The 55,003-nt window shown below is 68.9% G+C and carries 53 protein-coding genes and 4 tRNA genes (2 of these 57 running past the window's edge); 36 read left to right on the top strand and 21 right to left on the bottom strand.

Features of this window, described 5'->3' with window-relative positions:
• On the bottom strand, positions 1 to 449 hold the beginning of the coding sequence (locus ACFVTM_RS02445; protein ID WP_390201764.1) for an MFS transporter. Its footprint begins 982 nt before the window's first position; 449 of the gene's 1,431 nt are visible here — the first part of the coding sequence; its start codon is at positions 447 to 449; the stop codon falls past the left edge of the window.
• Between the two features lie 127 nt (positions 450 to 576).
• Here ACFVTM_RS02445 and ACFVTM_RS02450 point away from each other — a divergent pair, with 127 nt between their 5' ends.
• On the top strand, positions 577 to 1,476 hold the full coding sequence (locus ACFVTM_RS02450; protein ID WP_390201766.1) for a hypothetical protein: 900 nt from the start codon (positions 577 to 579) through the stop codon (positions 1,474 to 1,476).
• Positions 1,467 to 2,216, top strand: a complete 750-nt coding sequence (locus tag ACFVTM_RS02455) for a LamB/YcsF family protein (RefSeq protein WP_390201768.1) — start codon at positions 1,467 to 1,469, stop codon at positions 2,214 to 2,216. Before ACFVTM_RS02450 ends, ACFVTM_RS02455 begins: the two co-directional genes overlap by 10 nt.
• Positions 2,217 to 2,266: 50 nt before the next feature.
• Here the strand turns inward: ACFVTM_RS02455 and ACFVTM_RS02460 are convergent, their stop codons facing one another.
• The gene (locus tag ACFVTM_RS02460) at positions 2,267 to 3,604 is read right to left on the bottom strand and encodes a DUF445 domain-containing protein (protein WP_390201770.1); all 1,338 of its coding nucleotides are present in this window, start codon (positions 3,602 to 3,604) and stop codon (positions 2,267 to 2,269) included.
• Positions 3,605 to 3,654: 50 nt separating this feature from the next.
• On the opposite strand from ACFVTM_RS02460, the gene ACFVTM_RS02465 reads away from it, so the two are divergent.
• The 5 genes from ACFVTM_RS02465 (at position 3,655) to ACFVTM_RS02485 (ending at position 6,557) form a co-directional block, all read left to right on the top strand.
• The gene (locus tag ACFVTM_RS02465; protein ID WP_390201772.1) at positions 3,655 to 4,551 is read left to right on the top strand and encodes a glycerophosphodiester phosphodiesterase; all 897 of its coding nucleotides are present in this window, start codon (positions 3,655 to 3,657) and stop codon (positions 4,549 to 4,551) included.
• A gap of 96 nt (positions 4,552 to 4,647) precedes the next feature.
• Positions 4,648 to 5,094, top strand: coding sequence for a hypothetical protein (locus ACFVTM_RS02470; RefSeq protein ID WP_390201774.1), 447 nt, complete (start codon positions 4,648 to 4,650; stop codon positions 5,092 to 5,094).
• Positions 5,091 to 5,882, top strand: a complete 792-nt coding sequence (locus ACFVTM_RS02475) for an AzlC family ABC transporter permease (protein ID WP_390201775.1) — start codon at positions 5,091 to 5,093, stop codon at positions 5,880 to 5,882. The genes ACFVTM_RS02470 and ACFVTM_RS02475 overlap by 4 nt, the downstream gene beginning before the upstream one ends.
• Entirely contained in the window at positions 5,879 to 6,190 is a 312-nt protein-coding gene (locus tag ACFVTM_RS02480; RefSeq protein WP_390201777.1) for an AzlD domain-containing protein, read from the top strand. Before ACFVTM_RS02475 ends, ACFVTM_RS02480 begins: the two co-directional genes overlap by 4 nt.
• Positions 6,191 to 6,293: 103 nt before the next feature.
• Entirely contained in the window at positions 6,294 to 6,557 is a 264-nt protein-coding gene (locus ACFVTM_RS02485; RefSeq protein ID WP_390201779.1) for a hypothetical protein, read from the top strand.
• Between the two features lie 19 nt (positions 6,558 to 6,576).
• Here ACFVTM_RS02485 and ACFVTM_RS02490 read toward each other — a convergent pair whose 3' ends face one another.
• A complete protein-coding gene (locus ACFVTM_RS02490; RefSeq protein ID WP_390201781.1) occupies positions 6,577 to 7,209 on the bottom strand; it encodes a TetR/AcrR family transcriptional regulator in 633 nt (210 codons plus the stop codon).
• Positions 7,210 to 7,384: 175 nt separating this feature from the next.
• Here ACFVTM_RS02490 and ACFVTM_RS02495 point away from each other — a divergent pair, with 175 nt between their 5' ends.
• The 3 genes from ACFVTM_RS02495 (at position 7,385) to ACFVTM_RS02505 (ending at position 8,956) form a co-directional block, all read left to right on the top strand.
• Complete coding sequence (locus ACFVTM_RS02495; protein WP_390201782.1) at positions 7,385 to 7,750, top strand: MTH1187 family thiamine-binding protein; 366 nt, start codon at positions 7,385 to 7,387, stop codon at positions 7,748 to 7,750.
• An 80-nt stretch (positions 7,751 to 7,830) separates the two neighbouring features.
• Complete coding sequence (locus tag ACFVTM_RS02500) at positions 7,831 to 8,508, top strand: O-methyltransferase (RefSeq protein WP_390201783.1); 678 nt, start codon at positions 7,831 to 7,833, stop codon at positions 8,506 to 8,508.
• 229 nt (positions 8,509 to 8,737) lie between these two features.
• Positions 8,738 to 8,956, top strand: a complete 219-nt coding sequence (locus tag ACFVTM_RS02505) for a three-helix bundle dimerization domain-containing protein (RefSeq protein ID WP_390201784.1) — start codon at positions 8,738 to 8,740, stop codon at positions 8,954 to 8,956.
• 119 nt (positions 8,957 to 9,075) lie between these two features.
• Here ACFVTM_RS02505 and ACFVTM_RS02510 read toward each other — a convergent pair whose 3' ends face one another.
• Positions 9,076 to 10,083 carry a zinc-dependent alcohol dehydrogenase family protein gene (locus ACFVTM_RS02510; protein WP_390201786.1) on the bottom strand — a complete coding sequence of 336 codons (1,008 nt, stop codon included), beginning with the start codon at positions 10,081 to 10,083 and terminating at the stop codon, positions 9,076 to 9,078.
• A gap of 54 nt (positions 10,084 to 10,137) precedes the next feature.
• Positions 10,138 to 11,223 carry a universal stress protein gene (locus ACFVTM_RS02515; protein WP_390201788.1) on the bottom strand — a complete coding sequence of 362 codons (1,086 nt, stop codon included), beginning with the start codon at positions 11,221 to 11,223 and terminating at the stop codon, positions 10,138 to 10,140.
• Between the two features lie 230 nt (positions 11,224 to 11,453).
• Between ACFVTM_RS02515 and ACFVTM_RS02520 the strand changes: the two genes are divergently transcribed.
• Positions 11,454 to 12,380: a spermidine synthase gene (locus ACFVTM_RS02520; RefSeq protein WP_390201789.1), complete on the top strand. Its 927-nt coding sequence runs from the start codon at positions 11,454 to 11,456 to the stop codon at positions 12,378 to 12,380.
• 28 nt (positions 12,381 to 12,408) lie between these two features.
• Here the strand turns inward: ACFVTM_RS02520 and ACFVTM_RS02525 are convergent, their stop codons facing one another.
• Complete coding sequence (locus ACFVTM_RS02525; protein ID WP_390201790.1) at positions 12,409 to 13,326, bottom strand: LysR family transcriptional regulator; 918 nt, start codon at positions 13,324 to 13,326, stop codon at positions 12,409 to 12,411.
• Positions 13,327 to 13,457: 131 nt separating this feature from the next.
• On the opposite strand from ACFVTM_RS02525, the gene ACFVTM_RS02530 reads away from it, so the two are divergent.
• Complete coding sequence (locus ACFVTM_RS02530; protein ID WP_390201791.1) at positions 13,458 to 14,840, top strand: MFS transporter; 1,383 nt, start codon at positions 13,458 to 13,460, stop codon at positions 14,838 to 14,840.
• Between the two features lie 128 nt (positions 14,841 to 14,968).
• The gene (locus ACFVTM_RS02535) at positions 14,969 to 15,718 is read left to right on the top strand and encodes a 3-hydroxybutyrate dehydrogenase (RefSeq protein WP_390201792.1); all 750 of its coding nucleotides are present in this window, start codon (positions 14,969 to 14,971) and stop codon (positions 15,716 to 15,718) included.
• 13 nt (positions 15,719 to 15,731) lie between these two features.
• Here the strand turns inward: ACFVTM_RS02535 and ACFVTM_RS02540 are convergent, their stop codons facing one another.
• Both ACFVTM_RS02540 and ACFVTM_RS02545 read right to left on the bottom strand, forming a co-directional pair.
• Positions 15,732 to 16,385 (bottom strand): LysE family translocator, encoded by a 654-nt coding sequence (locus ACFVTM_RS02540; protein ID WP_390201793.1) that lies wholly within the window; start codon positions 16,383 to 16,385, stop codon positions 15,732 to 15,734.
• An 89-nt stretch (positions 16,386 to 16,474) separates the two neighbouring features.
• Positions 16,475 to 17,977, bottom strand: a complete 1,503-nt coding sequence (locus ACFVTM_RS02545; RefSeq protein WP_390201794.1) for an amino acid permease — start codon at positions 17,975 to 17,977, stop codon at positions 16,475 to 16,477.
• A 261-nt stretch (positions 17,978 to 18,238) separates the two neighbouring features.
• On the opposite strand from ACFVTM_RS02545, the gene ACFVTM_RS02550 reads away from it, so the two are divergent.
• Positions 18,239 to 19,210, top strand: a complete 972-nt coding sequence (locus ACFVTM_RS02550; RefSeq protein WP_390201795.1) for an NAD(P)-dependent alcohol dehydrogenase — start codon at positions 18,239 to 18,241, stop codon at positions 19,208 to 19,210.
• 23 nt (positions 19,211 to 19,233) lie between these two features.
• On the opposite strand, the gene ACFVTM_RS02555 is transcribed toward ACFVTM_RS02550, so the two are convergent.
• Both ACFVTM_RS02555 and ACFVTM_RS02560 read right to left on the bottom strand, forming a co-directional pair.
• Positions 19,234 to 19,674: a protein-tyrosine phosphatase family protein gene (locus ACFVTM_RS02555; RefSeq protein ID WP_390201797.1), complete on the bottom strand. Its 441-nt coding sequence runs from the start codon at positions 19,672 to 19,674 to the stop codon at positions 19,234 to 19,236.
• A gap of 71 nt (positions 19,675 to 19,745) precedes the next feature.
• On the bottom strand, positions 19,746 to 20,663 hold the full coding sequence (locus ACFVTM_RS02560) for an SDR family oxidoreductase (protein WP_390201798.1): 918 nt from the start codon (positions 20,661 to 20,663) through the stop codon (positions 19,746 to 19,748).
• Positions 20,664 to 21,079: 416 nt separating this feature from the next.
• Here ACFVTM_RS02560 and ACFVTM_RS02565 point away from each other — a divergent pair, with 416 nt between their 5' ends.
• The 4 genes from ACFVTM_RS02565 to ACFVTM_RS02580 all read left to right on the top strand — a co-directional run bounded on the left by ACFVTM_RS02565 (position 21,080) and on the right by ACFVTM_RS02580 (position 25,991).
• A complete protein-coding gene (locus ACFVTM_RS02565; protein WP_390201800.1) occupies positions 21,080 to 21,931 on the top strand; it encodes an IclR family transcriptional regulator in 852 nt (283 codons plus the stop codon).
• Positions 21,932 to 22,197: 266 nt separating this feature from the next.
• Positions 22,198 to 23,895 (top strand): urocanate hydratase, encoded by a 1,698-nt coding sequence (locus tag ACFVTM_RS02570; protein WP_390201801.1) that lies wholly within the window; start codon positions 22,198 to 22,200, stop codon positions 23,893 to 23,895.
• Positions 23,896 to 24,008: 113 nt separating this feature from the next.
• Positions 24,009 to 25,601 (top strand): histidine ammonia-lyase, encoded by a 1,593-nt coding sequence (gene hutH / locus ACFVTM_RS02575; RefSeq protein ID WP_390201802.1) that lies wholly within the window; start codon positions 24,009 to 24,011, stop codon positions 25,599 to 25,601.
• 153 nt (positions 25,602 to 25,754) lie between these two features.
• Positions 25,755 to 25,991, top strand: a complete 237-nt coding sequence (locus ACFVTM_RS02580) for a hypothetical protein (RefSeq protein WP_390201804.1) — start codon at positions 25,755 to 25,757, stop codon at positions 25,989 to 25,991.
• Between the two features lie 130 nt (positions 25,992 to 26,121).
• On the opposite strand, the gene ACFVTM_RS02585 is transcribed toward ACFVTM_RS02580, so the two are convergent.
• The 4 genes from ACFVTM_RS02585 to ACFVTM_RS02600 all read right to left on the bottom strand — a co-directional run bounded on the left by ACFVTM_RS02585 (position 26,122) and on the right by ACFVTM_RS02600 (position 33,932).
• On the bottom strand, positions 26,122 to 31,044 hold the full coding sequence (locus ACFVTM_RS02585) for an NAD-glutamate dehydrogenase (protein WP_390201806.1): 4,923 nt from the start codon (positions 31,042 to 31,044) through the stop codon (positions 26,122 to 26,124).
• 134 nt (positions 31,045 to 31,178) lie between these two features.
• Positions 31,179 to 31,249 (bottom strand) — tRNA-Cys (locus ACFVTM_RS02590).
• 158 nt (positions 31,250 to 31,407) lie between these two features.
• Complete coding sequence (gene hutG, locus ACFVTM_RS02595) at positions 31,408 to 32,370, bottom strand: formimidoylglutamase (RefSeq protein ID WP_390201807.1); 963 nt, start codon at positions 32,368 to 32,370, stop codon at positions 31,408 to 31,410.
• 119 nt (positions 32,371 to 32,489) lie between these two features.
• Positions 32,490 to 33,932, bottom strand: coding sequence for an NCS2 family permease (locus ACFVTM_RS02600; RefSeq protein ID WP_390202095.1), 1,443 nt, complete (start codon positions 33,930 to 33,932; stop codon positions 32,490 to 32,492).
• Positions 33,933 to 34,053: 121 nt separating this feature from the next.
• Here ACFVTM_RS02600 and ACFVTM_RS02605 point away from each other — a divergent pair, with 121 nt between their 5' ends.
• Positions 34,054 to 34,656, top strand: a complete 603-nt coding sequence (locus ACFVTM_RS02605; protein ID WP_390201808.1) for a copper resistance protein CopC — start codon at positions 34,054 to 34,056, stop codon at positions 34,654 to 34,656.
• 28 nt (positions 34,657 to 34,684) lie between these two features.
• On the opposite strand, the gene ACFVTM_RS02610 is transcribed toward ACFVTM_RS02605, so the two are convergent.
• The gene (locus tag ACFVTM_RS02610; RefSeq protein ID WP_390202096.1) at positions 34,685 to 35,314 is read right to left on the bottom strand and encodes an FAD-binding protein; all 630 of its coding nucleotides are present in this window, start codon (positions 35,312 to 35,314) and stop codon (positions 34,685 to 34,687) included.
• Between the two features lie 473 nt (positions 35,315 to 35,787).
• On the opposite strand from ACFVTM_RS02610, the gene ACFVTM_RS02615 reads away from it, so the two are divergent.
• The 6 genes from ACFVTM_RS02615 (at position 35,788) to ACFVTM_RS02640 (ending at position 43,783) form a co-directional block, all read left to right on the top strand.
• Positions 35,788 to 36,825, top strand: coding sequence for a universal stress protein (locus ACFVTM_RS02615; RefSeq protein WP_390201809.1), 1,038 nt, complete (start codon positions 35,788 to 35,790; stop codon positions 36,823 to 36,825).
• Between the two features lie 41 nt (positions 36,826 to 36,866).
• Positions 36,867 to 39,599, top strand: coding sequence for a PEP/pyruvate-binding domain-containing protein (locus ACFVTM_RS02620; RefSeq protein ID WP_390201810.1), 2,733 nt, complete (start codon positions 36,867 to 36,869; stop codon positions 39,597 to 39,599).
• A 62-nt stretch (positions 39,600 to 39,661) separates the two neighbouring features.
• Positions 39,662 to 40,504, top strand: a complete 843-nt coding sequence (locus ACFVTM_RS02625) for a hypothetical protein (protein ID WP_390201811.1) — start codon at positions 39,662 to 39,664, stop codon at positions 40,502 to 40,504.
• Positions 40,505 to 40,658: 154 nt separating this feature from the next.
• Positions 40,659 to 41,744 (top strand): outer membrane lipoprotein carrier protein LolA, encoded by a 1,086-nt coding sequence (locus tag ACFVTM_RS02630; protein WP_390201812.1) that lies wholly within the window; start codon positions 40,659 to 40,661, stop codon positions 41,742 to 41,744.
• A gap of 40 nt (positions 41,745 to 41,784) precedes the next feature.
• Entirely contained in the window at positions 41,785 to 42,873 is a 1,089-nt protein-coding gene (locus ACFVTM_RS02635; protein ID WP_390201813.1) for an ABC transporter ATP-binding protein, read from the top strand.
• A gap of 49 nt (positions 42,874 to 42,922) precedes the next feature.
• Positions 42,923 to 43,783, top strand: a complete 861-nt coding sequence (locus ACFVTM_RS02640) for an ABC transporter permease (protein ID WP_390202097.1) — start codon at positions 42,923 to 42,925, stop codon at positions 43,781 to 43,783.
• Between the two features lie 72 nt (positions 43,784 to 43,855).
• Here ACFVTM_RS02640 and ACFVTM_RS02645 read toward each other — a convergent pair whose 3' ends face one another.
• The 5 genes from ACFVTM_RS02645 to ACFVTM_RS02665 form a co-directional block, all read right to left on the bottom strand.
• The gene (locus ACFVTM_RS02645) at positions 43,856 to 45,298 is read right to left on the bottom strand and encodes a C40 family peptidase (protein ID WP_390201814.1); all 1,443 of its coding nucleotides are present in this window, start codon (positions 45,296 to 45,298) and stop codon (positions 43,856 to 43,858) included.
• 264 nt (positions 45,299 to 45,562) lie between these two features.
• Positions 45,563 to 46,483 carry a cation diffusion facilitator family transporter gene (locus ACFVTM_RS02650; protein ID WP_390201815.1) on the bottom strand — a complete coding sequence of 307 codons (921 nt, stop codon included), beginning with the start codon at positions 46,481 to 46,483 and terminating at the stop codon, positions 45,563 to 45,565.
• Between the two features lie 10 nt (positions 46,484 to 46,493).
• Positions 46,494 to 46,964, bottom strand: coding sequence for a metallopeptidase family protein (locus ACFVTM_RS02655; RefSeq protein ID WP_390201816.1), 471 nt, complete (start codon positions 46,962 to 46,964; stop codon positions 46,494 to 46,496).
• Between the two features lie 9 nt (positions 46,965 to 46,973).
• Positions 46,974 to 47,954 (bottom strand): DMT family transporter, encoded by a 981-nt coding sequence (locus ACFVTM_RS02660; protein ID WP_390201817.1) that lies wholly within the window; start codon positions 47,952 to 47,954, stop codon positions 46,974 to 46,976.
• An 86-nt stretch (positions 47,955 to 48,040) separates the two neighbouring features.
• Positions 48,041 to 48,922 (bottom strand): ArgP/LysG family DNA-binding transcriptional regulator, encoded by an 882-nt coding sequence (locus tag ACFVTM_RS02665; RefSeq protein ID WP_390201818.1) that lies wholly within the window; start codon positions 48,920 to 48,922, stop codon positions 48,041 to 48,043.
• Between the two features lie 68 nt (positions 48,923 to 48,990).
• Here ACFVTM_RS02665 and ACFVTM_RS02670 point away from each other — a divergent pair, with 68 nt between their 5' ends.
• Complete coding sequence (locus ACFVTM_RS02670) at positions 48,991 to 49,593, top strand: LysE/ArgO family amino acid transporter (RefSeq protein ID WP_390201819.1); 603 nt, start codon at positions 48,991 to 48,993, stop codon at positions 49,591 to 49,593.
• A 126-nt stretch (positions 49,594 to 49,719) separates the two neighbouring features.
• Complete coding sequence (locus ACFVTM_RS02675; RefSeq protein WP_390201820.1) at positions 49,720 to 50,262, top strand: methyltransferase family protein; 543 nt, start codon at positions 49,720 to 49,722, stop codon at positions 50,260 to 50,262.
• Positions 50,263 to 50,266: 4 nt separating this feature from the next.
• Here the strand turns inward: ACFVTM_RS02675 and ACFVTM_RS02680 are convergent, their stop codons facing one another.
• A complete protein-coding gene (locus ACFVTM_RS02680; protein WP_390201821.1) occupies positions 50,267 to 51,286 on the bottom strand; it encodes a PHP domain-containing protein in 1,020 nt (339 codons plus the stop codon).
• Positions 51,287 to 51,464: 178 nt separating this feature from the next.
• Between ACFVTM_RS02680 and ACFVTM_RS02685 the strand changes: the two genes are divergently transcribed.
• The 9 genes from ACFVTM_RS02685 to ACFVTM_RS02725 form a co-directional block, all read left to right on the top strand.
• Positions 51,465 to 51,537, top strand: a tRNA-Glu gene (locus ACFVTM_RS02685).
• A gap of 112 nt (positions 51,538 to 51,649) precedes the next feature.
• Positions 51,650 to 51,723: transfer RNA gene (locus tag ACFVTM_RS02690), tRNA-Asp, on the top strand.
• A gap of 48 nt (positions 51,724 to 51,771) precedes the next feature.
• Positions 51,772 to 51,847 (top strand) — tRNA-Phe (locus ACFVTM_RS02695).
• Between the two features lie 223 nt (positions 51,848 to 52,070).
• Positions 52,071 to 52,529, top strand: coding sequence for a hypothetical protein (locus ACFVTM_RS02700; protein ID WP_390201822.1), 459 nt, complete (start codon positions 52,071 to 52,073; stop codon positions 52,527 to 52,529).
• Between the two features lie 190 nt (positions 52,530 to 52,719).
• Positions 52,720 to 53,187, top strand: coding sequence for an Asp23/Gls24 family envelope stress response protein (locus ACFVTM_RS02705; RefSeq protein WP_390201823.1), 468 nt, complete (start codon positions 52,720 to 52,722; stop codon positions 53,185 to 53,187).
• Positions 53,184 to 53,375 (top strand): hypothetical protein, encoded by a 192-nt coding sequence (locus tag ACFVTM_RS02710; protein ID WP_390201824.1) that lies wholly within the window; start codon positions 53,184 to 53,186, stop codon positions 53,373 to 53,375. Before ACFVTM_RS02705 ends, ACFVTM_RS02710 begins: the two co-directional genes overlap by 4 nt.
• Complete coding sequence (locus ACFVTM_RS02715; RefSeq protein ID WP_390201825.1) at positions 53,372 to 53,755, top strand: hypothetical protein; 384 nt, start codon at positions 53,372 to 53,374, stop codon at positions 53,753 to 53,755. Before ACFVTM_RS02710 ends, ACFVTM_RS02715 begins: the two co-directional genes overlap by 4 nt.
• Positions 53,752 to 54,411: a DUF6286 domain-containing protein gene (locus ACFVTM_RS02720; protein ID WP_390201826.1), complete on the top strand. Its 660-nt coding sequence runs from the start codon at positions 53,752 to 53,754 to the stop codon at positions 54,409 to 54,411. The genes ACFVTM_RS02715 and ACFVTM_RS02720 overlap by 4 nt, the downstream gene beginning before the upstream one ends.
• Positions 54,408 to 55,003, top strand: partial view of a hypothetical protein gene (locus ACFVTM_RS02725; RefSeq protein WP_390201827.1) — the 5' portion only. Its footprint extends 16 nt past the window's final position; the window shows 596 of its 612 coding nt (coding positions 1–596); its start codon is at positions 54,408 to 54,410; its stop codon lies beyond the right edge, outside the window. The genes ACFVTM_RS02720 and ACFVTM_RS02725 overlap by 4 nt, the downstream gene beginning before the upstream one ends.

Consider the following 55,003-nt stretch of genomic DNA (forward strand, 5'->3'; position numbering starts at 1 on the left):
ATGGTCCCCTCCAGGCCGTTGGCCGCCAGGAGGTCCTCGGGCGGCAGGATCCGCGGCAAAATGGCGGAATAAGCGGGGAAGAAGAACGCGGCCCCGACGCCGAGCACAAAGGCCCCGAGCGCCAGATGCCAGAGCTCAAGCCAGCCGGCCATGGCCAGTGCGCTGATGGTGGCAATGACGGCGAGGTTGGCGCCTTCGACCGCGATGATCAGGAGCCGCTGGGGTACGCGGTCCGCGGCGATCCCGCCGGCCAGCAGGAACGCCACGAGCCCGACGCTGCCCGCAGCGGCGACGAGCGAGAGCTCCAGCGGACCGCCGCCCAGGTGGATCACTTCGTAGACCATCGCAACGGCCCACATCCCGGAACCGAAGATGGAGATGGCCAGCGCCATGATCAGCACACGGTACTCCCGGTGCGCGAAGGGGCGGAGGGCTCGCAGGGCGGGCATGCGCCCAGTCTAGTAGGCCGGCACGCGGAGGGTCCGGGGCCCTCCGCAGTCCGCGGGGACCCCGCAAACCCGGGCCGTGCCCTAGTGTTAAGTGAACTTACTTTTCCGGTTCCGACGAGAGGCGATCATGGCCAAGCGCAGCAACCCGGCAATCAAGGTTGCCCAGCAAACAGCCCACAGCGCGATGTTCGACGCCGCGGGCCGGCCCCGTCCCGGACTCCACAAGGTCCTCCTGCGGGCCGTTGAAGTCCAGCGGCCGCTGGTGCTGGCCAATATCCGCAGGCTCCAGCGCAAGCACCCGCAGGCCACGGCGGCGCAGCTCGCGGCCATCCTGGAGCGGGACTACCTGCTGGCCGTCACCGGCGGCGGGGCGCTGGTGGGCGGAGCGGCCGTCATCCCGGGCGTGGGAACGGCGGCCGCACTCGGACTTTCGGCCGCCGCGGCCGTCGGGTTCCTCGAGGCCACCGCCCTGTTCTCCACGGCGCTGGCCGAACTGCATGGCGTGAGGATGGTTGATCCGGACCGGGCCAGCACGCTGGTCATGGCGATCATGCTGGGCGAGGAAGGCACCGAGCTGCTGAGCTCGTTGAGCGGACAAGCAGCCGGCCGTGGCAGGGGGCCGTCCCAGGCCTGGACCGCGGCTTTCACCCGCAGCGTCCCCCTCGCCGGCTTCGGCGCGGTGCGCGCCAAGATCCAGACGATGTTCCTGCGCTCCCTGCTCAAGACCCAGGGCACAGCCTGGCTGGGCCGCGCCCTGCCCTTCGGCATCGGTGCCGTCGTTGGCGGAGTCGGCAACCGGGTCATGGGCCACGCCGTCGTCGCAAATGCCAGGGAAGCGTTCGGACCCATGCCGGACACGATTCCGGGAGAGCTGCGGGCCCTCGCGAAAACCACGGGGCCGGAGGCCCTCTACAACCCTGAGCCGGGCCCGGCCCCGGGCCCGCCGCCGCTGACGCCGATGGTGACGCCGCCGGACAGCGGCGCCCCGAAGACTTCCGCGAAGGACGGCGGCTCGTTTTGGATCTGAACGCTGACCTGGGGGAGTCCTTCGGAACCTGGACCAGGGGTGAGGATGCCGCGATGCTTCCGCTCGTCACGAGCGCCAGCGTGGCCTGCGGGATGCACGCCGGCGATCCGGTGACCATGCTGGACACCTGCCGGGCCGCCTACGAGCTCGACGTCAAGGTCGGCGCCCACCTCGGCTACCCGGATCTGGCCGGCTTCGGCCTGCGCTCGCTGGAGATGACCTTTGATGATCTGTTCGGCGCAGTGCTGTACCAGCTCGGTGCGCTCGACGGCGTCGCCCATGCCGTTGGCGCCTCGGTGGACTACGTTAAGCTGCACGGGGCGCTCTATGACCGCACCGTGCGCGACGCCGAGCAGGCCTCCGCCGTGATCGCCGCCATCCAGGCCTACGACCCCGGACTGCCCGTCCTGGGCTTCCCCGGCTCCGCTTTGCTGGGCATCGCCAAAGAGGCCGGGCACCCCGTCTTCGCCGAGGCCTTCGCCGACCGCGCCTACTTCCCGGACGGCACCCTGGTGCCGCGCACCGAGGAGGGGGCCGTGCTGCTCGACGCGAGCGAGGTCACGGAGCGGGCGGTCCGGCTCGCCACAAAGGGTGAGGTGGTGGCCGTGGACGGCTCCGTGATCCCGGTGCGGGCAGATTCACTGTGCCTTCACGGGGACACACCCGGCTCCGTCAGCGTGGCGGCCGCCGTGCGGGCCGGGCTGTCGGCTGCCGGCGTGGAGCTGGAGAGCTTCGCCTGATACCGCTGCCCTGATACTGCGGCCCTGATGGACTGCGGACAGGACGGTTGTTAGCCGAACACCAGGGTCGCCACCGTGAAGATGGCCAGCCCGGCGAGGGCACCCACCACCGTGCCGTTGATCCGGATGAACTGCAGGTCCTTGCCGACCTGCAGCTCGATCTTCTGGGATGTTTCCTCGGCATCCCAGCGGGCCACGGTGTCCGTGATGACCCCGGCGATGTCCGAGCGGTAGGTCTTCACCAGGTAGCCCGCCGCGTCGGCGATCCAGGCGTTCACCTTGCCGGCGAGCTCGGGATCGACCACCAGCCGGGTGCCAAAGTCATGCACGGCCGCCTTGAATTTGACGGTCAGTTCGCTGTGGGGGTCATCGACGGCGGTCAGCAGGGCCGTCTTGATGGTGTCCCAGGTGCGGGAGGCGAGTTCGCGGACCTCGGGGTCACCAAGGACCTGTGCCTTGATGCCCTCGGCACGGGCGATCATGACAGGGTCATGCTGCAGGTCCTGCGCGAGATCCTTGAGGTACTTGTCGATCGACTGGCGGACCTGGTGATGCGGATCGGACTGCACCGCGCGCGTGAACTTGAGGATCTCCACGTACACCTTGTCACCCACGAGCCCGTCCACGAACGACGGCACCCACGTGGGGGAACGGTCCGAGACCAGTCTGTTGACCGTCTCCTGGTTGTCCCGGACCCAGTCCACGGTGCGGTCCACCAGCAGGTCCACCAGTGCGTGGTGATGGCCGTCGGCGAAGATCCGCTCGGCGAGCCGGCCAACGGGCGGCCCCCACGGCGGCGTGAGCAGGTGCTTGCGGACCATGGACTCGATCACGGCCTGGACGTCGTCGTCGTTCAGGACCTTGAACGCGCCGCGGATGACCGCGGCACCCTCCTTGGCGACCCGGTCCGGGCCACCTGGGCTGGACAGCCAGGTGCCGGCCTTGCGCGCGATGTCCGCGGACGCCAGCTTCTCCTTGACCACCTGTTCGGAGAGGAAATTAGTCTCCACGAATTCGCCCAGCGAGGCGCCGATCTGGTCCTTGCGGCGGGGGATGATTGCCGTGTGCGGAATTTTGATTCCCATGGGGTACTTGAACAGGGCCGTGACGGCGAACCAGTCGGCGAGGGCACCCACCATGCCACCCTCGGCGGCGGCGCGGACGTATTCGAGCTCCGGGTACTGCTTCTGCAGGGCGAACGCGACGACGAAGATCACGGCCATGACGATCAGGAGCGCGAGGGCCAGAAGCTTCATCCGGCGCAGCGCCGCGGCCTTCTCGGCGTCGCTGGATGCAACGGAACGCCGCCCGGCGGGACCGTCCGGCTGAACGCCGCCCAGACGTCCCGCGGCACCGGTCAGGGAAGTTGGCTCAGTATTCACCTGCATGAGCCCAGCCTAGCCCCGCCAGGGTGTGGCCTGTCCGCTAACGTTGCACCATGACGACTGACGAGTCCGCCGCCCGTCCTCTGGTCTATGCCCACCGTGGCTCCAGCGGAGCCTTCGCGGAGCACACCCGGGCCGCCTACCTGCAGGCAATCGCGGACGGCGCGGACGGCGTGGAATGCGATGTCCACCTGACCCGTGACCAGCACGTGGTGCTCCTGCACGACGCCACCCTGGACCGCACGTCGGACGGCACCGGGCAGGTCGCGGACCGGACCCTGGACGAGCTCCGGCCGCTGGATTTCTCCTCCTGGAAGGGAGCCCGGATCCCGGACGCCTACGGTGCCAGGTCCGAGCAGTTCCTGACCCTCCCGGAACTGCTCGACATCCTGCGCGCGGCGGGCCGCGGCATCGGCCTGGCGATTGAGCTCAAACACCCGAGCCCGTACCAGCTCGGACTCGAGGACCGGGTCCTCGAAGTCCTCCGGGCCGAGGGCTGGGATCCGACGACGTCCATGCTGGAGAACATCAGCGTTTCCTTCATGAGCTTTAGCCCGGACTCCGTAAGGCACCTCCTGAAGTCCGTGCCGGCCGGGGCCGTCTGCCAGCTCGTGGACGACGTGATCGTGGCGGACATCCGGGAGGAACTGGGGCTCGGCGCCCTGACCGGAGGGGCGCTGGCCAACGTGATGAAGGCCGCCCAGGCCGAGGGTGAACGGATCCTGGACGCGGCTGCGGCAGGCATCGCCGGCCCGGGCATCGGATACGTCCGTGCGCACGCCGGGACCATCCAGCGCTGGCTCGGCTCCGGGCTCCGGTTCCGGGTATGGACCGTCGACGACGAGGACGACGTCGAAAAATGCCGGGAACTCGGGATCCACGAGATCACCACCAACTGGCCGGCCCAGGTCCTGTCCCAGCTCATGGCGAACAGCCGGCCCCTCCGGTAGCAACCCGGTGCGGCCCTCATGCGGCCGGAGTGGGGATCCCGCGCGCAGGTCCCTTGCGGATTACGGACGGCGTGGCCGCTGTGGTTGAGTGGTTGCATGCCATTTCGCTGGTCCGGCCGGGACCTCCAGACACTGTCCGCGGCAGCGATGAGTGCGCTGCTGCTCACCAGCGCCGCCAAGCACTTCCGCGAGCCCGAATTCTTCCACCAGGTGGTCCCCGACGTCCTGTGCCGGGACGACTCCGGCGAGCAGCCCAACGGCCCGCTGGCCGTCCTGTCCCGCGAGGAATGGGTGGCGGTGAGCGGGCTGCTGGAAGCTGCCGCCGCCGTCGGGCTCCTGGTCCCGGCCACACGCAGGGCCGCCGCCGGATGCGTCACGGCAATGTTTGCCGCGTTCCTCTCCGGCCATGTTGATGCCCTGCTCAGCGCCTACGGGCCGGAGGGCACACCGCGCCGGCGACGCGTGCATACCGTGCGGCTCCCGCTCCAGGCACCCCTCATCGCGTGGGCCTGGACCCTGACGAGGCGGACCCGGCGGTCGTGAAAATCCTGCAGTCACCGGCGGTGCGGATCGGATTGTCGATCAGCATTGCCACCGGTCTCTATGGCGTCTCCTTCGGCGCACTGTCCGTCACCTCGGGCCTTGATTTCTGGCAGACCATGGCCCTGAGCCTGCTGCTCTTCAGCGGCGGCTCGCAGTTCGCCTTCATCGGCGTGGTGGCCGGAGGCGGATCCGGCGTCGCCGCGATGGGCGCCGCGACGCTGCTGGGCATGCGCAACGGAATCTACGGCATGCAGATCAACGCTCTGCTGCAGCCGCGCGGGTGGCGCAGGTTTGCCGCGGCCCAGCTGACCATCGACGAGTCGACCGCCACCAGCACCGGGCAGGCTGACCCGGACGAGCAGAAGCGCGGCTTCTGGACCGCCGGCATCGGCGTCTTCGTCCTCTGGAACCTGTTCACGGCCCTCGGTGCGCTGGCCGGCGGGGCACTCGGGGATCCAAAACAGTGGGGACTCGACGGCGCCGCCGTGGCGGCCTTCCTTGGCTTGCTCTGGCCGCGCCTGAAAGGCCGGGAGCCTGTGGCCATCGCCGTTGTCTGCGCGCTGGCCACCGTACTGGCCGTGCCGTTCGTGCCGGCGGGAGTGCCGATCCTCGTCGCCGCCGTGGTTGCCGCCGGCATCGGCTGGTTCAGCCACGGCCGCAGCGACGAGGGCCTGGAGCCGGACGTCGATCCCTACGCGGAGGAACACGCACACCACCACGACGCAGCCGGCGACCATCACGGGCACCGTGGCGACTACCCCGGACACAGTGCTGGAGGCGGCGCATGAACCTCTGGATGTGGCTGTTGCTCTCCTGCCTGCTCGCCTACGCCTGGAAGCTGCTCGGGTACCTGGTGCCGGCCAGCCTGCTCCGCAACCCGCGGATGTCCAGGATCGCCGGGACCATGACGATTGGGCTGCTGGCATCCCTGACGGTGGTCAATGCCGTCGCCTCGGGCCAGTCACTCGTGCTGGACGCGCGGCTGGGCGCATTGGCGGCGGCGGGCATCGCCTTGTGGCTCCGGGCACCGTTCCTGGTGGTGGTGATCGCCGGCGCGGCAGCGGCCGCCGGGCTTCGGCTGCTGGGCTGGAACTGAGCGGTTTCGGCGGCCCATACCTGCGCGGCTGCGGATCAGGCAGGTGCGCGGGCATGGTCTTTAGCCCCTACTTGCCGCCGGGAACGCGTGGGAGTATTCGACCATGAGCGAACACGACGGCGGGCAGGACGCTTCCGACCGGGATGCTGCTGCCGAGCCGACTGCCGCCGCCGGTCAGGAGGCTGCGGCCGATCAGGAGGCAGCAGAGCCGCGCAAGGATCAGCGCGCCAAGCAGCACGAGCCGTTTGATTCTGGAGGGACTGAGTCCAGCAGGGAAATGCGTGAAGTGTCCCGCCGCCGTCGGGACGCCGAAGAGAAGCTGCAGCAGCACCTTCAGGAAGCCAAGGAAAAGCCGGCCGAGGACTAGGGCCGACCGAAACGTACCGCTAACCGAGAACGGCGTCGAACGCGGTGCCCGGCAGCGGAGCCTGCGGCGGCAATGCCCGGTCCGGCCGCTCCGTCCGGATGGCGTCCTCGACCAGCGCCACGGGGCGCCGCCACGCATCGGAGCCCGGCTCCATCGTGTCCACGGCGCCGATCAGCATTGCCAGCAGGCGGATCATGTCCGTCATGGAAATATCGCTGCGCAGGGTTCCCTGGCCTTGCCCACGGCCCAGCAGCACGGCGATGGATTCAATCAGGCCCCCGGTGATCCCGGCCAGCAGACCGCGCCGGCCCGCGACGGCTCCCAGGAGGTTGGCCTCCTCACTGGCGACACGCATGGTGGCGTCGATGACCCGGAAGAGTCCGGCAGCGGCGTCGGGGTCGGCCAGGGCCTCATCGATGGCCGGATCCACCTGGAGCCGAAGCTGGCGGTTCAGGGCCGCGAGCACCAGTTCTTCCTTGTCGGCGAAATTCCGGAAGAGAGTGGCAGGACCCACCCCGGCGGTGACGGCTATGGTCTGAAGCGGCACGTCGGAGCCGTGCTCGCGGAAGCACTGCCGGGCCGCGGCGATAATTTTGTCTACGTTGCGCGCGGCGTCTGCGCGGAGCGGCCTGCGGTCTACTGCCCGGTTCATTTGCCTAGGTTAGCAACGCACGGGGTGCTCGAACCGGTTACCGGCGGGTAGTGATTAATGTGACGGTTTCGGAGGCAAATCCGGGCGCCGCCGCAGTGGAATCGGCGTGAAAGACTGATGCGGGACAGCCTGGAATTTTGGCCCGCTGTCCGGACTGAGTGAAGGGAACCACTACATGCTGGTCGCATTCTCCGTAGCACCCTCCGGTGACCCCGCCAACGGGCAGGCACCCGGTGACGCGTCGGTCCACGACGCCGTCGCCGCCGCGGTGCGGATTGTCCGGGAGTCCGGTCTGCCGAACCGGACGAGTTCGATGTTCACCGAGATCGAGGGGGAATGGGACGAGGTTATGGACGTCGTCAAGCGGGCCACCGACGCGGTGGGCGCCTACGGTTCCCGCGTCTCGCTGGTGCTCAAGGCGGATATCCGGCCCGGTTACAGCGGCGAAATGACCGGCAAGGTAGAGCGGCTTGAAAGCGCCATCGGCGGGCAGGACGCCGGCGGGTCGGGGCCGCACGTTCCAACCCGGCCGGGAACCTAGGGGCGGGCCCCGCCCAAACCCGCGGCGGAAACCCCGGCCGGAGGCTATCGCCGGGCCCGGGCGGCTGGAACACTGGGGACATGATCGAGCATAAGTCCACCCCTGGCTGGGTCGCCGTCGAGAACTTCCTCTCCGACGTCGTGGTCCGCCCGGACCCTGCGCTCCAGCGCGCCGTGACCACCGCCCTTGAAGCGGGCATGCCGCCCATCGAAGTGGCCCCCAACGCCGGCAAGCTCCTGAAATTGCTGGTCCAGCTCTCCGGCGCCCGCCGCGTGCTGGAGATCGGCACGCTGGCCGGCTTCAGCACGATCTGGATGGCCCAGGGACTGCCCGACGACGGCCGGCTGGTCACCTGCGAATACCTCCCCGCACACGCCCGCGTAGCGCGCGCCAACGTCGATGCCGCCGGGCTGGGCCACAAGGTGGACATCCGGGTCGGTGCCGCGGTGGACACCTTGCGCGAGCTCGAAAGCGAGGCCGGGCCGCCCTTCGATTTCGTGTTCATCGACGCCGACAAGGAAAACAATCCCCACTACCTGGAGTGGGCCATCCGGCTTGGCCGGCCCGGGACCACCATCGTGGTGGACAACGTCGTGTGGGAAGGGGCCGTGCTGGACGCGTCTATGGACCCGGTGAACGCCCCCGGAATCATCAGCGCACTCCAGATAATCGGCGACGACCCGCGCCTGGACGGCACAGTGATGCAGACCGTGGGCTCGAAAGGCTGGGACGGCTTCGCCCTCGCCACCGTCCGCTAGGCGCATGAAACCGTCCGCTAGGCACACGGAACCGTCCGCTTCGCGTATGAAACTGTCCGATAGCGCGCACCGGGTTGTCCGCTAAGGCCCTCGCCATTGTCCGCCCGGACGCACGCCCGCCCCGGCCGCCCACGGCTTGGGCGCCCAACCCCAAAGCCTGGGCAATGTGCTGCCGCCTGCCGCCTCGGGTTTCATTGACGCTGGAACCCCGCCGCTCCACACTGAAGGCATGAATGCGGCGGAGAATGAGCCCAGCATTAATCAGGTTGTCGACCGCCTGGCGGCCCGGTTCCCGCACGTTCCGCGGCCACACATCGCCGGGGTTGTCGGCGAGGAATTCGACGCCCTGAACACAGGCCGGATCAAGACATTCATACCCACGCTGGCCGAGCGCGGCGCCCGCGTGCGGCTCCAAAGTGAGTTCGGGATCAGAGCCGCCGGCGACTAAACAGCCGCGAGTTCGCCGGAGGCCTGCGGGGTCGCCGGAACGTTGCGGCGACCCCGCACCTCTCCGGCGATTTCGGCGTCGGGGGCCGGTCGTCAGGGGAGCAGGATCGGCGGCAGAGGCTAGTCCGGATCCATGTGCAGCACGGCCGCCCCCGTGATCCGGTCCTCCGCCAGGTCCCGCAGGGCCTGGTCCGCGGCCGAGAACGGGTACGCCACGGTGGTGGGGCGGAGCGGGATCTCGGCAGCGATCCGGAAGAATTCCTCGCCGTCGGCCCTGGTATTGGCCGTCACGCTGCGCAACTGGCGCTCCTGGAAGAGCTCGTCGGAGTAGTGCAGCGGCGGGATGTCGCTCAGATGGATGCCCGCGACGGCGAGTGTCCCGCCGCGGTCAAGGGCGCGGAGTGCGACCGGTACCAGCCCGCCCGCGGGAGCAAAGAGGATCGCGGAATCCAGGGGATCCGGCGGCTGCTCCTCGGCCCCGCCGGCGAACGTCGCGCCCAAGATGAGGGCCAGCTTGCGCGCCTCCTCGGACCGGGTCATGACGTACACGCGGGCACCGCGGTACAGGGCGATCTGGGCGGCCAGATGCGCGGAGGCACCGAAACCATAGATGCCCAGCCGGCCGCCGATCGGCAGCTCCGCCCGGCTCAGCGCACGGTAGCCGATGATGCCTGCGCACAGGAGCGGCGCGGCCTCCTCGTCGCTAAACGCGTCCGGGATCCGGTAGGCGAAGTCCTCGGCCACCGTGAGGAGCTCGGCGTACCCGCCGTCGCGGTCCCAGCCGGTGAACGTGGGGGACAGGCAGAGGTTCTCCTGTCCGCGCAGACAAAACCGGCAGGCGCCGCACGTGCCGCCCAGCCAGGCCACCCCCACCCGTTCGCCGAGGCCGAACCTGGCCGCCCCCGGGCCATTCCCGATCACCTCGCCCACGACCTCGTGGCCCGGGATGATCCCCGGATGCCGCGGTGTGAGGTCGCCCTCGGCCAGGTGCAAGTCCGTCCGGCACACACCGCAGACCCGCACTTTCAGCAGGACCTCGCGGTGTCCCGGCACGGGATCCGGGCAGTCGCCGGCCACGAGGGGGCCGCTGGGCATGGGCCCCGGTAGTCCAACCTGCCAGGCTCGCACCGCGGCCTCCTTCTCTGCAACCCGTGCAGTTTCGAATCGGTTCGAGCGCGGCGGCTAGCGAGTCACCAGCACGTTGCAGCCAGCCTTGTGCAGGACGCCGGAGACCGTGTTGCCGGGGCCGGCCAGTGGGCTGTGGGACCCCAGCACCAGGACGTCGGAGCCGGCGGCGGCGGCGAGCAGCTCCCGGGCGGCGTTATGGCCCTCGCGCAGGATCCCGGAAACCTCCAGCCCGGAGGCCAGTCCGCGGGCCTCGTCGACGGCGTGGTCCAGCAGCTCCTGGCCACGGAGCGTGCCGTGGCGGCCGTGCTCCTCCCGGGCACCGCCCCGCTGCGTAGCCACGTGGACCAGCTGCAGCGGTGCGCCGAGGACCACAGCGAGCCGGACAGCCTCGGCCACGGTGGCCGGGCTGCGGGGCGACGCATCAACTCCCACCACGATGGGGTGTCCGGGGTTGCGCGGCCGCCGGATCACCATCACGGGGCAGGGCGCCGAGCCGGCCAAGTCAAGGCAGACCGAGCCGGCCACCTGGTCCAGGACAGTGCCAAGTCCCCGGCTGCCGACCACCAGCAGTGCTGCGCCCCGGGCGGCGTCGCGCAGCACCGGTGCCGGGAGCCCGGCCTCCATGACGCCGTCGACGACGGGGCCCGCGGGTTGCGGCTCCCCAGCGGGAACAGCACGTTCGACGCCGGGCGGCGCGGCGCCGGCCGCGGCAGGGGGCACTGCAGGGGGCATGGTGCCAGGGGGCGCTGTGCCCGGGGACGTTGCGCCGCCGGGTGCTGTTCCAGGGATTGCGGGGGGTGGTGCTTGTTCGGAAATCGCGCTGGTCACTGTGTCGGGCCGTGCGACTCCGCCTGCTGGTCGGGGGTGCGCGACTCCCGCCTCGAGAACGGCGGCGCGGGCCAGTTCGACGCCCTCGGCCAGGATGGCTTCCGCGGAGTGACGCAACCCGCTGCCGGCCACGCCCTTGACGGGGCCCAGGTTCTTGGTGAAGACCGGCCACACCCACGCGTGGACCACCAGAAGGTCAAGCCCGGCCGCGGCCGCGTAGCCGGCGGCCCAACGAACGGCGAGCTGGGCGGCCTCGGACCCGCTGTAGCCGACGGTCACGATGCCGCCCTGCTTCCGTGCGGGTGCAGACATTTTTCCTCCCGGCTCGGCGGACGCACCCGTTGGCCCAGCACCACGTGCAGGCCCAGTAGAACCCTGCTCCCCGGGAATGGCTAGGGGCTTTGGTCCTAGGATTGTCCGCGTCCGGCGGCCGGGAGAGGCAGGGGGACTTTCCGGTCGCGGAGCGGGGACCGGGAAACGGTCGCGGGGGCCGGCCTGCCGGTGAACTAGGGTTGAAACATGCACAATGCGGGGGATATCTGATGGCCAAGCGGGGCAGGGGGCGGGGCGCCGGAACCGCCGAGCCTGGAGTGGTGGAAGTGCCCAAGGGATCCCGCCCGGCCGGTCCCGTGGCGGGCGTGTATTACATCGACACCGGGGACTGCGAGCTCATCCCGGACCAGGACAATTCCACCGGCTGGCTCCTGCGCATCAACGGCGTCATGAGCTCTCACATTGACCTCGCGGACCCGTTGTTCCTGGACTTCGAGTACATGCGCTGGATGGCCGCCCTTGTGGAGTCGCGCTGGCCCCGCGATTCAAAGCCGAAGCTGCGTGCCCTGCACCTCGGCGGGGGAGCATGCTCACTGGCCCGTTATTTCCACGCCGCCTATCCGGACGCCCGCCAGGTTGTGGTGGAACTGGACGGCAAGCTTGCCGACTACGTCCGGGGCTGGTTTGACCTGCCCAAGGCCCCGCTGCTGCGCCTGCGCGTGGGAGAGGCCCGGGAAGTCACCGAGAGCCTGACTCCGCAGACCCGGGACCTGATCATCCGCGACGTCTTCGCCGGCTCGCTGACCCCGCGTCCGCTCACCACCCGGGAATTCGCCGAGCACGCCAAAAGCGTCCTGGCGCCGGGCGGGATCTATGTGGTGAACTCCGGCGACGCCCCGGACCTCAGGAATGCCCGCGAAGACGCCGCCACCATCGCGGACGCCTTTGCCCACACCGTGATCATCGCCGATCCTGCCATGCTCAAGGGCAGGCGCTACGGCAACATGGTCATGGCCGGCAGCGACCACCCATTCGACGACGACCCTGCCCTCGCGCGCCGCCTGCTCGGTGGTGCGGTGCCTGCCCATATCTGGAATGACGGTAAGGTGCGGGCGTTCGCGGCCGGCGCGGTCGTCCGCCACGACCCGAAGGGCACAGTCCCGGCTGAGCCGCCCGCTGAATCGGCTGCTCCGTAACTGCCCTTTTGCGGCCCCATAAGGGCGCCTACGGAGCAATCGATGGGGGTGCTCCCCGTCCCAGCAGGGCATCGCGGTGCGCCGCGGTCTGCTCCCGCAGCGCCTGGACGAGGGCCGCCACTGCCGGCCGGCGCATCGAATCGGGCCGCAGCACCATCCAATAGGGGAGCATCTCCGCGAATTCCTCGGGCAGGAGCCGGACGAGGTCCGGATGCAGGTCGGCGGCGAAGCAGGGCAGGAACCCGATCCCGGCCCGGGCGCGGGTGGCCTCCACATGGACAAAGACGTTGGTGGAGCTCAGCCCGTCCCGCATGGCCGGCACCAGCCGCCGCGGGGCGTCCAGATCGTCTACCTGCAGCATCGAGTCGACAAAATACACGAGGGAATGTTCCGTCAGTTCCTTCACCGTGGCCGGGGTGCCGTACTCGGCCAGGTAGCCGCGGGAGGCGTACATGCCCAACATGTACTCGCCCAGCTGCGCGGCCTCCGCCCGGTGCACCTGCGGCTCACCGACCACCACCTCGATGTCCAGGCCGGAACGCTGCTGGAGTGCCCGGCGCGTCACGGTGATGATCTCGACGCTGAGGCCCGGATGGTCGCGGCGGAGCCGGGCCACGGCGGGGGCGGCAATATAGGCGCTGAAGCCGTCCGTTGCGGTCATCCGGACGACGCCGGTGATGGGGTCCGGGGTGTGCCCGGGCTGCTGCAGGGTGCGCACGGCAGCCTCCACCTGCTCGGCCACCCGCACGGCCTCGGTGCCGAGCTCGGTGAGCTCCCAGCCGCCGGACGCGCGGGAGAGCACCCGGCCGCCGAGAGCCTTCTCCAGAGCCGCGATCCGCCGCGAGACGGTGGTGTGGTTCAGTCCGAGAGTCTGGGCCGCCGTCGTAAATTTCGCCGAACGGGACACGGCGAGCAGGACCAGCAGGTCATCAGGATTGGCGTTCATATCTGCAATTCTGCACATACCGGGTGCCGGTTTGGCCATTGAATCGCCGCGAATGTGCAGCAATACTCAATGGAGCCATTTCAGTGCTGTGCGTCACAGCGCGTGTCACCGTGGACACTAAGGAGAATCAGATGAGCGTAAACGAACGCTCTGCAACATCCCCCGCCGCACCCGCATCCAAGGGTTCCGGGCTCAAGAAAATCGTCGCAGCATCGATGGTGGGAACCGTCGTCGAGTGGTACGAATTCTTCCTCTATGCCACCGCCGCCACCCTGGTGTTCGGCAAGTACTTCTTCCCGGCCACCGGCAACGAACTGGACGGCATCATCCAGGCATTCCTGACCTACGCCGTCGGGTTCGTCGCCCGCCCGCTGGGCGGCATCGTCTTCGGGCAGATTGGCGACAAACTGGGCCGCAAGCCCACCCTGCAGCTGACCATCATCATCATCGGTGTCTCCACCTTCCTGATAGGCTGCCTCCCGGGCTTCGCCACCATTGGCTACCTGGCGCCGGCACTCCTGGTCTTCCTGCGCTTCATCCAGGGCTTCGCCCTCGGCGGCGAGTGGGGCGGGGCTGTTCTGCTGGTCGCCGAGCACAGCCCCAACAAGTCCCGTGGCTTCTGGTCCAGCTGGCCCCAGGCCGCCGTGCCTGTAGGCAACCTGCTGGCCACCCTGGTCCTGTTCATCATGTCCAACGTGCTTAGCTCTGCCGACTTCCTCAGCTGGGGCTGGCGTGTGGCGTTCTGGCTCTCCGCCGTGATCGTGTTCGTCGGCTACTACATCCGCACCCACGTCTCCGAAGCGCCCATCTTCCTTGAGGCCAAAGCCCAGATGGAAGAAGAGCAGTCCGCCAGCTACGGCGTCCGCGAAGTCATCCGCAAGTACCCCAAGGGCATCCTGCAGGCCATGGGCCTCCGGTTCGCGGAAAACATCATGTACTACCTCGTGGTCAGCTTCGCGATCGTCTACCTGAAGAGTGTGCACAAATACGACACCTCCTCGCTCCTGCTCGCCCTGCTGATCGCCCACGTCATCCACTTCCTGGTCATCCCGCAGGTGGGGCGGCTCGTGGACAGCTGGGGCCGGAAGCCGGTCTACCTCGTCGGTGCCATCGCCGGCGCCACGTGGCCGTTCTTCGCCTTCCCGATGTTCGATACCCGCAACCCGGTGATCATCGTCCTGGCCGTCACGATCGGCCTCTGCCTGCACGCCTTCATGTATGCCGGCCAGCCGGCCCTCATGTCGGAGCTCTTCCCGACCCGGATGCGCTACGCCGGCGTCTCGCTTGGCTCGCAGGTCACCTCGATCTTCGCCGGTTCTCTGGCGCCGCTACTGGCCACCCAGTGGCTCAAGGACACAGGCTCCTGGCTGCCGACCGCGATCTACCTGGTGATCGCCTGCGCCATCACCACCGTGGCGGTGCTGAGCCTGAAGGAAACCAAGGGCATTGCACTGGAGGACGTGGACCGGGCCGACGCCGAACGCGAAGGCCTGCCCGTAGCGGCCACGCGCTGAGCTGCTTGAGTTGCTGAGCTGCCTGAAGTAACGGGTCGCTTGAGTTTTGGGCTGCTTGAGTTTTGGGCCGGCTCCAGCCACGCTGGAGCCGGCCGCTTCATCGGATTTTTGATATGGAAGGCTGAGTTATGGAACAGACGCTGAACGGACGCAAGGCCCTGGTCACCGGCGGAGCCGGCGGGATCGGCGCGGCCAGCGTCCGCGCCCTGGCCGCGCGCGGGGCCAAGGTGGTGATCGCGGATGTGGACGAGTCCGCCGCCGCCGCGCTCGCCGACGAGGTCGGCGCCACGTCCTGGGCGGTTAACTTGCTGGACGTCGAGTCCCTCCAGACGCTCAGCCTGGACTGCGACATCCTGGTCAACAACGCCGGCATCCAGCGCATCAGCCCCATCGAGGAGTTCGATCCGGCCGACTTCCGCCGCATCATCACCCTCATGCTCGAGGCGCCGTTCCTGCTGATCCGGGCCGCGCTGCCGCACATGTACGCCAACAACTTCGGCCGCATCATCAACCTGTCCTCCGTGCACGGGCTCCGGGCCTCGCCGTTCAAGGGCGCCTACGTCTCGGCCAAGCATGGGCTGGAGGGCCTGAGCAAGGTGACGGCACTCGAAGGCGGGGCGCACGGCGTCACGTCCAACTGCATCAACCCCGGCTACGTCCGGACCCCACTGGTGGAGGCGCAGATCGCCGACCAGGCCAAGGTGCACGGCATTCCGGAGTCCGAGGTGCTGGCCAAGATCATGCTGACCGAATCAGCGGTGAAGCGGCTCGTGGAGCCCGAGGAAGTCGCGTCCCTGGTGACGTGGCTGGCCTCGGACGACGCCGGCATGGTCACCGGCGCCAGCTACACAATGGACGGCGGCTGGTCCGCGCGGTAACCGCTGCCGCCGGCTACCGGCCCGGTTGGAACTCCGCGGAGTTGCCCACCAGCGCGAGGGTGCCGCCCAGCCCGATCATCATCACGCCGCCGGTGGTGCTGAGCGCGGCGATCCGGCGCGGGGAGCGGGCAAACCAGTGCCGGGCCGTTCCCGCGGCGAGGGACCACGTACTGTCCGACACCAGGGCAATCAGCAGGAAAACCACGCCCAGGGTTCCGAGCTGCAGGGGAATCGCGCCGGCGGAATAGTCCACAAACTGCGGAAGCACGGCCACGAAGAACACAATCGACTTGGGGTTGGTCGCGCCCACAATGAAACCCTCGCGCAGCACCCGGGCGGTCGAGGACGGACCGGCGGCGGACGCCCTGGCCGGACCGCCGCCACGGTGCCGGATCGCCTGAATCCCGAGGTAGACAAGGTAGGCGGCGCCGGCGAATTTCACCACGCTGAACAGCAGCAGCGACTGGGCCAGCACCACGCCGACGCCCAGGGCCACCGCGGCGATCTGCACCAGCTCGCCCGCCGCATTCCCCGCAACGCTCAACAGGCCGCCCCTGCGCCCCAGGGCCAGGGTCCGTCCGATCACGAACAGCACGCTGGGCCCCGGGATGGCGATCAGCACGAGGGCGGCAAGGGCAAAGGCCAGGAGGTTGGTGACGGGAACCATGCCTGATCCTAACCCCGCGGGAGCGCACGCGGGAGGCGGGCGGCCCTACTGCTGCCGGGCGGTCCCGCTACCGCCGGCGGTCTGCCCTGCTACTGCCCGGCGCGGACCTGCGGAAGCTGGGCCGTTTCGTCGGCGAGTTCAGCCCGCACACGGCCGTGGCCGCGGACCCAGAGCCGGTAGGCAACCACCAGGATGCCCAGCCATACGGCGCCCACATACAGCGCCACCCGCGTGTCCTCGAAGGCACCCAGAATCACGATCACCAGGGCCATGAACGCGATGGTCAGCACCGAAGCGGCCGGCCACCACGGTGAGGGGAACTCCGATGCCGGGAGGCCCTTGCGGGCGATCTCGCGTTTCATGGCGACATGGGAGGCCAGGATCATGGCCCAGACCCACACGGTAGCGAAGGTCGCGATCGAGGCGATGAGCAGGAAGACGTCCTCCGGGATCACCGCATTCAGGACCACGCCGACCAGCAGGATGCCCGTCATCATCACCACAGTCATCCACGGCACCCCGTGGCGGGAGACCTTGCCGAAGCTCGCCGGGGCGTGGCCCTGCCGGGCCAGGCCGAAGAGGATCCGGCCGGCGCCGAAGATGTCGCTGTTGACGGCCGAGAGGGCCGCCGTGATCACCACGGCGTTGAGGATGTGGGGCGCGGCCGGAATGCCCAGGCCGCTGAAGATCTGCACGAAGGGGCTGCCGTTGCTGCCAATTTCGTCCCACGGGAACAGGCTCATCAGCACGCCAAGGGTCAAAACGTAGAACAGCAGGACCCGCACGGGCACGGTGTTGACGGCCTTGGGGATGACCTTTTTGGGATCGGCGGCTTCACCGGCAGTGATGCCGAGGGTTTCCACGCCGCCAAAAGCGAACATGACTACCGCGAAGGAGGCGAGGAGCCCTTCGAACCCGTTAGGGAACAGACCCCCGTGCTCCACGAGGTTGCCCAGCCCGGGCGCCACCGTGGCGCCGCCGGTCTGGAAGCCGAAGACGATGATCGCCGCGCCTCCCGCGATCATGGCGATGATGGCCGCCACTTTGATGATGGAGAACCAGAATTCGAGTTCGCCGAAGACCTTGACGCTGAGCAGGTTCAGGGCCGCCAGGAAGAAGATGATGGCCAGGATCCAGACCCAGCGCTCCACGCCGGGGAACCAGAATCCCATATAGATGCTGAAGGCTGTGACATCCGCGATGGCCACGATTGCCATCTCGAAGACATAGGTCCAGCCGGTCACGAACCCTGCCAGCGGGCCCAGGTAGCGGCTCGCGTACTGGCCGAAGGACCCGGACACCGGATGCCGCACCGCCATTTCACCCAGGGCGCGCATCACCATGAAGACTGCGGCGCCGCCGATCATGTAGGCAAGCAGGACGGCGGGCCCGGCCTTCTGGATGGCGGAGGCGGAGCCGTAGAACAGTCCCGTGCCGATCGCCGAGCCCAGTGCCATGAAGCGGATGTGGCGGACGTTCAGTCCCCGGCTGAGTACGGAATCGACGGCGGCGCCGACGGCGGTGGCGGCGCCCTCGTTGCCGTTGCCTGCTGCGTCAGGCGCCGTCTTCGTAGCGGTTTGGGCTTGTTGCATGCGAATACCTTCTCGTCATTGGGAGGGGGATCGCTATCCAGCAGACCATGTCAGGCCCTGCTGTGATGAGACTCACGGGCACTTCGTGTCTTTGATTTCAGACTGTTCGGCCGCCGCGGCGCGCGGGGCGCCGGCCGCCGTCGTCGTCGGTCCCAACCGGGAGCGGGCCGAAAACTCTTGACACCGCCGGAGGTTTTCTTTACTGCTTGAAGCCGCTGCCCTATGACGTCTTCCAGTACCCGACTTCGAAGGAGAAGCACCATGAAAGCGATCGTTCAGGATGTCTACGGTTCCGTTGAGGTGCTGGAACTGCGCGACGTCGAGGCTCCCGGGCCCGGCGATGACGACGTGCTGATCCGGGTCCGGGCCGCCGGCGTCGACCAGGGCGTCTGGCACCTCATGACCGGCCTCCCGTACCTGACCCGCGTGGTCGGCTACGGGCTGAGAAAGCCGAAGACCCGCATCCGGGGCCGGGCGGTGGCGGGCCGGGTGGAGGCTGTCGGCCGGAACGTCGTCGGTTTTCGGGCGGGGGACGAGGTGTACGGCACCTGCGAGGGATCGTTTGCCGAGTACGTGTGCGCGAAGGAAGGCCGGCTCGCGCTGAAGCCGAAGAACCTCAGCTTCGAGCAGGCCGCCGCCGTCCCGATCTCCGCAGTCACAGCTCTCCAGGCGCTGCGGGACTCCGGCCGGGTCCAGGCCGGGCAGGAGGTCCTCGTCGTCGGCGCGGCAGGCGGCGTCGGCGCGTACGCGGTGCAGCTCGCCAAGGCGTTCGGGGCACAGGTGACCGGGGTGTGCAGCACCGCCAAAGCCGATCTGGTCCGGTCGATCGGCGCGGACCACGTGATCGACTACAAGCATGACGACTTCGCGGACGGGGCCAGGCAGTTCGACCTGATTGTCGACACGGCCGGCAACCGCCCGCTCGGCGTCCTCCGGCGGGCGCTCAAGCCGAAGGGAACGCTCGCGATCGTCGGCGGGGAAGGCGGAGGGCGGCTGACGGGCGGTATTGGACGCTCGCTTGGCGCGGCGGGCCTGTCCCTGTTTGTCGGCCAGCGGCTGCTGGGCGTCATGTCCACGGAGCGCGCTGAGGACCTCCGGTTCCTGACCGGGCTCATCGAGGCGGGCGCCGTGACCCCGGTCATCGGCAAGTGCTACGCCCTGGCGGACGCGCCCGCGGCGATCCGGGACCTGCGCGAGGGCAAGTTGCGGGGGAAGGCCGTCGTCACGGTGTGAGGGGCGTTGTGTGGCTGCAACACCTAGGCGGTCTCCGGCCGGAACCGGGCGACGTACTGCCGCTGCCACGGAGTCTCCACGGTCCGGCGCCGGTACTGGCGACGCACGTAGGACACCGCCTGGCCGGGAGGGACACCGTCCAGGATGGCGATGCAGGCCAGTGCGGTGCCGGTCCTGCCGATGCCCCGCCAGCAGGCCACCTCAACCCGCTCCGCCTCGGCCCGGAGCCAGGCCTCCCGGAGCGCGTCGAGGGCGTCCGGATGGTCGGCCGGCAGGCGAAGGTCGGGCCAGAGCACCCATCGGGACTCCCATCCCACGGGCGGCGGCCTCTTGCCCAGCAGGTACACGCCGAACTCGGGCGACGGTCCCGCCGGAAGGGGGTCATGCAGGCCGCGGCCGCGAATGAGCCGGCCGGATGGAAGACTCATGACGCCGTCCGCGGAAGCCTCCCACGTCTGCTTCATGCTCCAGATCGTAGTCTTTCCCGCCGCCGGTTGCCCGTGGGCCGGACCCGCCGTCGTACGCTGGCCGGCAGTCAGCGGTATCCGGTGGCATCTGGGGCGAGTCCCGCTTCCTGGACTTCCACGAGGTATCGCCAGCAGTCCGGCCGCGAGCCGTCGACGTCGGTGAAGCCGTACTCGCGTGCCAGGGCCCCGGAGGAATAGGAGCCGCCCGTGCGGCTGTGCACGTTGGGGTCCGCCGCCAGGGCCGCGACCGCACGCCCCGCGAACAGCGGGCTTTCCGAGATCGCCGCAAAGTGCGGCTGCGTGTCCGCGGCATCCCGCCAGTTCGCCTCCGAAACGCCAAAGTGTTCGAGCATCATTTCGGAGCGCATCCAGCCGGGCGTCAGTGCCAGCGCCGTGCACCGGGAGGACTTCAGCTCCTCGGCCTGGCTGAAGGCCAGGCGGAGCACCGCGGACTTGACGAGGTCGTAAAACACGGAAACCCGGTAATGCTGCGCGTTGTACTCGCGCGTGCCGTCGGTCATCTCCACCACAAGGCCGCCGGGCCTGCGGGCAACAAGCGGAAGCGCGAAATGGCTCGTGATCAGGTGGGTGTCGAGGCCACGGTGGAGCATTTCCAGCCCGGCGTTCAGATCGTGGGCCCAGAGCGGAGTGTTCCATTCAATGAGGTCCTCTCCGCCCCAGATGTCGTTCACCAGGATGTCCAGCCGGCCCTGCTCGGCATCGATCCGCCGCACGAGGGCTTCCACCTCGGCCGCCTCGCGGTGATCGACCGCGACGGCGATGCCCCTTCCGCCGGCGGCGCTGACGAGCTCGGCCGTCTCCTCGATCGTCTCGGGCCGGTTGTAGTCTGAACGGTGGCTGGAGGTCGTCCGGCCTGTGCAGTACACCACCGCTCCCGCTTCGCCGAGGGCGACGGCGGTGCCGCGGCCCGCGCCGCGCGTGGCCCCGGCGACGAGCGCCACCCTGCCCGATAACGCTGAATCCATGAACGCACCCTCCCTCCGGGACTATCCCTGGGAACCGTCCGGCGACGAAGCGATGGGCCGCGGGCTGTGTTGGCGCCGGCTCCCTGGCTCATCCGATCACCGTGTGTCGGGCCGCGCCAGAGGCAGAAGGCCCGCGCCCTGGCATTTTGGCATGTCCGGAATCCCAGACAGCTGGTCCTGCGCGAGGCTGTCAGCGGAGCGCCGCAGGGCGCATGCTTAAGTACGGGATACCGGACACCGCCGAACCCTGAAGAGGATCCATGCCAGCCACCAGCACCGCCGAGAGCCCCGCCGCAGCGACACAGCCCGCGGCGCGACCCGTCTTGCAGCCCGCAGTTCAGCCCGCAGCCGAGCCCACAATGTCGGGTGCGCCTGTTCAGTCCGCAGTTCAGCCCGCAGAGTCGGGTGCGCCTGAGGTGCCGGCTGCGCAGTCCGCCGCGTCCGCCGTCGTAACGCCGGCGCCCAAAACCATCCACAGGACCGCGGGCGCCAAGGTGGCGTCGAAGGTGCCGGCCGCCGAGAACACCCTGCGCATCCTCAAGTTGCTGGCCTCCAAGCGTGGCCCGATGGCGGCGTCGAACATTGCTACCGCACTGGGCCTGCCGCGCTCCAGCGTCTACCACCTGCTCGGCGTGATGGAGGCGAACGGCTTTGTCCTGCACCTGCACGAGGAGCAGCGCTACGGCCTGGGCATCAGCGCCTTCGAACTCAGCTCGGCCTATTCCCGGCAGGAGCCGCTGTCCCGCCTGGGCCGGCCAATGCTCGCCTCGCTCGTTGATGTGATTGGCGAAAGCGCCCACCTGGCCGTGCTGCACGGCCGCGACGTGCTCTACATCGTGGAGGAGCGGGCCAAGAACCGGCCGTCGCTGGTGACCGACGTCGGCGTCCGGCTGCCCAGCCACCTCACCGCGAGCGGCCGGGCGATTCTTGCCGCGCTGCCGAAGTCCCAGGTGCGGGCGCTGTACCCGAACGCAGCCGCTTTCACGGCCCGGCACGAGACCGAGTCGCCCATTATGAAGTACTCCGCCCTGTCCTCCCACCTGGACCAGGTCCGGCAGCGCGGCTACGCCACTGAGCACGGCGAGGTGACGCCCGGGTTCGGCTCGATCGCCGCCGCCGTGACCGACCACGTGGGGTGGCCCACGGCCGCCGTCGCCGTGACCTTCCTCGAGGAGAAGCTGCCCGCGGACCAGTGGCCGGTCCTGGCCGCCCGGGTCCGGAAGGTCGCCGACGAGCTCTCCATCCGGATCCACGGCCGCCCCGCCTGACCCACCCCCGCCCCGCACCCACCCCCGCCCCGGTTGCGCTACCACTTAGGGCTGCCATTTGCCCGTTTTGGCAACCGGAAGTGATAGCGCAACGAGGGGGAGGGGAGGGTCTGGAATCCCGGACAGCACCCCCGCGATCGGCCTGTTTCCAAGGCCGTGAAGGGGCTTTAGTTGATACAGAACCTCATTCCTCCCGACTAGCCGGCACAGACGCCGGCCAACGCAGACACCATCCAGCAACATATCCAGCCACAAAGGAGAACCTCATGGCACCCGCCGATTTCACCACCGGTGCCCGCCCGGTCAAAGCAGCCCGCGGCACCGAGCTCACCGCCAAGAGCTGGCAGACGGAAGCCCCGCTGCGCATGCTTATGAACAACCTCGACCCCGAGGTCGCCGAGCGCCCCGATGACCTGGTGGTCTACGGCGGCACCGGCCGCGCCGTCCGGTCCTGGGCCGCGTTCGACGCCATCACCCGCACCCTGGAGACCATGGAAAAGGACGAGACCCTGCTGGTCCAGTCCGGCAAGCCCGTGGGCGTCTTCCGCACCAACGAATGGGCCCCGCGGGTGCTGCTGGCCAACTCCAACCTCGTCGGCGACTGGGCGAACTGGCCCGAGTTCCGCCGGCTCGAGGCCGAGGGCCTGATGATGTACGGCCAGATGACCGCCGGGTCCTGGATCTACATCGGCACCCAGGGCATCCTGCAGGGCACCTTCGAGACCTTCGCCGCGATCGCCCGCAAGCTCACCGGGGACGAGAACGGCACTCTCGCCGGCACCCTGACCCTCACCGGCGGCTGCGGCGGCATGGGCGGCGCCCAGCCGCTCGCCGTCACCCTGAACGACGGCGCCTGCCTGATCGTCGACGTCGACGAGACCCGCCTGCGCCGCCGCGCCGGCAAGCGCTACCTCGACGAGGTCGAAACCGACCTCGACGCCGCGATCGCCAAGGTCCTGGCAGCCAAGGAAGAGCGCCGCGGCTGGTCCGTGGGTTACGTCGGCAACGCCGCCGAGGTCTTCCCGGAGATCCTGCGCCGCCACAACGCCGGCGAACTCACGGTCGACATCGTCACGGACCAGACCTCCGCGCACGACCCCCTGTCCTACCTGCCCGAGGGCATCACGGTCGAGGAATGGCACCGCGAGGCCGCCGCGGACCCGGAAGGCTTCACCAAGAAGGCCCAGGCCTCGATGGCCAAGCATGTCCAGGCCATGGTCGAGTTCCAGGACGCCGGCGCCGAGGTCTTCGACTACGGCAACTCCATCCGTGACGAGGCCCGCAAGGGCGGCTACGACCGCGCCTTCGAATTCCCCGGCTTCGTCCCGGCCTACATCCGCCCGCTGTTCTGCGAGGGCCTCGGCCCGTTCCGCTGGGTTGCACTCTCCGGCGACCCCGAGGACATCGCCGTCACGGACGCGGCCATCAAGGAACTCTTCCCGGACAACAAGCACCTGCACCGCTGGATCGACGCCGCCGGTGAGCGCGTGGAGTTCGAGGGCCTGCCGGCCCGCATCTGCTGGCTGGGCTACGGCGAACGCGCCAAGGCCGGCCTGCTGTTCAACCAGCTCGTCAAGGAGGGCAAGGTCAAGGCGCCCATCGTGATCGGCCGCGACCACCTCGACTCCGGCTCCGTCGCTTCCCCGTACCGCGAGACCGAGGCCATGGCCGACGGCTCCGACGCCATCGCCGACTGGCCGCTGCTCAACGCCCTGCTCAACACCGCCTCCGGCGCCACCTGGGTCTCCCTGCACCACGGCGGCGGCGTCGGGATCGGCCGCTCCATCCACGCCGGCCAGGTCTCCGTCGCCGACGGCACCGACCTCGCCGCGGAAAAGCTCGCGCGCCTCCTCACCAACGACCCCGGCATGGGCGTCATCCGCCACGCCGACGCCGGCTACGACCGCGCGCTCGAGGTCGCCCAGGAACGCGGCGTCCGCATCCCCATGCAGGAAAACCACTAACGAGCCCCAACCCACATCGATTGCTCCGTAACCGCCGTTTTGAGCCACCAAAAGGGCACCTACGGAGCAATCGATGAGGGGACCGGCTCATCCACCAGATTTAGGAACACCCAATGACACTCACCACCCACTCACCGCTCACCGTCACCCTCGGCTCCAGCGGGGTGACCCCCGAAGACGTCGTCGCCGTCGCCCGGCACGACGCCCACGTGACCATCGCCCAGGACGCCCTCGACGCCGTCGCCAAGGTCCGCGCCCACATCGACGACCTCGCCCACAGCGAGGTCCCTGCCTACGGCATCTCCACCGGATTCGGGGCCCTGGCCAACCGGCACATCCCGAACGAGCTGCGCACCCAGCTCCAGAAGTCCCTCATCCGCAGCCACGCCGCCGGCATGGGCCCGGCCGTGGAACGCGAAGTGGTCCGCGGCATCATGTTCCTGCGCGCCAAGACCCTCGCCTCCGGCCGCACCGGCGTCCGCCCCGTGGTGCTGCAGACCATGGTGGATGTCCTCAACGCCGGCATCACCCCGGTGGTCCGCGAATTCGGCTCGCTCGGCTGCTCCGGCGACCTCGCGCCGCTCTCGCACTGCGCCCTGGTCCTCATGGGCGAAGGCGAAGCGACCGGCCCGGACGGCGAGCTCTACGGCGGCAAGGGCGGACGTCCCGTCGCCGAACTCCTTGCCGCGCACGGGATCGAACCCGTCACGCTCGCCGAGAAGGAGGGCCTGGCCCTCGTCAACGGCACCGAGGGCATGCTGGGCATGCTCCTGATGGCCATCGCGGACATCCGCCAGCTGCTCACGACGGCGGACATCACCGCCGCGCTCAGCGTCGAGGCGCTGCTCGGCACGGACCAGGTGTTCCTGCCCGAGCTGCACGCAGCCCTCCGCCCGCACCCGGGCCAGGCCGCCTCCGCGGACAACATGCTCCGGGTCCTGTCCAACTCCCCGATCGTGGCCTCGCACCGGATCAACGACACCAAGGTCCAGGACGCCTACTCGCTGCGCTGCGCACCCCAGGTGGCCGGCGCCGTCCGCGACACCGTTGACCACGCCGCCCTGGTCGCCTCCCGCGAGCTGGCCGCAGCGATCGACAACCCGGTGGTCCTGCCGGACGGCCGGGTCAGCTCCAACGGCAACTTCCACGGCGCCCCGGTGGCCTACGTGCTGGACTTCCTCGCGATCGCCGTCGCGGACCTCAGCTCCATCGCCGAGCGCCGGACCGACCGGATGCTGGACCCGGCCCGATCGCACGGGCTGCCCGCGTTCCTGGCCTCGGACCCCGGCGTCGACTCCGGCCTCATGATCGCCCAGTACACCCAGGCCGGGCTGGTCTCGGACAACAAGCGGCTGGCCGTCCCGGCGTCGGTGGACTCGATCCCGAGCTCGGCTATGCAGGAGGACCACGTCTCCATGGGCTGGCACGCGGCACGCAAGCTCCGCCGCGCGGTGGAGAACCTGCGGCGCGTCCTGGCGGTCGAACTCGTGACCTCGGCCCGGGCCCTGGACATCCGCACCCAGCTCTCCGACGGCGAACTGACGCCGGGTCCCGCGGGTGCGGCCGTGATCGCGGCACTGCGCGACGTCGTCGACGGTCCGGGCACCGACAGGTTCCTGTCGCCGGAGCTTGAAGCGGCGGACGCCCTGGTGGCGTCGGGCCAGGTCCGTGCGGCGGCCGAATCCGCCGTCGGAAATCTCGCCTGAGAAGAAACAAAGTGCACGGAAGCTGAACAATTCCCGGTGTCCCCGAAATCTTGCGCGACACGGCAGGCGGGGGCCCGGGAACTGTAGTACAAATGGAAACGTCCACACCAACGAAGTTGTGGCAAAGAACACATACAAAGGGGTAAAAGTTCTATGAAAGCACGCGGCACGGTTCTGTCCAGGCGCCTTGCATCCGCAGCGACGGTTTCCGATTGGAGCGGCCTCCGGGTCGGCGAACGGGTCGAAATCGTCAAACACGCTCAGGTCATTGCGGCCGGCGAGGTCGAAGAAGTCTCAGTGAGCGGAAATGTGCTCTGGCTGGTCCCCTCGGGGCCGTCCGAGACGCAGCTTTTCCTGCAGTCGGACGGCGTGCAGGTGCGCCGGGCGTAGCTTCGGCACTTCAGCAGGAAACCGGGGTTCGTTCGCCGTTCCGCACCATTGCTGGTGCGGCCAGGCGATCGGGTCCCGGTTTTGTCTGTCCCGGTTTTGTCGGTGCCGGTTTTGTCTGCGCCCGTGCTGTCTACCGGCTGACCACGGCCCGCAACAGTTTGACCGCAACGGACAATGCTGCGATGTCCACCGGGCCTGGCTTGATGGCTTCCTTGATGGTCTCCTGGATCCTGCCGAGCTGTTCGATGTTTTCGCGTTCCCAGGCGATGATCCGCTCCACTGGATCGCCTCCTTCCGAGGGGCGTGGAGTATTCCGCACAACAGCCTTCGTCATACCGGCGAGGACCAAATACACGTCGTCCCGAAGTGCCGCCCGGGCGAGGGCCTCCCAGTGCGTTTCCCGCGGCAACGCCGTGATGTGTTCAAGAATGGGGACCGCCGAGATCCGCTCGAAGACGGCAAAATACACTTCGGCCACGGTGTCCACGGGCTCTTGGAGCTCTTCGGAGATGGCGGAGATGTCCAGAAGACCGTAGCTGACCAGGATCTCGGAGGCGCGCACGCCCAAGTCATGGGGCAGCCCGACGGCGTCGGTGTGGGCCAGGCGGATCAGCGCGTGCTGCAGATTCACGCCGTGAAGATAGCTGCCGAACTTGGGGCGCAGGACGGACATGGGGGGCTCGAGCCGGGCCAGGGCATCGGCGATTGGCTTGTCCCGGAAATCGTGGGTGACATACCAGCGGGTCGAGCGGTCCAGCAGGCGGCGCATGTCCAGTGCCACCGCACACCCGTGCTCGCTGGGGATGCTTGCCGGCAGCTGTGCGAGGGCCTGGGTGATGGAGTCAAAGTCCCAGATTTTGCGCATGACCACGAACCCGCGCGCCACCGCGGCCGCCGATACCGTGGTCTCCTCCATTGCCCTGAAGGCGAAGGCAATGCCGCCCAGATTGATCATGTCGTTGGCAATAACAGTGGCCACGATCTGCCGCCGCAGCGGATGCGTGGACAGCTCATCCCCGAACCGCTCCGAGAGCTGGCGCGGAAAGTAGCCGCGCAGGGTCCGGGAGAACCACGGGTCATCGGCCAGTCCGCCAAGTGTGAGTTCCCTTGCCAGCTCGATCTTGGCATACGCGGCCAACACGGAAAGCTCCGGAGATGTCAGGCCCTTGCCGGTCTGCAGGCGGGAGTGCAGCTGCTCTGTGCCCGGCAGGCATTCAAGGTTTCTGTCCAGGTCCGTCTCGGCCTCCAGCCAGTCCATGGTGCGCTCAAAGCTCGGGCTCCATTGAAGCACCAGCTGGCGGTCGTTGAGGAGGAGCACGTTCTGGTCCACATTGGTTTTCAAGACCAAGCGTCCGACTTCCTCCTGCAGGGTGTGCAGGAAGCCGGTCCTTTCCTCCGGGGCGATCCTTCCCGCGGCGATCATCCGGTCAAGGAAGATCTTGATGTTCACCTCATGGTCCGAACAGTCCACACCGGCGGAGTTGTCGATCGCATCGGTGTTCACCAGGATCCCACCCAGCGCTGCCTCTACCCGGCCCCGCTGGGTGATGCCAAGGTTGCCGCCCTCGGCGATGATCCGTGTCCTCAGCTGACTGGCGTTGACACGGATGGCATCGTTGGCCTTGTCTCCCACGTCCGGGTGGGTCTCGGTGGAGGCCTTCACGTACGTTCCGATGCCTCCGTTGTAGAGCAGGTCCACGGGGGCCAGAAGGACGGCCTTGAGCAGCTCCGGCGGGCTCATCGCCGTCGTTCCCGGCTCCAGCCCCAGCGCAAGGCGCACCGCTTCGGTGATCTCGATCGACTTCGCCAGCCGGGAGAACACGCCGCCGCCCGCGCTGATTTTCGAGACGTCGTAGTCGGCCCAGGAGGAACGGGGAAGCCCGAACAGCCGCTGCCGCTCCGCATAGGAGGCGGCCGGATCGGGGGTTGGATCGAGGAAGATGTGCCGGTGGTCGAACGCCGCCACCAGCAGGATGTGGCGGGACAGCAGCATTCCGTTGCCGAACACGTCCCCGCTCATGTCGCCTATGCCCACTACCGTGAAGTCCTCGGCTGCGGAGTCGATGAGCAGCTCGCGGAAATGGTGCCGGACCGACTCCCAGGCCCCGCGCGCCGTGATGCCCATCTGCTTGTGGTCATAGCCCACCGAGCCGCCCGAGGCGAAAGCGTCGCCGAGCCAGAATCCGTACTCCAGGGCCAAGGCATTGGCGATGTCCGAGAACGCGGCCGTCCCCTTGTCGGCGGCAACCACCAGGTAGTAGTCATCGCCGTCGTGCCGGACCACCCGCTCGGGCGGCACAACCAGCTCGGTGGACCCGTGGGCGCCGTCGAGGGTTGTGAGCAGATTGTCGGTGATGTCCAGCATGCCGCGGATGAAGATCCGGTAGCTTTCCTGCCCCTCGGCCAGCCAGGCCGCCCGGTCTGTGGCGGGGTGGGGTAGTCGCTTCGGATAGAAACCACCCTTGGCGCCCGTTGGCACGATCACGGCGTTCTTGACCGTCTGCGCCTTGACGAGTCCCAGGACCTCCGTCCGGAAGTCCTCCCGGCGGTCGGACCAGCGAAGCCCGCCGCGTGCAAGGGCGCCAAAGCGCAGGTGCACCCCTTCAACCCGCGGCGAATAGACCCAGATTTCGTATTTCGGCCGCGGGGCAGGTGCGGCCGGGACGCCGGAGACGTTGAGCTTGAAGCTGAGGTAGGGCTTGTTCAGGAAGTAATTGGTGCGCAGGGTGGCCTCGACAAGACTCGCGAAGGAACGCAGGAGACGGTCGGCATCCAGGACCGGCACGGCGTCTATGGCTGCCGCCAGCTCACTTCTGGCCGAGTCCATGCCACGGAGGCGGGTTGGTTCGTCGAGATCCGGATCGAACTTTGCCTCGAACAGTGCAAGGAGTGCGCGCGTGGCCCGGATATTCGCCCGCAGCGTGTCCGCCATGAAGCCGTACGAGTTGGTGGTTCCGAGCTGCTGCAGGTATTTCGCATAGCCGCGCAGGATGGCGGTCTGGCGCCATCCGATTCCTTCCCTGATGACCAGTGCGTCAAAGGTGTCGGATTCGATGTCTCCCCTCATGGCGGCGCAGAACGAGTCGGCTAGGAGCCCGCTGGTGCTCAGGGGGTCAACCCCAGAGGGGTATGTCAGCCCGAGGTCGTACAGGAAGAACGTATGGCCATCGGCGCGCCGGACGTCGAAGGGCCGTTGGTCGAGCACCTCGAGCCCCAGGTTGTGGAAGAACGGCAGGATCTGCGTCAGGCTCTTCGGCCGTGTCAGGTAGAGGCGGATCCGGGCGTCCTCGGCCAGCACCGGAGTTCCCGGGCGTGCGTAGACAGAAAGCAGCGGGTCATCGCTCCTGCCCTCCGGCCCGGCCAGGCTTTCGAACTTGATAATGTCCTCGACGGCATCCTCCACCTCGTAGTCAGCCTTGTAGCTGGCCGGAAACGCCTGGGCCCACTGCATGGACAGCCGGGCGGCCTCGCCAGCGGGGAATCTGTGCTGGAGAGCCTCGTCCAGGCCTTCGGCCCATGACCTCGAGGCAGCAATGATGCGCAGCTCCAACGCTGAGGCATCGACGGCGGGCCGTTCTCCGCCCGGAAGCAGGATCCGGAAGAACACGCGCGCCATGGCCGACTCGCTGAGGCGAAGTTCGAACTCGACGGCTTTCGAGTTGAAGGTCTCCCGCAGTTCCCGCTCGATGTTGTGCCTGACGGCCGTGCTGTAGCGGCGGCGCGGAAGGAACACCAGGGCGGACATGAAACGTCCATAGGAGTCGGGCCTGAGGAACAGCCGGGTGCTGTGGCGTTCCTGGAGTCGCAGGATTTCGCGCGCCTGGCTGGCCAGATCGGTTGCGTCGATGTGGAAGAGCTCGTCACGCGGATAGGCCTCGATGGCGGCCAACAGTTCCTTGCCGGCATGGGATCCGGGCGGGAATCCGGAACGGTCCAGTACCGTGGCCACCTTGTCCCGGATGACCGGGATCTGTTGCACGGACCGGCTAGCAGCGCTGGGGGCGAAGAGGCCAACAAAGCACACTTCCCCGGTAGGGTTGCCGGCCGTGTCAAACCTCAGGAGGCTGACTTCGTCCAAGTAGGCGTCCCGGAGGACTGTGGAACGGATGCCCGCCTTCGTGAGGGCCAGGGCCGGGCCTGGGACCGGTCGTGGGGCCCCCGGCATGGCGGAACTTTGCAGCGGCCGGCTCTGCTCCCGGTGCCGCAGGAGCCCGAGCCCGGACCCCGGTCGTGCAGCGAGGACAGGCTGTCCGTCCTCGTCACCTATGTCATATCCGCGGTACCCGAGAAACACGAAGTTGCCGTCGTCCAGCCAGCGCAGCAAGTCCCTTGCCGCCTGCGCCGTCGAGGTTGAGGAGGTTGAGGAGGTCGAGGAGGTTGAGGAGGTTGCGGCTGGTGCGGCCACTGAATCCGCAGCGGGGGCAGCAGCGGTATTGGCATCCAGTGCGGCAACTTCCGCGGTCACCTGCCGATGGATGGCTGCGGAGTCCTCGGCTGCCGCATGAACATCGGCCAGCACCGCTTGGAGATTATGAATGAGCAGATCGGCGTTTGCCTGGTCCGGCAGCATGGCGGTTTCGACGGCGATCCAGGCCTCCGTGCAGGTCAGGTCGCCATTGGATTCAGGCGGCGACGGCATCGCGGGAGGTTCATTGGCCACCGGCCAGGCAGTGCGCAGCGGGACCGGCCGGATGTTCACGAGCCTGTTCGTCCCGGGCGTCCTGCCAACGGTGAAGGTGGGGTGGACCAGCAGGCGTATGGCGGCATTGTCACGGGCGAATGCCGCCGTGATGGAGGGAAGCAGATACGGCATGTCCTCGGCCACGATTGCCACGACGCTGGCGTCGGTCTCACTCAGCACCCCGATGACGGCCTCGCCCGGGCTCCGGATTGCGGCCAGCGAACGATGGTATTCCGCACGCTTCCGGAGCGCTTCGGCGGTGTAGTTCCGTATGTCGTCGTCGGCCACGTGCTCGTAGTAGTCCGTCAGGAACGTGTCCCCGGCGGAAACGTCCGCCGGTACATGGTCTGCAGGGCCGGATTGCGGGGACATTGGTCTGCGCCTCCATCGCGCAACGAGAGGCCGTGTTGCTGCGGTCGCCGAAACGTCGCGCCTGCTTTCATGATGGCTGTCGCACGTCAGGCAGTCCATCCCCGCAGGGACAAGCAAACGGTCAGCACTCCCAGACGTGGCGGCGGGATTCGAACCCGCGTGCGCTGCTTTGCAGGCAGCTCCCTGGCCTCTCGGGCACACCACGTGCATCGAGAGTAGGCAGGCCGCGGGGCTCGCTCCAACATTGGTTTCGCCCGGTTGACCGGCATTGAGCCCGGTTGCCCGGCATTGAGCCCGGTTGCGCCGGGTTGAGCACGGTGACCTTCCGCGACGCCGGGCCGACGCCGTCGAAATCTTGCGCGCCTACCCCAGCAGCGTATTGACCAGCCGGGCGGCCACTTTGGCGGTGCGGCCGTCGATATCGAACTCCGGGTTCAGTTCCGCGATGTCCAGGTGCAGGAGCTTCCCGCTCGCGGCCACCTGCCGGCACACGGCGCTGATCACCGGCAGCGGCACCCCATACGCGGCCGGGGCGCTGACACCGGGGGCCACCGAGGCCGGCAGCACGTCCAGGTCGATGGTCAGGTACAGCGCGTCCACCTGTGCCAGGAACGCCGCCACGAACGTGTGTGCGGCCTCCGACGAGCAGTCCTCGTCCAGCAGGTAGTCCACACCGAGCTTCTCGGCGGTCCGAAACAGCGCCGGGGTGTTGTTCGGCTCGGAAATCCCGACGACGGCGTACCGCAGTTCGCGGCCGGCGGCGGCTTCTGCGCGGGCCATCTGGAGGAACGGCGTGCCGGAGCTGGGCACGGGCTCGTCGCGGAGGTCGAAATGCGCGTCGAGGTTCAGCACGCCGACGGTGAGTCCTTCTCGGACCGCCGCGGATCCGGCCACGCCGAGGTAGCTGGCAAAGGCGGTCTCGTGCCCGCCGCCCAGCACCACGGGAAGCCTGCCGGCGTCCAGCAGCCTGGTGATGGCGAGCCCGGCACGTGCCTGCCCCGCCTCCAGTGCGTCTGCGGCCACGGTGACATCACCGGCGTCGCGCACGTCCCGGGACAGGTGGAAGGCAAGCGGGCCGAGCGCAGTGCGGATGGCGGCGGGGGCGGCCGCGGCGCCGGTGCGGCCCTTGTTGCGCCGCACACCGGCGTCGCTGCCGAAGCCGAGGATGACGGCGGGCCGCTGGCCGGTGCCGGCCGCTGCCGGAACCGTTGCGGGCGTGAAGGGGGTGACGGCCTGCCACCAGCGCCGGTGCTCGTCGCCGTCGCCGTCGAACCGTCCGGTCCAGGGCTGCGGCGGGACATCTACTGGGAGCGCGGGAGAAACCATGTCCCTAGCTCACCGCAGCCCGGGCCGGAAAACCAGCCGCGCCGCCGCGGGGCTGTCCGGAATCCCGGAAACTGCTCGTAAACACCGGCGGGCGGAAGGGGCGGGCCTGCGAACGGACCCTAGTGGATGCCGAGGGCCGCCTCGATGGGGCCGATCGCGAAGAAGAGCAGGAACGCGCCCGCCACAGCCCACATGAGCGGGTGCACGTCGCGGGCCCGGCCCTGGAACAGGCGGATCAGCACGAAGGAGATGAAGCCCGCGCCCAGGCCGTTGGCGATCGAATAGGTGAACGGCATGAGCGTGAAGGTCAGGAACGCCGGGATCGCGATGCCCCAGTCCTCCCAGTCGATCTTGCCCACCTGCGAGACCATCATGAAGCCGACGATCACGAGCGCGGGGGCCACGGCCTCGAATGGCACGAGGTTGATCAGCGGGGTGAAGAACATGGCGACGAGGAACAGCAGGCCGGTGACGATGGAGGCCAGGCCGGTGCGGGCGCCTTCGCCGATGCCTGCGCCGGATTCGACGTAGATCTGGTTCGAGGACACGGAGGCACCGCCGCCGATGATCGCACCCAGGGCGTCCACCTGCAGCACGCGGTCGACGTTGGGGATGTTGCCGTCCTTGTCGATGGTGCCGGCCTCCGTGGCCAGGCCCACCATGGTGCCCATGGCATCGAAGAAGATGCTGAGCAGGATCACGAAGGCCAGCAGGGTCGCGGCGACAAAGCCGAGGTGCTCAAAGGCGCCGAACGGGTTGGCCTGGCCGAGCAGGGACAGGTCAGGGGCCGCCCACTCGGAGAATGCCGGGGCCACCAGGGACCAGCCCTGCGGGTTGTGGGTGGTGCCGTCAAAGCTGGGGCCGATGTGCAGGGTGGCTTCCAGGATCACGGACAGGATGGTCGAGGCGACGATGCCGATCAGGATGGCGCCCTTGACCTTGCGGACCACCAGCCCGATGGTCAGGACCAGGCCGAAGACAAACACAAGCGTGGGCCAGCCCAGGAGCTTGCCGTCGAAGCCCAGGCCGACCGGAACGGTGGTGCCGGCGACATCCGGGATGCGGCGCACGAAGCCCGCGTTGACGAGCCCGATCAGGGCGATGAAGAGGCCGATGCCCACCACGATCGCGGTCTTCAGCCCCTCCGGGACGGCCTTGAACACGGCGGTCCGGAAACCGGTGAGGACCAGGATCAGCATGGTGACGCCGGAGAGCATCACCAGGCCCATCATGTCCGGCCAGGACAGGCCGGGGTTCGTGGCCACCGTGACGGCGACGAACGCATTGACGCCGAGCCCGGTTGCCATGGCAAAGGGATGCTTGGCCCAGGCGCCCATGAGGATGGTGAGGATGCCCGCCACGAAGGCGGTGACGGCGGCGACGGCGGGGAAGCCGAGCGTGGCGCCCGTGGAGTCAGGCCCGGAGAGGATCAGCGGGTTCAGGACCACGATGTAGCTCATGGCGAAGAACGTGGCGAACCCTCCGCGGATCTCGCGCGAGAAGTTCGACCCCCGCTCGGATATCTTGAAATACCGGTCGAGTGCGGAGCCCTGCTTGAGCATTAGGTCTTGCATTAGTCCTCCGGGAGTGATGGGTGAAGCTTCAATCTTATTGGGAGCCCAGCGGCCAACCCGGCGTTTTCGCCTAGTCTGTAAGGAAGCCAACACTAGGAGTAGCCTGCCCATGCGCCGTATCCGACAGCTTCGCTGTGCCCTGCTGGGCGCCGTCGTCCTCGTGGCCGTCCTGCTGGGGGCCGTGAGCCCGGCGTCGGCGCACGACACCCTGGAGTCCACCAGCCCGGCCGCCGGAGCAACCCTTGCGGCGCCGCCGGAGCAGGTCTCGGTCACTTTCAACCACAATCCGCTCGCCCTGGGCTCGCAGATCCTGGTCAACGACGCCACGGGCGCCAACTGGGCGGACGGACCCGTGCAGATCGTAGACAACGTCGCCGCGCAGAAGCTGAAGTCCGGCGCCCCCGCAGGACAATACACCGTGCACTGGCGGGTGGCCAGTTCCGACGGCCACCCGATCGAGGGCAGCTTCACCTTCACGGCGACGGCGGCTGCGGCGGGTACGACGACGGCCGCCGCGGTCCCCACGATGGGCACCGCCCAGCCCGGCACCACGCCTGCGCCCGCCCCTGCGCCGGCCGGATCACAGTCCTTTCCGTGGAGCGTCATGATCTTTGTTGCCGTGGCGGTCGGCATCCTGGTGGCCCTGGGCCTGATGGCCAAGCGCCGCCTCACGCCGGGTAACGAAAGCAACGGGAGCGACGCCGAGGGCTGACCCCGCGTTGCGGTAAGGCCGGTTGCTCTTAGGCCGGGGCAGCGAGGGCGAAGCCGCCCGGCAGCAGGGCGGGGACGCCGTGCGGATGGACCTTGGCGGAGATCGCCTGGCCCACCACCTTGGCCTGGCGCAGGACTTCCTTCGGTGTGGGGGTAATGAGCTCTCCCACCCCCACGAGGTACATCCCGAGCGCATGCATCGCGGCCATGAGGTTCGCTCCGGCCGCCATGCCCAGCTCCGAGAGCATGCGGCGCAGTTGGCTGTGCGCGCAGCGGGTCAGGACAAGGTGATCGGCCAGCAGGACGCCGCCGGGGGTCTGGACGGCCCACTTCTCGGTGGGGGACCCCTCCGTGCCGGCCTCGAGGAGGTCCAGCTGCAGGGCCCGGATGTTGTTCCGCACGTCGAGCTTGTGGCTTGCGGCGTAGTTGCGCAGATGCCGTAGGATTTCGTTGCGCTCCCGCAGGCTGGCGGCGTCCGCCGCGTCGCAGCGCTGGAGTGAGGAGGTGTTGGCCGGGTGGCCGGCACCCAGGAGGTCGAGACCGTCCACAATGATGGACGCGACACCGCGGCGCTGGAGCTCGCTGGCCACGGCCAGGCCGGAGAGCCCCGTCCCGATAACTACGGCGGTGGTCCGCTCAATCCCGCCGTACAAAGGCATGCTCGACACTGCAGGGTACCTCCTCGAAATGGTGCCAGTCGCGGGGAAACCCCCGGACGCCAACCCAGGCCTGGTTCGGCAGCCTCAGCGGCTGCGTTCTGAAATACCAGTCTCGGTTCAGCAATGCCTCGAAGGATACCTAAGATTCCGGCCCGTGGATAGAGGAGGTAGGACATTGGCCGTGGTGCCGAATTTTTGCGGGATTCCGGGCCCGGAATCATGTCGGAACCGTCCCGAAAGCCCGGGATTCCCGGCCGCGGAACGGCGTGTTAACTCTGCGTAAATCCTTCGGACGCCGCCCGCCGCGGACGCCCGGAGGCCGTCTTGAATGTTCGCAATTAACCGAGAATAGTGAGAAAAATCAGGGGTTCTTGCGCGCAGATTCGCGGCCGCCTCGCCGGTGGACGCCGGGCGCCGGTACTTCTGGCAGAATAGCCGAAACATCAGGCAAGTATCGCGAGGAGGCGGACCCAATGGGCCGTGAACAGGTGCATCCGGACCCGGCATGGGAGGCCGGCGGCGAACCGGCGCCTCCCCGGGGGATCGTCGTGGGAGTGGATGGCTCGGACCACAGCCACTGCGCCCTCGTGTGGGCAGCCCGCGAGGCAGAACGCCGCCGCCGCCCGCTGCACATCGTGACCGCCTACTCGGTTCCGATCTTCGCCGCTTCCGGACTCGACGGCGGCTACGCCACCGTGGACGACTCCGTGATCCGGGAGGGCGCCGAAGCCATCCTCAAGCACGCCCTGGACAAGGTCGCCGGCTACAACATCGACGTCGACGCGTCCGTCGAAAACGGGGACGCCTCCGGCGTGCTGCTGGAAATCAGCGAAACCGCCGAGCTTCTGGTCTTCGGAACCCGCGGCCGCGGCGGCTTTGTGGGACGGCTGCTCGGTTCTGTCAGCAGCGCGCTGCCCGCCCACGCCAAGTGCCCCACGGTGACTGTGCCGCTGATCTGCGCGGACCGCCTCGGCGAAACCACGGATGACAAGCACGTCCTGGCCGAACGCGCGAAGTCCGGCCACCAGCCGGTCGAAAACGTTGTGGTGGTCGGCGTCGACGGCTCCGAGCAGGCCCGCGTCGCGGTGCTGGAAGCGGCGGCCCAGACCGAACGGCTCGGCGCCCGGCTGCGGGTGGTGTGCGCCGTGCCGCAGTACACCGGCTCGCTGGCCTGGGTGCCCACGCCGATGGACCGCGATGCCCTGTTCGCCGACATCAAGGTCCAGCTCGACGCCGGCGTGGCCTGGCTGCGGAGCCACTTCCCCGCGCTGCAGGTGGAGACGCAGCTCGTGGACGGTTCGCCCGTCGACATTCTCGTCGAAGCCAGCCGGCACGTGGAACTCGTGGTGGTCGGCACCCGCGGGCGCGGCGGCTTCGCCGGAATGCTTCTCGGATCCACGTCCGACGGCGTCCTCCACCACGCCAAGGGGCCCGTCATGGTGGTGCCGGACCGCGATGACCCTCGGCTGGCGGACAGGCCCAGCTTCGGCCCGATGCTCGGCGACTCGTAGGTCCCGGGCACCAGGTCCGGCGTCGGAAGGACGGTTTGCAGATGGAGCACCGCGGGACGCCGGATCCGGCCGAGGACTGGACAGCCCAGGACGGCCCGGTCCTGGCTTTGGAGCGCCTGAGCCAGGACATGCTGGCCCAGGCCGGCGGCAAGGCGGCCAACCTCGGCGAGCTGGCACGGGCCGGACTCCCGGTTCCCCCCGGCTTCTGCCTGACTACCCGCGCCTACCTGGATGCCACGGCCTCACCGGCGCTGGCGGACGTGCACCGCGCCCTTGCCGCGACGGCCCCCGATGATCTGGCTGCGCTGGCCTCGCTCGCCGCGAAGGCCCGCGCCTTGGTGCTCGACGCCGACGTCCCCGCCGGCATCGACGCCGCCGTGCGCGCAGCGTATGCAGCGCTTGGCGCGGACGCTCCGGTGGCTGTGCGGTCCTCCGCGACCGCCGAGGACCTGCCCTTTGCCAGTTTCGCCGGCCAGCAGGACACGTACCTGAACGTCGTCGGCGCGGATGCCGTGCTGGCCGCCGTCCGCCAGTGCTGGGCCTCGCTGTGGACAGACCGCGCCGTGACCTACCGGGCGGTGCAGGGAATCGAGCCGTCCGCGGTGTCCCTCGCCGTCGTCGTCCAGCGCATGGTGGACGCGGCCGTGGCCGGAGTGCTGTTCACGGCCAACCCCGTGACCGGGCGACGGCACGAGGCCGTCATCGACGCCAGCCCGGGGCTGGGGGAGGCCGTAGTGTCCGGGGCCGTCAACCCGGACCACTTTGTGCTCGACGGCGCCACGGGACGGATCCTCGAGCGGCGACTAGGGGACAAGGGCCTGCTCATCCGCCCCCTGCCCGGCGGCGGCACCGAGCGCGTGGCACAACCGGGCGCCGGGTCGACGCCCAGCCTGGACCATGCCCAGCTGGCCGCGCTGGAGCTCCTGGGCCGCCGCGCGGAAGTGCACTTCGGCTCGCCGCAGGACCTCGAATGGGCCATCGGCCAGGACGGCGCCGTGTGGCTGACCCAGTCCAGGCCCATCACCACCCTCTATCCGATGCCGGACAAACAACCGTCCGGGCCCGGACCGCGCGTCTACCTGTGCTTCAGCCTGGCCCAGGGGCTGACCCGGCCCCTGACGCCGATGGGCCTCGCCGGCATCCGGCTGATTGCCTCCTCCGTCGCGGGGGCGGCGCGTTTCCCGGTGCCCGTGCCCCGGGACGGGCCGGCCCCGTACACCGAGGCCGGGCAGCGCATCTTCTTCGACCTCACGCCCGTGGTCCGCAGCAGGACCGGCCGGGCCATCGTCCCCCGGGTTTTCGACGTCATGGAGGCGCGCTCGGCGGCCGTGCTGCGCAACCTATTCGCCGATCCCAGGTTCTCGGTAACGATCAAGTCGCCGTGGCGCTTGCTGCGCCACGTCGGCCCGGTGGCGGCGCGGGCCAGGGTCCCGGAGACCTTGGTCCGCGCCCTCCTCCGGCCCGAGGAAGCACTGCGCCGGGCCGACCGGGTGGGCGAAGAACTCAGGGCCGCGCTCGCGGTGCCGGCCGACGCCACGGCCACGCAGCGCTTGGACCACGTGGAGCGGATCCTCGGCGGGAGCGTCTTTCGCGTGGTTCCGGCCGTCCTGCCGCTGCCCGCCTTGGGGTTCGCCCTGCTCGCGGCGGCCGGAAAACTCGCCGGGAGCCCGGGGAACGGGGCGCTGCAGGAGGTCCTGCGGGGCCTGCCCAACAACGTGACCACTGAAATGGACCTGGATCTCTGGTCGCTGGCCATGGTCATCCGGAAGGACCCGGCGTCGGCAGCGGTGTTCGGGGAGGACTCGTTGCCGGAGATAGCCCGGCGTTACCGGGCAGCGGAGCTTCCCGGCGTCGTGCAATCCGGGCTGGCGGACTTCCTGGCCCGGTACGGCCACCGCGCCGTGGCGGAGATCGACGTCGGCATGCCTCGCTGGTCTGACGACCCGACCCACATCCTCGGGGTCCTGGCAAACTATCTGCGCATGGATGACCCCGCGCTTGCCCCGGACCGGCAGTTTGCCAAGGCGGCCCGCGATGCGGAAGCCCAGGTGGGGCGGCTCGTGGCCGCGGCGGGGCAGCGCAGCCGCCTCCGGGGGGCACTCGTGCGGGCCGCGCTGCGGCGGACCCGGATGTTCGCCGGGCTGCGTGAACTGCCCAAGTTCTACCTCGTGGAAGCGCTCGGCGCCGTCCGGCAGCAGCTTGCGGCCGTGGGGGCCGAACTCGCCGCGGCCGGGGCCATCGACGCGGCGGATGACGTGTTCTTCCTCGACCTGACCGAAGCGCACGTGGGGCTGCGCGGCGCAGGGCTGCAGGGGCTCGTGGCACAGCGACGGGAGGCGTACGGGGCTGAACTGGGCCGGCGGCACATTCCCCGCGTGCTGCTCTCGGACGGCACCGAGCCCGAGGCGGTGCAGGCCGGCGCCAGCCGTGGCCCGGCGGGCGCTGACGGTTCGGCCGGGCAGCTCTCCGGGACGCCTGCCTCGGCCGGCATCGTCACGGCCCGGGCCCGCGTGATCCTGGACCCCCAGGGCGCGCACCTGGAACCGGGCGAGATCCTCGTGGCGCCGTCCACGGATCCCGGCTGGACACCGCTGTTCCTGACGGCCGGCGGCCTGGTGATGGAAATGGGCGGCCCCAACTCCCACGGTGCCGTCGTCGCACGGGAATACGGGATCCCCGCGGTAGTGGGGGTCCCAGACGCGACCGCGCGGATCGCCACCGGCCACAACATAACGGTCGACGGCGCCGCCGGCACCGTGACACCGGAAGGCTGACACCGGAAAGCTGACCCCGGAAAGGACGCCGGCAAATAGCGCCGGATCGCTACAGTGGGGCCATGAGCGAAGAGCGAGGTTCCGAGGATAAGGATCCCGGAGCCACCGGCAGTCCCGCCGCGGGCACCCCGGTCCCTGATACCGGGCCGCCGGAAAACCCCGATACCGGGCCGCCGGAAAACCCCGCACCCGGCGCTCCCGCAGCCGTTCCCCTGGCCGCTGTTCCCCTGGCCGCTGTTCCGGGGGCCGCCGGGCCGGTAGAGCGGGATGCGTGGCTGCCGGGGTGGCTTGTGCAGCGTCCGCTCACGGCAGGGTGGGCGTGGGCCGGGTCCTGGGCGCTGCTGATCGTGGCCGATGAATTCCTGGATCTCGCCGGCTGGTCCTGGTACGTGCTGGTCGGCATGGCCGCGCTGCCCACTCTGCTGGCAAGCGTGGCCCTGCTGCACGCCACACCGCGCCGCTACCTGAAGCCGCGCCGGGACACGGTCCTGGGCCACTTCTTTGTCCGCTTCCTCGCTCTGATAGCAGCCTTCCTCGTGTGGGGCGTGTCCGTGGTCATGAGCGCCTCGATCTCTACAACGGTCCAGTCGCTCGTTGGCGAGTCCGAACGCGAGGTGACCGCGGTGGGCTTCAACCTCCTGCTGGCCGGGATCCCGCTGGTGGTCTCCGTGCTCTGGCTGGCCTTCATCATCCGCTGCGCCTGGTTCCTGCGGCGTCTCCGGGGCTGGAAACAGGCGCCGGAGCCGGGAACCGTGCCCAAGAAGTTCCTGCGGGGCAGGCCGCGGCTGAAGCGGGTGGTGGTGGGCCTGGCCCATCCTGGCCTGCTGCTCGTGGCGGGCCTGGGCACCTCAGTGCTCGCGTTGCTGCTGGGCGCTTTGGAACTCACCATCAATGTGCTGAAGTAGGCCAACCGGGCTGGCCGGGCCAGGCGTACTGTTGACCTATGAGCTGCACTGAAGCGAGCATCCCTCAGGCAAGCATTAATCAGACACGCATTAATCAGACACGCATTTATCAGACACGGATATTTGGCCCATCACTTCCTGGGGCGCGGTCACGATGACGCGCAAATGGCTGCGCTGGCTGCCCGCCGTCGCCGTTCCTGCCGTGATCGCCGCCGGCGCACTGGCCGGATCCCTGCCCGCCAGCGCGGGGGACCCGCTGCCGTCCAAGACGCCGGAGCAAGTGCTGCAGCTGATCGCCCAGCACCGCGAACCGGCCCTCTCCGGGACGCTGGAGCAGTCCTCTGAGCTCGGTCTTCCGGAGCTGCCCAAGACCAGTGCCGGCACGGACTCCTCAGGCACGGCCTGGCTCGAGCTGCTGACAGGTCCGCACACAGCGCGGGTCTATCGCGATGGCCCTGACAACGCCCGCATCCAGATCATGGACCGGCTGGCCGAACGCAACGCCGTCCGCCACGGCAACGAGATCTGGTTCTACAACTCCAAGGACAACACCGCCTCCCACCTCCAGATCCCCGCTGACGTCGCCGGCAAGGCCGAGCACCGCGGCGGCAAGGACGCCACGGCCACCCCGGACCAGCTCGCCGCGATGCTGTTGGCCAAGATTGACCCCAGCACGGACGTGACGGTGGGCGCCGACGTCCAGGTGGCCGGCCGGGCCGCCTACAACCTGGTGCTCACGCCGAAGTCCGAGACGACCCTGGTGGCATCCATCGCAGTCGCAGTTGACGGCCAGACCGGGCTGCCGCTGGGCGTCGAGGTCAAGGCCCGCGGACAGGCGGATCCCGCCTTCCGCGTCGCCTACACGAACCTGACCCTCGGGGCCCCGGACGCGTCGGTCTTCACGTTCAGTCCGCCACCGGGTGCCACCGTCAAGGAGATCCCGGCACCGGAGTACAAGAGCGGGCACGACGCCGCGAACGCGACGCCGCCGGCCGTCAAGGACAGCGCCCGGAAGCCCGCCGTCACCGGTTCCGGCTGGGACTCGATCGTAGAGTTCCCGGCGGGAACGGCTAGCCCGGCGTCGGACGCCACGGCCCTGCTCCAGCAGGCCACCGTTCCGGTCCAGGGCGGCAGGCTCCTGTCCACGGCGCTGGTGAATGTTTTGGTGCTCGACGACGGCCGGGTCTTCGCCGGCTCCGTCTCACCGGAGCGGCTCCAGGCCGCTGCCACGCAGAAGTGACTGTGAGCCCGGCACCTGGCGGCCATCCAGTGACGGCCGCGTGAGCGCCGCCGGGCCGGTCGCCGGGCCGGGCAGCGGGCTGGTTAGCGGGCAGAGTATCGAGCTGAGTATTGAGACCAGGGGCCTGACCAAGCGGTTCGGCCAGCAGTTGGCCGTCGACGGCGTCGATCTGGCCGTGCCGAAAGGCGCGGTCTTCGGCTTCCTGGGCCCGAACGGCTCGGGGAAGACCACCACCATCAGGCTCCTGCTCGGCCTGGCCACAGCCACCGGCGGCTCCATGCGCGTCTTGGGCAAGGAGATGCCCCGGAAGCTGGATGACGTGCTCCCGCGGGTCGGGGCACTGGTTGAGGGGCCGGCGTTCTACCCGTTTCTCTCCGGCGCCGCCAATCTGCACCGCATGGACGCCGCGGATCCATATGGTGCGGCCACGACGCGGCGCACCCGGGTCCACTCAGCCCTGGAACGGGTGGGTTTGACCCACGCCGCGGACAAGCTGGTCCGGGCCTATTCGCTGGGCATGAAGCAGCGGCTGGGGATCGCCAACGCCCTGCTGGCCCCGCGGGAGCTTCTGGTGCTGGACGAGCCCACCAACGGGCTGGACCCCCAAGGCACGCGGGAGGTGCGGAACCTGGTGCGCTCGCTCGCAGCCGACGGCGCCACGGTGTTCGTCTCCAGCCACCTGCTGGCCGAAGTGGAACAGATCTGCACGCATGCGGCCATCATGAGCGCCGGCAGGCTCGTGGCGCAGGGAACCCTGGCGGAACTGCGCGGGGCGGGCCAGGCAAGGATCCGCGTGCTGACGCCGGACCCCGGTACCGCGGCGCAGGTGCTGGCCGGCCTGGGCCTGACCGCGACCATGAGCCCCGACGGCGGCACTGCTGCTGCCGGCGGCCCGGACGGCCGCAACGGCTCAGGGCGGGACGCCGTCCTGTTCGCGTCGCTGGTGGGGGCTCCGCCAGCCGCGGCAACCCCCGACGGCGGAGGATTGGTCCGGGCGGTGGAACCGGAAGCCGTCGTGGCTGCCCTGGTGGCGGCGGGGGTCCGGGTTCGCGGTTTCGCGACCGAACAGGACAGCCTCGAGGACCGGTTTGTGGCGTTGACGGGGGAGGGGTTCGACGTTGTCCAGTAACAGCTCACCCGTGGGCGATCCATCGGGCGCCCTCGACATCGACGCTGGCATCCGCGCCGACGGCGCGGCAGGCGGCCCGTCGGCCCGGCCCGGGTCTCAGACCGCCGGACTGCTGGCGTCCGAGCTCGGCGTGCTGTTCCGCCGCCGCAGGACCTGGGCCATGTTGTGTGCGCTGGCAGCCATCCCGATCCTCATCGCCGTGGCCGTGCGGGTCTCCTCGGCAGTGCCGCCAGGCCGCGGGCCAGCCTTCCTCGACCGGATATCCCAAAACGGCCTGTTCGTAGGCGTCACCGCACTGGTGGTCTCCGTTCCGCTCTTCCTGCCGCTTACCGTCGGAGTGGTGGCCGGAGACACGATCGCCGGCGAGGCCGGGCAGGGAACCCTGCGGTACCTGCTCGTCGCTCCGGCCGGGCGGATCCGACTGTTGATCGTCAAATATGCCGGCACGGCCCTGTTCGTCGTCGTCGCGCCGCTCGTGGTGGCCCTGACGGGGGCCGGGATCGGCGCGGCGCTGTTCCCGGTGGGGCCGGTGACCCTGCTTTCCGGCGACACGATCGGCACCGGCGAGGCCCTGATCCGGCTCCTGCTCATCGCCGCCTATCTGGCGGTATCGCTGCTCGGGTTGTCGGCGATCGGCCTGTTCATCTCCACCCTGACCGACGTTCCGGTGGGGGCCATGGCGGCCACCGTCGTCCTCTCGGTCGTCGCTCAGGTCCTGGACGCGCTGCCGCAGCTTCAGTGGCTGCATCCGTGGCTGTTCAGCCACTACTGGCTGGACTTTGGCGACCTGCTCCGGCAGCCCGTTTCGTGGGACTCCTTTGCCGTCAACGCCCTCTTGCAGGGCGGCTATGTCGCCGTGTTCGGGGCGCTGGCCTACGGCAGGTTCATCACCAAGGACGTGCTCTCCTAGCCGCCGGACATGGCCGTTAGGGAATGGCCCAGTAGGGAACGGGGAGCCAGGGACAGCGCGCCGGGGACGGGCCTAGTAGCGGGCCACGTAGCCGTAGAGCTGCATCCCGGACATGGCGGCAACATCGGTCACCGTGATGCCGGCGTCGGGATTGAGCGCCTGGACCACGCGGCCGCCACCAAGGTAGATGGCCACGTGGTAGAAGCCCGGCGCAGAACCCCAGACCAGCAAGTCGCCGGGGCGTGCCTGCGAGAGCGGGACATGGACCGGGGCCTGGGCAAACTGCTGGGAGGCGGTGCGGGGCAGGTACTTGCCGGCCGCGGCAAACGCATTCTGCACCAGGCCTGAGCAGTCAAAGCCATAGGCCCCGGTTCCGCCGTACTGGTAAAAGAACGGCGACCCGGTCTTGCCGAGCGCAACTGAAATGGCGGTCTGATTTGACCCGCCGGAAATCGGCGCGGGAACGGGAACTGGCACAGGGACTGGAGCGGGGGCAGGAACCTGAATCGGCGCAGGAGCGGGAGCAGGAGCAGGAGCAGGATCCGGTGCGGACGCGGGTGCTGGCGCGGGTGCTGGCGCGGGAGCGGGCGCCGGTGCTGCCGGCTGCTGCGCGGCCGAATCGTTCCGTCCCGGTGATGCAGATGCAGGCTGTGAGCCCGTGGCCGGCTGCGGCGCCACGGCGGCCGCCGCGGTCAGCGCCGCCAGCCGCTCCTGCTGGCGTTGACGGTCCAGGGCGTCCACGCGGGCCGATTCCAGCGCAGCGGTGGTGTTTTTCAGGGTTGCCAGCTGGTCCACGAGCGCGCTCCGCTGGGCTTTGGCATCGGCCACGGCTTGGCGCTGGGCCGCGGTGGCGCGGTCGGCGTCGCTCTTGCGGGCTTCCGCCGTCGTGGCAGCCTCATCGGCGGCGCGGTTGGCGTCCGCCGCGGCTTCGGTCAGCGACTTTGCGGCGGCGGCCGCAGATTCCGCCGACTGGAAAGCCCGCGCGCGCCCGGCCGTCACGGCTTCGAGGGTCGCGGCATCTTCCAGCGCATGCCCGGTGCCGCTGACGAAACTGCTGAGGGCAGGATTCAGGCCGCCGTTGCGGTACAGATCGCCGGCCAGCTGGCCCACCTGCTTGCGGGTCTTGGCTTGGTCTGCCTCGGCGGCGGCAGCCCTAGCGGCCGCCACCTCCGCCGTGTCACGGCGCGTGGCCAGCTCCACGAGGGCCTCGCCGTACGCGTTGTTCGCCTGCAGGGACGCGGCGAGGCTGGCTTCCTGGCCTGCCGACGCAGCGGCCAGAAGCCCATCGATCCTGGTGACCTCCGCCGCCGTCGCGCTTTCACTGGATTTGGCAGCAGCGATTTCCTCCGGTGAGGGGATCTCCGGCGACGCCGGAACGGGGACTGCGGCCGCCAGCGGCCCGGCAGCCGGCGCGGACGCCAGCGCTGCGGCCTGGGCCGGGAGCGTGAGTGTTCCAAGAAGGACGACGGCGGAGCAGAGCACAGCAGTCTTGCGACCGGATCCGGTCCAGCTCATGGGCAAACCTCGAAGTCTCAGGCTGGAATGAGCGAGGTCGGAATTTGACGCATGAAAGCCTCTGCGGATCACCCAGCAGGCATGAGGCTACGTGCCAAAGACCACTTTGGCAACACGAGTCACATGAATAACATAAACAACACTGGTGTCATTTGGCCACGTCCGTGCGGGGTGTGTCTCGCTGGCGGCCAGCGGCAGCCGCCGCCGCTCTTGCAGATGGGCGCCGCCGCAGGGTGTTGGAAACGGACCGGCCGCCCCCGCCGGTCAGGCGTGCTGGTGGGCCTCGTGCTCCGAGTGGGTGGCCGGCTCGAGCTGGAAGGTGCAGTGCTCAGTGTCGAAATGGGAGCCCAGGCAGGTGGTGAGTTTGTCCAGGACCCGGTCGGCGCCCCGGGCTCCGAGCGCCGCATCCTCCACCACCACATGCGCGGAGAAGACGGGGACGCCCGAGGTGATGGTCCAGATGTGGATGTCGTGGACGGACACCACGCCGTCCACCGCGAGAATGTGCTCGCGGATCATCTGGACGTCCACGCCCTTGGGGGTGGCCTCGAGGAGAACGTCCACCACGTCGCGCAGCAGGTGCCAGGCCCTGGGCAGGATCATGAGGGCGATGAGGATCGAGGCAATGGTGTCTGCCGCCTGGAACCCTGTGACCATGATGACCACCGCGGCCACGATGACGGCGAGGGAGCCCAACAGATCGCCCAGGACTTCCAGGTAGGCGCCGCGGACGTTCAGGCTCTCCTTCTGGGCGCCGCGCAGGATCAGCAGGGACACCAGGTTGGCGACGGCGCCGAGGACCGCCGCGGCCAGCATGATGTCGGTGTGGACCTCCGGGGTGGAACCGAGCCGGCGGATGGCTTCGGTGAAGATGACCACCGAGATGACGATCAGGACCAGGGCGTTTGCCAGCGCCGCCAGGACTTCTGCGCGCTGGTAGCCGTAGGTGCGCTGGTCGCTGGCGGGCCGGGCAGCGATCCACGCGGCCAGCAGGGCGATGAAGACGCCGGCGGCGTCGGAGAGCATGTGACCGGCGTCGGCGAGCAGGGCCAGGGATCCCGAGACCACGGCGCCGATCGTCTGCACGAGCACCACGGCCAGGGTGATGGCCAGGACGGCGACCAGACGCCTCCGGTGCTTCCCGGTCGCGGTTATGCCGTGCGAGTGGCTGTGGTCATGTCCCATGCCTACAAGGCTATCCCCAGCCGAGCTCGTGCAGGCGCGCGTCGCTGATGCCGAAGTGGTGGGCGATCTCGTGCACCACGGTGACGGTGACTTCCTCGATCACATCCTCCCGGGAGGCGCAGATGTCCAGGATGGGCTGGCGGAAGATGGTGATGCGGTCCGGCAGGGAGCCGGCGTCCCACCAGGAATCCCGTTCGGTCAGGGGTACCCCCTCGTAGAGCCCCAGCAGCACGGTGTCCGGATCCTCGCCGGGCTGCGGGGTGTAGTCGTCCTCGATGAAGATCGCGACATTGCTCATGGTCTTCGCCAGTTCCGGCGGGATCCGGTCCAGGGCGTCGCTCACGGCTGCCTCGAAGTCGGCGTCGGACATCGGAAAGGGGCCGTCGTCCTGCCCGTCGCCGTAACCGTCGCCTTGATCGTCAACGGGTCCGTCGTCGCCATTCGGAACGATCGGCAGGCCAGGCGGGAGCGACGGGGACATAGGGAAACTCTAGCGGGACCGGCGCCGGGTCAGCCCCACACCCACCAGGCAGATCACGCCGCCAACCAGGCCCCAGATGGTCGGAATCTCGCCCAGCACCAGCCAGGAGATCAGGATGGTGGTGCCCGGGACCAGGTAGGTGGTGGCGGCGAGGCGGCCTGCGTCAATCAGGGAGAGCGCATAGGCCCACGTGGTGAACGCGATCGCCGTGGGGAAGATGCCCAGATAGACCAAGCCCAGCGTGGCCGGCAGGGGAGCGGCCTGCAGTTCGGCGATCAGCTGGCCGCTGAAGGGCAGGCAGCAGAGCGCGCCCACCATGATGCCGAACCAGGTGGCCTGGGCGGCGGGGAACTTGCGCAGCACCGGCTTTTGGACGATCACGCTCACGGCAGCCAGCGCGGCGGCAAGCAGGCAGAGCAGCACACCGGCCACGTCCGCCGTCGACCTCTGGCCGGAACCCAGGGCGATCACTGCCACGCCCGCGAACGCAATCAGGCTGCCGATGATCAGCCAGCGCGGGAATCCCTCTTTGAGGATCACACCGGCCATCACGGCGACCAGGATGGGATTGACGTTGATCAGCAGGGCGGCGGTGCCGGCGTCCAGCATGTGCTCCGCCGCGTTGAGGGCCACGTTGTACCCGCCGAACCACATGACGCCGTAGGCCAGGATGGGCCACCATTCGCGGCCCCGGGGCAGTCCCCTGAGTTTGGGCACCACGAGGACGCCCAGCACGAGCGCGGCGACCGCCAGCCGGCCGAGTGTCAGCGGGCCGGGGGAGAAGCTCGGGCCCACGGCCCGGATGCCCACGAAGGCGGAAGCCCACAGGACCACGGTGACGACGACGGCGGCGATGCCGAGCCTACTGATCGTGGCCGGCTGTCGGGGAGGGGCCGGCGCGGGGTGCGGGGCGGGTGCGGGTGCGGCGTGCGGAGACCCTTCGTGGGGGCCTGCGGACGGAGTGGGGCCTGATGCGGCGGTGGTAGCCATGCTGCCAATCTAGCCCGTGTGCCGCCCTCCCGGCTGGCGGGAATCGGTCACGTCTAGTCGAGATCCTGCCAATATGCCGAATCTCCTCAGCGGAGGACCCGCGCCGCCGCACGGACAGCCTCCGCGACCTCCGTCAATGCCGCCGAGCCGCGCCGCCATTGCTGCCAGTAGAGGGAGACATCCACCTGCGCGCGGGGCGAGAGCCGCTCAAGTGTGCCGTTCGCGAGGTCTTCGCCGATTTCGAGCTCGGGCATCATGCCCCAGCCCATGCCCCAGCGGATGGCATCGCCAAATTCCTGGGAGGCCGGCACGTAGTGCCGCGGCGGCTGAAGGGACGCGCGGCGGAACCGGCGCAGCCAGCGGTCCTGCAGATCGTCTTTGCGGTCAAAGAGCACGACGGGAGCCGCGGCCAGGGTCGCGGCGGCCACTCCGGCCTGAAACCAGCGGGCGGTGAAGTCCGGAGCGCAGACCGGCAGATAGCGCATGACGCCCAGCCTGATGGACGAGCAGCCCGGCACAGGCTTGGCTGTCTCCGTGATGGCGGCGGCCGCGGCGCCCGCGCGCAGGAGGTCCAGCGAGTGTTCCTGGTCTTCGCGCAGGATCTCCAGCTGGATGTTGCTGCTGGCCGCCGCCAGGCCGGCCAGCGCCCAGGTGTGCAATGAATCGCTGTTGATCACCAGCGTCAGGCGCGTCCCGCCGCCGGCTTCTTCCGGCTGCAGTTCCTCGGCCAGGTCCGCCGAGAGCAATTCCAGCTGCCGGGCGAACCGCACCACGGCCTGGCCGGCCTCAGTGAGTCCGGGCGGGCGGGCCCGGGTCAGGACCGGCCGGCCGACGGCGGATTCCAGGGCCCGGATCCGCTGGCTGATGGCAGACGGGGTCACGGACAGGTGGGCGGCTGCGGCGTCAAAGCTTCCGTGCGTGAGGATGGCGGCCAGGGTCCGGGCCTGCTCGGGGGCTATCTCCATCATTAGATCATCTTATGTATCATCAGGAACTTTAACTGGTTTCATCTTTGGCGGGGACCTACCGTGGAGTGGTGATCCTCCCCCTGTTCTCCGGCCTTTCTGCCGGACTGTCCCTGATCGTTGCTATCGGCGCGCAGAACGCCTTTGTCCTCCGCCAGGGCATCCAGCGCTCGCATGTCGTCATGGTGGTGGCGGTCTGCGCCGTGTCGGACCTCGTGCTGATTCTGCTGGGCGTCGCCGGCATCGGTGTCCTGTTGGACCGGGCGCCCGCAGCCCTCGTGGTGATCCGGTGGATCGGTGCCGCGTTCCTCCTCGCCTACGGGGCGCTCGCGGCATGGCGTGCGGTCCGGGGGGAGCAGATGGATCATCCAGGCGGCAAACCCGCCGGCAGCCGGGTGGCCGTGCTGGGCACCTGCCTGGCCTTCACGTGGCTGAACCCGCACGTTTACCTGGACACGGTGCTGCTGCTCGGATCCCTTGCTGCCGCCCAGGGCCCGTCCGGACGCTGGTGGTTCGCCGCCGGGGCCGGCCTGGGGAGCATTGCCTGGTTCACCGCCCTCGGCGCCGGCGCGCGTTTGCTCACCACCCTGTTCCGGCGTCGGGAAGCCTGGCGGGTGCTCGACGCCGTAATCGCCGTCGTGATGTTCACGCTGGCAGCGTTGTTGCTCGCCTGAACGCCGCACCGATCCGCCGCACCGGCCCGCCGCGCCGGCCCGGTGCACAGGCCCACAGCGCCGGCCCCCGGGGCGGGGGCCGGCGGGCCCTTGTCCGCGCAGCGTGGCGGGTTCACGATGGCTGGTATGACAGCATCCTTGGCTTCGGCCCGCGAAAGACGGCGTGCGGCGATCGGCACGGCCGTCTTCGCGGTTGCCCCCGCAACGGCCGCCGGCGTGGTGCCGTGGCTTCTCACCCGCTGGGAAGTGAAGGACCCGGTGCCCGGCGGCGTGCCGGCGCAGATCACGGGCGCCCTGCTGATCGGCGCGGGCGCCGCGGTGATCGCGAACTCCTTTGTGCATTTCGCCGTGGAGGGCATCGGGACCCCCGCGCCGTTTGCCCCTCCCAAACAGCTGGTGGTTGGCGGACTCTACCGGTTCGTGCGGAATCCGATGTATGTGTCCATTGCCGCCGCCATAGCCGGCCAGGGACTCCTGCTTGGCCAGCCGAAGCTCTTCGTGGCCAGTGGCATCGGCGCCGTCCCCGTGGTGGCCTTCGTCCGGCTGTACGAGGAGCCGGCACTGACCCGGAAGTTCGGTGCGGACTACGAGGAGTACCGCAGAAACGTCCCGCGCTGGCTGCCCAGGCTCACGCCGTGGCGTCCCGGGGGCCTGGAACGCACCCGCTAAGCCACTACTTTCCTCGTCCGGACCACTCCAGCAGGCGATCCAGGGGCCACGTGGTGACGATCCGCTCGGCTGGCACGCTGTTCGAGGCCGCGCGCTCGGCGCCGTACTGCAGGAAATCCAGCTGGCCCGGTGCATGGGCGTCACTGTCGATGCTGAAGAGGCAGCCGGCATCGAGGGCAAGCCGGATCAGGTCGTCCGGCGGATCCTGCCGCTCGGGACGGGAATTGATTTCGACGGCGACATCATTCTCGGCGCACGCCGCGAACACCCGCTCGGCGTCGAACTCGGACTGCGGCCGGGTCCCCCTCGAGCCCTGCAACAGCCGGCCCGTGCAGTGACCCAGGACGTTCATGTGAGGATCGTTGATGGCGCCCAGCATCCGCTCGGTCATGGTGCGCCGGTCGGAGCGGAGCTTCGAATGGACGCTCGCCACCACGATGTCCAGCCGGTCCAGCATGTCCGGGGACTGGTCCAGGGTGCCGTCCTCCAGGATGTCCACCTCGATCCCGGCCAGAAGGCGGAAGCCCCCGCCGTCCGAGTTGATCTCCGACACAACGTCCAGTTGTTCCAGGAGGCGTTCGGCGCTCAGGCCGTTGGCGATCTTGAGGCTGGGGGAGTGGTCCGTCAGAGCGAGATAGTCCCGGCCCAGCGTCCGGGCGGCATCAGCCATGAGCCCGATCGGGGACCCGCCGTCGGACCAGTCACTGTGGCTGTGCAGGTCGCCGCGGAGGGCGGAGTGCAGTTCGGCGCCGCCGTTCGCGAGGGGCTGCTGTCCGCGTTGCCGCAGGCCCTCAAGGTAGTCGGGCACGCCGCCGTCGACCGCCTGCCTGATGACTTCGAAGGTCCGGTCCCCGATCCCCTTCATGCTCTTCAGCCCGCCGTTGCGCGCCCGGGCAGCGACCTCGTCCGGGTCCAGGGCGCCGATGATCCCGGCTGCCTTTCGGAATGCCTGGATCTTGAATGTGGGGGCCAGTTCCCGTTCCAGCCAGAACGCGATCTCATTGAGGGCATCAACGGCATCCATCAGTCCATCTTGCACCCACCTTGCGTCCGCGCGGGGGCCGCACTGGGCCGATTTTGGATAACCGGGGGTCTGCCCTTATAGTTTTATAGTCCAGTTCGGAGGAACCCGATGGGGACAAAAACGAAAGGCTTCGGCCCTTAATTTTTGCCCTGATGTGTTTCTACCGGATGGCGTCCTGGCCCCCATCGTCTAGCGGCCTAGGACACCGCCCTTTCACGGCGGCGGCACGGGTTCGAATCCCGTTGGGGGTACGCAAGGAACTGGTCAAACCGGATCAAAAAGTCTGGTAGGCTAAAGGCCTTGAAAAATTGCGGAAGCGAAACCGCAGGCAGCAAGAAACGCAGTACAAGCAGTAACAAGCAAGGCCCTGTAGCGCAGTTGGTTAGCGCGCCGCCCTGTCACGGCGGAGGTCGCGGGTTCAAGTCCCGTCAGGGTCGCTCTGATTGTCGGAAGAAATTCCGGCCGTCAAGGTGACACGTCACCTAGGCTCTGTAGCTCAGTTGGTAGAGCGTTCGACTGAAAATCGAAAGGTCACCGGATCGACGCCGGTCGGAGCCACCACTGGGAAGCATCAGTTCGTTGAGAACTGGTGCTTTTCTTCTTTAACACCATCGATTGCTCCGTAAGTGCCGTTCTGACGGGTCAAAAGGGCACTTATGGAGCAATCGATGGTGAGGCGGGCGGCGGCCGGGCTAGACTCGCACGCTGGGGAAAGAACACCAAGGCCGCCGGCAGCCCTGTCAGGGCGGGCGGCGCAATCTCAACCGAAAAGTGATTCTGCAACGTGACTTCGAACAAAATTGCCCGTCCTCTCACCGCAGCCGCCCTCCTCGCAGCCCTGGCCCTCGCCGGCTGCTCGGCCCCGCAGGCCAGCAGCGCGCCGTCGTCCGCCGCGGGCACGTCCAGTGCTTCGGCGTCCGCCACGCCCAGCCCCAGTGAGACCTCCGGACCGTTCGGCGGCTTCACCAGCGCCGCAGAGGCGTGCACAAAGATCTCGGAGCAGGCCACCGGCGCCACACTCCTTCCGCTGTCGGCCGCCCAAGGAAAGACGGCCGAACTGGAACAGTTCAAGGCGGAACTGGCCCAGACCGCGGAGCTCGTCCCGGACAGCCTCAAGGCCGATTTCGCCAACCTCAAGGAGGTGGCCATCGCGGGCGTCACCGACCAGACCGTTTTCTCCAGCGGCAAGCTCCAGGCTGCAATGGCGCCCGTGACAACCTGGATCGCCACGAACTGCAAGTAGCCCCACCGGGGCCGTCGGCGCTGATCCGTCCCCCGCTGCTGACAGGCGGACGCTGACCCCGGTCCCCGCCGCACATCGCCCGTTCCCACGGCCCCCACCTGCGCCGGCCGTGGGAACCGGCGCCGCAAGATTCCCCCGCACGGCCCAAGTCAGGGACTAGGGTTGTGTCAAAGAGAAGGGGGAGTGCGTTATGGAATACCAGAGTTCTCAACCCGTGGCCGGTCCTGTGGACGAACCCGTGCCCGTGCTGCCGGGTCCGGCGGGCAGCGGCCGCACCGTTATTGCGGAAACCGCCATCGCCAAGGTCGCGGGCATTGCCGCCCGATCAGTACCGGGCGTCTACTCGCTGGGATCGGGGCCCTCGCGCGCCCTGGGGGCCATCCGCGACGCCGTGGGCAGCGCCGACCACGCGGCGGGCGTCCGCGTGGAAGTGGGCGAAACCCAAGTGGCCGTGGACATCGACCTTGTCGCGATGTACGGCACCCCCCTGCATTCCCTCGCAGACCAGATCCGTGCCGCCGTCTACTCCGCCGTGGAGGAACTGACGGGGCTGGAGGTGATCGAGGTAAATATCGAGATCAATGACGTTTATGTGCCCGGCCCGGCCAAACCGGCCGCGCCCGCCGAGGTCCGGCCGGTCAGGGAGGCCATCCAATGAGTCTGACGGTAGTGGGAATCGCCATCGGGGCCTTCGTGGCGTTCATGTCCTTCCAGTTCGGTGTGTGGGGCTTCCTCGGCGCCCTGTTCTTCATGGGCATCGGCGCGCTCTTTGGCCGGGCAGCAGAGGGGAAGCTGGACCTGCGCAGCGTGCTCGACGCCCTCACGGGCCGGCGTTCCTCCTCATGAGCATCACGGCCGGGACGCCCGTGCGCGGCGCCGCGATGGCCGGGCACAACCGCATCAGCACCCAGGCCCTGACCAGCGTGGCACGGGCGGCAGCGGGTGAGGCCCTGGGCGTGCCGCCACACGACGTGCGCGCCGCGTGGTCCGACGACGGCGGGCTGCTCGCGCTGTCCCTTGTCATGCCCGTCGCCGTCCCGCCCCTCACGGTGGTTCACCGGGATCCGAACCGCGTCGCGGGCTTCGGCGGTTCCATTTGGGAGCGTGCCGTGGCCGCCAAAGCGGAGATCCTGGGCCGCGTGACCGAACTGACCGGAGCGCAGCTGAGCCGCGTGGACATCCGCATCAGCGGTGCAACTGTGCGAGGGGGAGGTCGGGTGCATTGAGCCAGGAAACCCAGAACGCCGGTACCGGATCCGGCCCGTACGACGCCGGCACGGCGCCGGAGAGCGGACCATTGGGCTCCGGTGCCGCGGGCATGGACCGGGTACTGAAACGGGAGATGCACTCATCGCGGGCCGTTGTCTCCGTGATCGCGGCAGCCCTGGTCATGGCCGTGTGCGCTTACGCGCTGCTCGAAACGGCCGTCCGTGCGATCGGACAGCCGCCGTGGCTCGTGGATCCGCTGACGGCGGCCGAACGGGTGGTCGCCCTCCCCGACGGCGCCCCGCCGCTTTTGCTCGGCGTCACCGGCGCCGTGATCGCCATGGTGGGATTGTTTTTCTTCCTCAACGCCGTGCTGCCGGGCCGGAAGGCGCGGCACCTGCTCCCGGACCGCCGGGCCGCCGTCGTGGTGGACGATGAGGTGATTGCCGCCGCCCTGGCCCGCCGGGCCCGGCTGGCCGCCAACGTGACGCGGGAACAGGTGATGGTGACCGTGTCGCGGAACCGGGTCATGGTCAGCGTCCGGCCGACCTCCGGTGTGCCGCTGCGCCCGGACGCCGTCCTTGAAGCCGTGCGCCGGGAGCTCCAGGAAATGGGCCCCTGGCCCATGCCCGAAGTGCGGATCCAGGTCTCCACGGCCGGGGTGGTGGGGGCATGAACAACACCCCCCGTGTCCTGAACCGCATCCTGATCGGCATCCTTGGCATTAAGGTTTTCGCCATCGGCATCCTCCTGATTCTGATTGTCAGCGTCCCCGCCGTCGCCGCGTGGTGGCACGTCTGGGCGGGCGGCGTCCTGATCTTCTGGCTCGATTTGTTCGAACGGACGCAGTTGCCCCGCAGCCAGGAGAGCTGGCTGTGGATTGCCATCTGCCTGGCGCTGGTGGTGGTGCTTTGCCTGATGGTGGCCTGGGTGGCCCAGCAGGGCAAGGGCCGGACCAGCCTGATCGTGGCCGAGGAGGACCCGGGGGCCGTGGCCGGCAACGTCGGAATCGGCGGCGGCGTGGCCGAGCAGGCGCTCCGTGCGGCCCTCGCGGACCGGCCCGATTTGGCCGGCGTCACGGTGGCCGCCTACGAAATCCGGGGCGAGCCGGCCCTCAAGATTTGGGTGGAGCCCCGCCAGGGGGTCGCCCCGCACACGCTCGCCGCCGAAGTCTCTTCCCTCGTGGAGGCGCTCGACGCGGTGATCGGCAAGCGCACCCCGGTCCTGATCCACATCGGATCCGGGGCGAGGTCGCGGTTCGGCCGGGC

Origin of the sequence: Arthrobacter sp. NPDC058130, assembly GCF_042884475.1 — a bacterium.
Classification (GTDB): domain Bacteria; phylum Actinomycetota; class Actinomycetes; order Actinomycetales; family Micrococcaceae; genus Arthrobacter.

Bases quoted from the DNA above. Each gene is read 5' to 3' on its own strand.
- ACFVTM_RS02450 (WP_390201766.1), top strand. From the start codon at position 577: ATGGCCAAGCGCAGCAACCCGGCAATCAAGGTTGCCCAGCAAACAGCC.
- ACFVTM_RS02460 (WP_390201770.1), bottom strand. From the start codon at position 3,604: ATGCAGGTGAATACTGAGCCAACTTCCCTGACCGGTGCCGCGGGACGT.
- ACFVTM_RS02465 (WP_390201772.1), top strand. From the start codon at position 3,655: ATGACGACTGACGAGTCCGCCGCCCGTCCTCTGGTCTATGCCCACCGT.
- ACFVTM_RS02470 (WP_390201774.1), top strand. From the start codon at position 4,648: ATGCCATTTCGCTGGTCCGGCCGGGACCTCCAGACACTGTCCGCGGCA.
- ACFVTM_RS02480 (WP_390201777.1), top strand. From the start codon at position 5,879: ATGAACCTCTGGATGTGGCTGTTGCTCTCCTGCCTGCTCGCCTACGCC.
- ACFVTM_RS02485 (WP_390201779.1), top strand. From the start codon at position 6,294: ATGAGCGAACACGACGGCGGGCAGGACGCTTCCGACCGGGATGCTGCT.
- ACFVTM_RS02490 (WP_390201781.1), bottom strand. From the start codon at position 7,209: ATGAACCGGGCAGTAGACCGCAGGCCGCTCCGCGCAGACGCCGCGCGC.
- ACFVTM_RS02495 (WP_390201782.1), top strand. From the start codon at position 7,385: ATGCTGGTCGCATTCTCCGTAGCACCCTCCGGTGACCCCGCCAACGGG.
- ACFVTM_RS02500 (WP_390201783.1), top strand. From the start codon at position 7,831: ATGATCGAGCATAAGTCCACCCCTGGCTGGGTCGCCGTCGAGAACTTC.
- ACFVTM_RS02505 (WP_390201784.1), top strand. From the start codon at position 8,738: ATGAATGCGGCGGAGAATGAGCCCAGCATTAATCAGGTTGTCGACCGC.
- ACFVTM_RS02515 (WP_390201788.1), bottom strand. From the start codon at position 11,223: ATGTCTGCACCCGCACGGAAGCAGGGCGGCATCGTGACCGTCGGCTAC.
- ACFVTM_RS02520 (WP_390201789.1), top strand. From the start codon at position 11,454: ATGGCCAAGCGGGGCAGGGGGCGGGGCGCCGGAACCGCCGAGCCTGGA.
- ACFVTM_RS02525 (WP_390201790.1), bottom strand. From the start codon at position 13,326: ATGAACGCCAATCCTGATGACCTGCTGGTCCTGCTCGCCGTGTCCCGT.
- ACFVTM_RS02530 (WP_390201791.1), top strand. From the start codon at position 13,458: ATGAGCGTAAACGAACGCTCTGCAACATCCCCCGCCGCACCCGCATCC.
- ACFVTM_RS02535 (WP_390201792.1), top strand. From the start codon at position 14,969: ATGGAACAGACGCTGAACGGACGCAAGGCCCTGGTCACCGGCGGAGCC.
- ACFVTM_RS02540 (WP_390201793.1), bottom strand. From the start codon at position 16,385: ATGGTTCCCGTCACCAACCTCCTGGCCTTTGCCCTTGCCGCCCTCGTG.
- ACFVTM_RS02545 (WP_390201794.1), bottom strand. From the start codon at position 17,977: ATGCAACAAGCCCAAACCGCTACGAAGACGGCGCCTGACGCAGCAGGC.
- ACFVTM_RS02550 (WP_390201795.1), top strand. From the start codon at position 18,239: ATGAAAGCGATCGTTCAGGATGTCTACGGTTCCGTTGAGGTGCTGGAA.
- ACFVTM_RS02555 (WP_390201797.1), bottom strand. From the start codon at position 19,674: ATGAAGCAGACGTGGGAGGCTTCCGCGGACGGCGTCATGAGTCTTCCA.
- ACFVTM_RS02560 (WP_390201798.1), bottom strand. From the start codon at position 20,663: ATGGATTCAGCGTTATCGGGCAGGGTGGCGCTCGTCGCCGGGGCCACG.
- ACFVTM_RS02570 (WP_390201801.1), top strand. From the start codon at position 22,198: ATGGCACCCGCCGATTTCACCACCGGTGCCCGCCCGGTCAAAGCAGCC.
- hutH (WP_390201802.1), top strand. From the start codon at position 24,009: ATGACACTCACCACCCACTCACCGCTCACCGTCACCCTCGGCTCCAGC.
- ACFVTM_RS02580 (WP_390201804.1), top strand. From the start codon at position 25,755: ATGAAAGCACGCGGCACGGTTCTGTCCAGGCGCCTTGCATCCGCAGCG.
- ACFVTM_RS02585 (WP_390201806.1), bottom strand. From the start codon at position 31,044: ATGTCCCCGCAATCCGGCCCTGCAGACCATGTACCGGCGGACGTTTCC.
- hutG (WP_390201807.1), bottom strand. From the start codon at position 32,370: ATGGTTTCTCCCGCGCTCCCAGTAGATGTCCCGCCGCAGCCCTGGACC.
- ACFVTM_RS02600 (WP_390202095.1), bottom strand. From the start codon at position 33,932: ATGCTCAAGCAGGGCTCCGCACTCGACCGGTATTTCAAGATATCCGAG.
- ACFVTM_RS02605 (WP_390201808.1), top strand. From the start codon at position 34,054: ATGCGCCGTATCCGACAGCTTCGCTGTGCCCTGCTGGGCGCCGTCGTC.
- ACFVTM_RS02610 (WP_390202096.1), bottom strand. From the start codon at position 35,314: ATGCCTTTGTACGGCGGGATTGAGCGGACCACCGCCGTAGTTATCGGG.
- ACFVTM_RS02615 (WP_390201809.1), top strand. From the start codon at position 35,788: ATGGGCCGTGAACAGGTGCATCCGGACCCGGCATGGGAGGCCGGCGGC.
- ACFVTM_RS02620 (WP_390201810.1), top strand. From the start codon at position 36,867: ATGGAGCACCGCGGGACGCCGGATCCGGCCGAGGACTGGACAGCCCAG.
- ACFVTM_RS02625 (WP_390201811.1), top strand. From the start codon at position 39,662: ATGAGCGAAGAGCGAGGTTCCGAGGATAAGGATCCCGGAGCCACCGGC.
- ACFVTM_RS02630 (WP_390201812.1), top strand. From the start codon at position 40,659: ATGACGCGCAAATGGCTGCGCTGGCTGCCCGCCGTCGCCGTTCCTGCC.
- ACFVTM_RS02645 (WP_390201814.1), bottom strand. From the start codon at position 45,298: ATGAGCTGGACCGGATCCGGTCGCAAGACTGCTGTGCTCTGCTCCGCC.
- ACFVTM_RS02650 (WP_390201815.1), bottom strand. From the start codon at position 46,483: ATGGGACATGACCACAGCCACTCGCACGGCATAACCGCGACCGGGAAG.
- ACFVTM_RS02655 (WP_390201816.1), bottom strand. From the start codon at position 46,964: ATGTCCCCGTCGCTCCCGCCTGGCCTGCCGATCGTTCCGAATGGCGAC.
- ACFVTM_RS02660 (WP_390201817.1), bottom strand. From the start codon at position 47,954: ATGGCTACCACCGCCGCATCAGGCCCCACTCCGTCCGCAGGCCCCCAC.
- ACFVTM_RS02665 (WP_390201818.1), bottom strand. From the start codon at position 48,922: ATGATGGAGATAGCCCCCGAGCAGGCCCGGACCCTGGCCGCCATCCTC.
- ACFVTM_RS02675 (WP_390201820.1), top strand. From the start codon at position 49,720: ATGACAGCATCCTTGGCTTCGGCCCGCGAAAGACGGCGTGCGGCGATC.
- ACFVTM_RS02680 (WP_390201821.1), bottom strand. From the start codon at position 51,286: ATGGATGCCGTTGATGCCCTCAATGAGATCGCGTTCTGGCTGGAACGG.
- ACFVTM_RS02705 (WP_390201823.1), top strand. From the start codon at position 52,720: ATGGAATACCAGAGTTCTCAACCCGTGGCCGGTCCTGTGGACGAACCC.
- ACFVTM_RS02710 (WP_390201824.1), top strand. From the start codon at position 53,184: ATGAGTCTGACGGTAGTGGGAATCGCCATCGGGGCCTTCGTGGCGTTC.
- ACFVTM_RS02715 (WP_390201825.1), top strand. From the start codon at position 53,372: ATGAGCATCACGGCCGGGACGCCCGTGCGCGGCGCCGCGATGGCCGGG.